The sequence below is a fragment of the Chitinophaga varians genome (genome assembly GCF_014529945.1).
In the GTDB taxonomy this organism is placed as follows: domain Bacteria; phylum Bacteroidota; class Bacteroidia; order Chitinophagales; family Chitinophagaceae; genus Chitinophaga; species Chitinophaga varians.
This window is the reverse complement of sequence record NZ_JACVFB010000003.1, coordinates 980,413-1,038,083: the sequence shown is the minus strand read 5'-3', so window position 1 is coordinate 1,038,083 and position 57,671 is coordinate 980,413. Positions and strand designations below refer to the sequence as shown.

Genomic DNA, 57,671 nt, shown 5'->3' with positions numbered 1-57,671 from the left:
GCCAGTACTTCATCTCCGGCCAGCAGCGCTTTGTCGAGCAACTCTTTCACCTTGTTCATGTCCCGGTCGGATAACCGCATGATTTGCGGAAACTGCGGCTGGTAATCGGAAGCAGACATATCACGAAAAATGGTTTCTTCAATGCTGCCTTTGCGTTTGGTGTTGATCACGATGGTACCGGCCACCAGGTCGCCCAGGCGCTGATTGTAAGCGGTGCGCGACATCGTCACGATCGGCAGGATCACCGGTATGAAAAACAGCCCTGCCATCAGCGGAGATTCTATCATCCGGAATATCCACCGGATAAGATGCTGGCTGGCGGTAGGCTGGTTGCCAGTAAGGCTTACCACTTTCATGTGCAACATTTTTTTACCGGGAGATTGTCCGCCCATGGCTATTTCCGTAATCAGGAAATACAACATGACAGGTATCATTATCACCAATATGATGAACACCATCCGGGCGTCACTACCTATGTTAAGCGCCGAAAGGGCTATAAAGGCCAGCAGCACATAGGCCGCCCTGATCCCGAAATCAATGAGCCAGGCGAGAAAACGCGTCATCGCGTCCGCCGTTTCAAATTCGAGGTCAATGTTAAAGGAAGTTGGTATTTTTATGTTGCTCATACTCAAATTTACATATTTGTTTATATATTGTTAAACGATTTAGTATGTTTGCCCGATACTCCCCTTATACTGTAGGTAGATATCCGGATTCAAAAAAAGGGAATTTGACTCATTATGAGAGAATCGTTGTTTATCAAGAAAAATTTGCCCCGCTGGAAACAAATCCAGGAGGAGCCGACGGAGGACCCCGATGAAATGGCGGAAAGATTTGTTTCCTTACTGGATGACCTCTCCTACGCCAAAACATTCTATAGCTTCAGTAAAGTAACCCGCTATATCAACGGACTGGCAGCCGGTATTTACCAGCGTATTTATCAAAACCGTAAAGAAGAGGTAGGCCGTTTTCAATTGTTTTTCCGGTATGAACTGCCGCTGTTATTCCGGCAGTACCATCGGTTGTTGTTGTTTACACTTTGTTTTTTTCTGCTGTTTTGTATTATCGGCGCATTTTCCTCTGCGCATGATGAAACTTTCGTCAGGGGATTTCTGGGAGATGAATATGTGAACATGACTGAGCGGAACATCGCCAACAACGACCCTTTCGGCGTGTATAAACAAGGCAATCCATTACTGATGTTTCTGCAGATAGCTGTCAACAATATCCGTGTATCACTGATGTGTTATGTGGGCGGCATCTTCCTGGGCGCCGGGTCTTTGTACCTGTTGCTGCACAACGGTATTATGCTCGGTGTGTTCCAGTATATTTTCTTTTCTCATGGTCTGGGCTTCAAATCCATACTGGTGATCTGGATACATGGAACACTGGAGATTTCCAGTATCGTTATCTCCGGGTGTGCCGGTATTATCCTCGGGAAGAGCCTCTTGTTTCCCGGCACGCGCAAGCGATTAGACTCCCTGCGTAAAGGCGCCAAAGATGGTATCAAGATCATGGTGACACTGATTCCTATTTTCGTGGTGGCCGCTTTTCTGGAAGGATTTGTGACCCGTTATACTGAAATGCCATTGTGGCTTAGTCTCTTTATACTCGCAGGTTCGCTGTTGTTTATGATCGGCTATTTCGTGGTATATCCCATCCGTCTGCATCGTAAAGGATACCGCCTCAGTGAAAGCGGTAAAGTGATTGTTCCATTGCCTCGTTCAAAGCAGTAAATATGATGAGAAGAATTTGCAGAAAATATAGTCTGTCACTGCTGTTGTTATGCTTGCTGAGTATACCGCTGACGGGCATTTCACAATCTGTCCCGCCGCCGCCGACAGACCCCCCGCCGGCTATTTTGTCTGAAGAAAATCCTCCGGCGCCAACCGCGCCCGCAGGGGTGCTGACAGACGAAGATTTGTCTACAGAAAATACGCAAACACAGGCTGCGCCTATCGTGGATGAATATGGCGAAGAAGTGCAACTGCCGCCGTTTGATAAACGGGCCGTGCAGGAAAATACCATGAGGACGTTGAAAGCGGATGATGACATGCAGTATCGCGACAAGCCCACGGAAGACCCTAAAAAAACATCCAAATTCGGAGAAGGAGTTGCCCGTTTTATAGCGAAGCTATTCTTTTTCCTTTGGCAGTTCAGCTGGGTCATCCTCGTTTTGCTGTTAGGGGGACTTGGATACCTGTTGTATCGTTTTATGGTAAAAAATGACCTGAGTATCTTCCGAAAGCCAAAACTGGTAGATGGTCTGGAAGAAATACAGGAAGAAAACCTGCAGAGCGCATCGGAGTACGAAGAAAAAATCCGCGCAGCTATTGCCGCAGGGGAAATACGACAGGCTATCCGCTGGTGGTATTTGTATACACTGTTTCAGCTGGCCAGCCGCCAACTGATCACACCCGGACGGGAAAAGACCAACAACGATTATCTGCGCAGCATGCGGAATACACCCTACTATAAAATGTTTTCCACCTTAACGCTGGACTATGAATATATCTGGTACGGCGGATTTGAGATCAGTGCAGACAACTTCAGGACCATGGACCAGCAGTTCAGGGATTTTAATAACCAATTAGGCAAAGCTTCGTGAAAAACAGGACCACCTATATCATCATCGGCGTTGTATTGCTCCTGGTAATATTGCTGGCTATTGTTGGCAAAAAGGGAACACTGAACAATGACCGGCTATCTACCAAAATGGAGAAATCATCTTTCTCCAGTAAGGATAAAAAGGCTGGTGGCGCTTATGTGGCATTCAAAACATTACCGGAACTTTTTACCCGTCACTCTATTCAGGTAGTGACGAAACCCTTTGCTACCACCTACGCAAAGGAATCGGAACTTCGTTTTGCAGGCAACAACTATATTCTGGTGGCCAACGAACTGTTCACCACAGAGAAGGATGTAGCGGCTATGATGGAATATGTGTCCATCGGCAACTATTTGTTTGTAAGCGTTAATAGAATTGACCCTTTGCTGGCGAAGAAGCTGAAATGCAAGGTGGTGGAGGGCACTAACTATCAGCCAGGTACTCCCACTAAGGTGCAGGGATATCAGGATAAATCAGTGCCACTGGATACCAGCTACAGTTACAGCGGGATGGTGGCCGGTAGTTATTTCTCTGCTATCGATACCGGCTATACGAAAGTGCTGGGTTCCAATTTTAAAGGCAAACCCAATTTTATCCGGGTAGTACACGGGCGCGGCTGCTTTTTTATATCGCTGAATCCTTACACGTTCGCCAACTACTTCCTGTTGGAACAGGATAATATTGCGGCGCTGGAAACACAGCTGTCTTATATGCCGGACGATGCGCCCAATGTTTACTGGGATGATTTTTACAGCCACCAGGAAAGCGCACAGGCCGGCGATTTCAGCGAATGGCAGGTGCTGATGCGGTATCCTTCGATGCGCTGGGCGTTGTGGCTGGCGGTATTATTACTGCTGCTGTATGTCCTCTTCGAAGGCAAAAGAAGACAACGCATTATCCCGGATAAACCTGTGCTGGCTAACAATTCCCTCGAGTTTGTAGATGCCATCGGTCAACTGTATTATCAGCAACACGATAACTTCAACCTGGCGCATAAAATGACGCTGCATCTGTTGGAGTATATCCGTCACCGTTATTATCTGAATACCAATCATCTCAATGCACAGTTTGTTGAGACACTGTCTAAAAAATCGGCTATGCCGGAAAATGAAGTACGGGACCTGATAAATATGGTACATCAGATACAGTTGGCCGGACAGATAAGCGACGAACAATTACAACATTTCTATCAACGCATTCAACATTTTTATTTAAATACGAAATAATGGATATCAATACCTTTCAACCCAGGACTGATTTTACCACCTTGCATGAAGGCGTGGAAGCTATCAGGGCACAGATTGGACAAGTAATTGTGGGACAGCACCAGATGGTGGACCTGCTGATAGCAGGCCTGCTCACACAAGGGCATGTACTGATTGAAGGGGTGCCGGGCGTGGCCAAAACACTCACCGCTAAGTTACTGGCACAGTGTATCGACGCTGATTTCTCCAGAATACAGTTCACCCCCGACCTGATGCCGGCAGATGTGCTGGGTACTTCTGTATTCAATCCCCAGACGCGGGAATTTGAATATAAGAAAGGCCCCATCTTCAGCAATCTCGTGCTGATAGATGAAATCAACCGTGCCCCGGCCAAAACACAGTCGGCGCTTTTTGAGGTGATGGAAGAAAGACAAATTACCAACGATGGCACGACTTATCATCTGGACCGTCCATTTATGGTCATCGCCACGCAGAACCCGATAGAACAGGAAGGGACCTATCGTTTGCCGGAAGCGCAGCTGGACCGCTTCCTATTCAAAGTAGAAGTGAAATATCCGGACCTGAAAGAGGAAGTGTCCGTGCTTCAAAGTGTGCAACGGCTGAATGGCGCCACAGACCTGTCAAAGGTAATCGCGAAAGCAGTAACGGCCACGCAGGTGATCGAGTTCCAGAACCTGGTACGTCAGGTAAGGATCGACGAAAAGCTGTTGCACTACATCGCTTCCATTATCCAGGAAACCCGTATGAATGCTTCATTGTACCTGGGTGCTTCACCGCGTGCGTCCATTGCCGTTATGAACTGTGCCAAAGCCATGGCAGCGATGCGTAACAGAGATTTTGTCATCCCTGACGATATCGTGGAGATGATCCCCCACGTGCTGCGTCACCGTATTATGCTGACACCGGAAAAAGAAATGGAAGGTATCCGTACCGATGATGTGATTGCACAGATCATCAAGATGGTAGAGGTTCCCCGATAAGCTGATTGTATATGTCTTCAACTGTAAAAAACAACTTGTATCAGCAGCTGTTTTTCAGCAATCGCCTGTACATGGGACTGGGTGCCAACATCCTGTTGTTCATCATCTCCTTTTTTGTGCCGGGGCTGTACAATGTTGCCATATTGACTTTCGTGGTGCTGCTGGTATTGCTGTTGCTCGATATAATATTGCTGGTGCTGAGACCGGCCAATATTCTCGAAGCCGTACGTGCTGCCAGTCCCCGCTTTAGTAACGGAGATGAAAATGAGGTAGTGGTTACCTGCACCAACCGCTATCCATTCCCGGTATTTGTAACGCTGGTGGAGGAACTGCCGTTTCAGTTCCAGGACCGCAATTTCGCGATGACAGCGAAACTAACCGCCGGTGAAGAATATGAGTTCCGGTATAAGTTGCGTCCGGTGGAAAGAGGCGTGTATCATTTCGGATATACTTACGTCTTTGTACAGAGCGCATTAGGTATCGTTAACCGTCGCTTTGTTTTCAACACCGAGCAGGATGTGCAGGTATATCCCAGCTTTCAGCAGCTGCGCCATTTCTCCCTGTATTCCTATATGAACCGGCTCAATGAAATGGGCGTACATAAACGTCGTGTGATTGGCCATAGTATGGAGTTCGATCATATCAAACCTTATACGAAGGGGGATGATGTGCGTATGCTCAACTGGAAAGCGACGGCCCGTTCCGGTAATCTGATGGTGAATAACTACGTGGAGGAAAAATCGCAGCAGGTATATTGTGTGATCGACAAAGGGCGTACCATGAAGATGCCTTTTGATGGATTGACCTTGCTGGACTATGCGATCAATGCCTCACTGGTATTCAGCAGTGTGGCATTGGGCAAAGGTGACCGCGCAGGCCTGGTCACGTTTAATGAAAGCGCCGTGGAGGTGTTGCCTGCGAGCAATAAAAAGGTGCAGCTCAACAAGATACTGGAGCAGCTGTATGCGCAGGAAACGCAGTGGAAAGAAAGTGATCTGGAGGCGTTGAGCGTGCAGTTACGCAGCCATTTATCACAACGTTCGTTGTTGATGTTATTTACCAATTTTGAATCGATGTCCAGCCTGCAACGGCAGTTGCCTTATCTGCGGCGACTGGCGAAGTATCACCTGGTGCTGGTAGTGTTTTTTGAAAATACAGAGCTGAAGCGGGTTACAGAGCAGGAAGCGGTGGATGTGGAAGCTATTTACAAACAGACGATTGCCCAGAAGTTTGCCTACGACAAGAAACTGATCGTGAAAGAACTGGCCAAGTATGGTATTATGTCTTTGCTGAGTACGCCGGAGCACCTGACGCTGAATGTGGTGAACAAATACCTGGAGCTGAAGGCGCGTACGCTGATTTAGATCTTATTGACGCCGGCCCCGTGGCCTTGACTGTCCCGGTGGGGGCGGCAGATCGGGGTCGGGCATTATTTTAATAGGTACTTCCGAACGGATATACAGGTTGGGGTTGGCTTTGTACCACGCTTCGATGATCACCGCTTTTGCCGTATCATTTTGTTCCACCAATACGTCCTGCCCGATCACCGTGCCGGCAGAAGTCCGGAACCGCAGCTGTGCGGTGTCCAGCGGTAGTACCCGGCCGCTGTTGAATTTCCCCTCTACGTTCATATAATAGCGGATGTTGCGTTTGATGCTGTCCGCATAATGATTGAAACGCATGCCCACCAGATAAGGGAGGGTGAGCGTGTTGGAGAGTGGCGTATCCCCTTCTCCGTTAACGGTAATGGTTACACGATAATGTTCTTTTGCCAGCTGGAGCCGGTTGAAATAGAGGATGCCCTCCCGGATATTGCCGTTGGAAGTGCTGACCTGTATTTTATTCCAGCGGAGGTTACCACGTAGCATGCCGGCGGTTTGGCGGGTGCTGCTGTCGGTGTACACGAATTCCAGCCCGATAGGTACGCGGTCATAGAGCTCGGCCACAGCCGTAGTGTCATACCACACGTTGATACGGGCAACCTTTGCCTGTTGAGCATGTGTCAACAGGCAAAGGAGCAATGATATGGACAGCAGCAGGTGTTTTTTCAAAGTCTTATTGTTTATCGCACCGCCATTTGCCGGGCTACGTACTTGCCCAGAATATCGAACTCCAGATTAACAAGATGTCCCGGGTGCATAAATTGTACGTTGGTAAAGGCGAACGTATATGGTATGATGGCCACTGAAAATTCTTTTTCTGTGATATCGAATACGGTGAGACTGATGCCGTTCATGCAGATGCTTCCCTTTTCCACGATAAGGCCGGCGTTGGCAGTGGGATAGGTGAAGCGGTACAGCCAACTGCCGTTCTGCTCCTGGCGGGATACGCAGGTACCGGTGCCATCCACGTGGCCTTGTACGAGGTGCCCGTCGATACGGCCGTTGAAGACCATGGCTCTTTCCAGGTTGACCTTGGCGCCTGGCACCAGCAGCGACAGATTGGTTTTCTGCAATGTTTCCGCAACAGCTACCACTTCGTAGGTATCGCCCTGTATATTAGTAACGGTAAGGCATACACCGTTATGGGAAACGCTCTGATCTATTTTGAGTTCACCGGCGATAGACGACTTGATATTGATAATGAGATTACCGCCGTCTTTGCGGGTGGACATAACTTCTCCTGTTGTTTCAATGATTCCTGTGAACATGTAGCGAATTTAAGAAAAAAACTATACCCGTGGTTTCCAGGGGATTTCTTCCACGCCCAGCTTGTGGCCGGTCCAGCGGGCGAGTACAAAGAGGTAGTCGCTCAGGCGATTGATATATTTGAGTACCAGCGGTTCGATGAACATCTCGTGCTCCTGCATGCCTACACAGAGCCTTTCGGTGCGGCGGCATACGCAGCGGGCGATGTGGCAGGTAGATACCGCTACATGACCGCCGGGAAGAATGAAGTGTTTCATGGGTGGCAGTTCTTCATTCATTTTATCGATGCTGGTTTCCAGCAGCTGGATGTCTGCTTCGTGGAGGTCGGGGATACGCATTTTGGTTTCCTTATCAGGGTCGCAGGCGAGTGCCGCGCCGACGGTGAACAGGCGGTCCTGTATTTCCTTCAGCAGTGTTTTGGTGTCCGGATCTGCCATGTAATCGTTGACCAGCCCGATATAGGAGTTCAGCTCGTCGACCGTGCCATAGGCATCTATGCGGAGATCGCTCTTGGGTACTTTGGTACCGCCGATCAGGGAGGTTTTGCCTTTATCCCCGGTTTTGGTGTATATTTTAAGAGACATGTCTTTTTTCTGCAAAATACGAATTACGCAGCGGTCATGATTTGAGCAGGGCTTCTTTTTTCTCGTTAACCCTGTCAGACTCAATGACACCGTCTCTCAGGCGGATGATCCTTCTGGCATGATCGGCAATATCTTCCTCGTGTGTTACCAGTACTACCGTGTTGCCGGAAGCGTGGATACTGCCGAATATGTCCATGATTTCGATGGAGGTTTTGGTATCGAGGTTACCGGTAGGTTCGTCCGCAAGAATGAGGGATGGGTCGTTAACAAGGGCGCGGGCGATGGCCACACGCTGGCACTGGCCACCGGAAAGTTCGTTGGGTTTGTGTTTGTAGCGGTCGCCCAGTTTTACCCTTTCGAGCATCTCACGTGCTTTTTCCTCTCTTTCCTTTTTGCCGATGCCGGCGTAGATAAGGGGGATGGCCACATTTTCGAGAGCGGTGAGGCGGGGCATGAGGTTGAACTGCTGGAAAACGAAGCCGATTTCCTTACCACGAACAGCGGCGAGGTCGTTGTCTTCCATCTTGCTCACATCATGGCCGCTGAGGATATATTTACCAGCGGTAGGGGAGTCCAGGCATCCGAGAATGTTCATGAGGGTAGATTTACCGGAGCCGGAAGGCCCCATCAGGGCAACATACTCGTTTTTAAAGATGTCCAGGGATACCCCCTTGAGTACCGGTAGCTCATTTTTACCTAAAAAATAGCTTTTTCTGATGTCTTCCAGGTGGATAACGGACTTTTGCATGTGGTTATTTCTTTATGACTTTCGGTACCTCGAAGTATTCAGAGGTGGCCGCAGGTGCGTTTTGAAGGCCTTCTTCCCGGGTGAGGGTGGTCATCGCCTTGTCTTCCCGGAAAACATTATAGTCAGCGGTAAGATGTAACAACGGTTTTACATCGGTAGTATCCAGTTCATTCAGTTTCTCCACAAAGGTGATCATCCGCTGGAGATCGCCACGGATGGCGGTTTTCTCCTGCTCGTTGAATTCCAGTCTGGCGAGATCGGCTAACTGTTGTACCAGGGCGTCGTTCACTTCCATAATCAAATTAAATCAAAAAATAATAAAATGTAATTGTCAAAATGATGGTATCTCAAAAATAGGGATAAACGGAGAGCTTTCAACTGCCTGCCATCGCCTTTTTAGACATTTTATGATATTTTTTTACAGATCGGTGGATAAGGGATTATTAAAAGCTAACAGCTATTCTTTAAATTGCGCCCTGTTATGGCTACAGAAAAAGAAATTGTGGTGAGCGGCATACGCCCCACCGGTTATTTGCATTTAGGCAATTATTTTGGCGCGATCCGTAATTATATCCGGATGCAGGAAGAGTTTGACTGCTACTTTTTTGTGGCAGACTGGCATTCGCTGACGACCCATCCGAACCCGAAAGACCTGCAAGCCAATGTGATGCGGGTGCTGGCGGAAAACATCGCTTCCGGCCTCGACCCGGAAAAAGTGACCCTGTACGCTCAAAGCCATGTACCGGAAATAGCTGAATTATATCTGCTCATGAATATGCTGGCTTACAAAGGTGAGCTGGAAAGAGTACCAACGTTTAAGGACAAGGTAAGATTACAGCCGGAAAACGTGAACGCCGGCCTGTTGACCTATCCGGTGTTGATGAGCGTGGACATCCTCATTCAGCGTGCGGTGAAAGTGCCGGTAGGCAAAGATCAGGGACAACACCTGGAAATGGCCCGCAACTTCGCGCAGCGTTTTAACGAGCGCTATGGTGAACTGTTCCCGGAGCCGGTGGCCTTTAACTATGGTGATAACCTCGTACGTATCCTGAGCCTCGACGGCAAAGGAGGTAAAATGAGCAAGAGCGAAAATGAAATGGCTACCCTCTATTTGTCTGACAGTGATGAGCAGATTCGCCAGAAATTGAGGAAAGCCAAGACCGACAGCGGTGGTGTGCCAGGTGAACCGATGCCGGAATCCGTGGCCAACCTGATTGTGCTGATGGAACTGGTGTCCAGCCCTGATACTGTTAAGTTTTATGTAGATGCTTTTAACGCTGGCACGATCCGCTATGGTGATATGAAAACCCAGCTGGGAGAAGATATGGTGAAATTCATCGCACCTATCCGCGAAAAAGCCAAAGACCTGCAGGAAAATCGCGCCTACCTGCATAAGATCATGAAAGAGGGTGCTGAAAAAGCCCGGGCAAATGCGGCACAAACTTTGCAACAGGCGAGAAATCTCATTGGTTTAAACTATTTTGAGTAATCACTTCTGTCAGCATTTTTCAGTATTCACGACCTTTCATTAGCATGGCAAAACAAAATAAAATCAAACATATCGCGATCGCCGGCAATATCGGCGCGGGTAAAACCACCCTCACCGAAATGCTCTGCCGCCACTACAAATGGCATCCGCAGTATGAAGATGTAGAGCACAACCCATATCTGAACGATTTTTATGAAGATATGCCCCGCTGGTCTTTCAACCTGCAGGTATATTTCTTAAACGGCAGGCTGAAACAACTGCTCGAAATCCAGAATGGAAAAGAGACCGTGATACAGGACCGCACTATCTATGAGGATGCACATATCTTCGCGCCTAACCTGTATGAGATGGGACTGATGACCAAAAGGGATTTTGATAACTATTTCAATTTCTTCGAGACGCTGAAAAGCATGGTGAAACCTCCGGACCTGCTGATTTATCTGCAGGCATCCGTTCCCACGCTGGTAGCGCAGATACAGAAAAGAGGAAGAGAATATGAAGAAAATATCCGGCTCGACTATCTTAAACGGCTAAACGAATATTACAACAACTGGATTGAAAAATATAATGAAGGTCCATTGCTGGTAATTGATATCGATAAAAATAAATTCCCCGAGAGCGATGAAGACCTCGGAGAAATTATTTCGAAAATAGATTCCCAACTGTACGGTCTTTTCTGATCCTGATGGTAACATCTTATTACGCCCCGTTTGGCTGCTGCCAGACGGGGTTTTGTTTTTTTTAGAAAAATTTTCCCGCGTTAAGAAGTAATTAACATTTGCCATTTTTCTGCGGTGTATGTTTGTTGTATAGGAATTGTTTGTTAAACCCCCGCTATGAAACCAATGTTACTGACCATTGTTTGTGTGCCATACTTTCTGATGACGTATGCACAATCTTTATCGATGCCGGCCGGAAAAGATGCTGCCACAGGCAGTTACAGCCGTCGTTTCCAACAGGTGGCATCCGCCGCTTATCAGCCCGCCGGGTTGTCTTGTCTGCGTGCCTTTACAGCAGGCATCTATGCAGAACAACGTTTTTTATTAAAAGAGATACCGCTTTATGAGGTAATGGCTGCCGTCCCCGCAGGTGCCGGTGCGTTTGGTTTACAGCTGACGCGGTTAGGCAGCAGTGCTTACTACCGGCAACAGACGGGGCTGGCCTATGGCATGCGGCTGGGAAAGAAAGCAGGGCTGGGGCTACAGGGTAGCTACCTTACAGAAGTGATACCCGGATATGGTAGTCGTAGCAGCGTAGCCGTGACCGGTGGCCTGTTGTGGCATGCCGGCGAACAGTGGCATACAGGCATACGCGTTAGCCACACCCAGCGAGGGACAACTGTATACAGTGCCGGTATTGGCTTTGAAGCTTCCTCTGCTTTTTTGCTGAGCGCCGAAATAGGGAAAGCCGACAATGAAACCGCCTGGCTGAAAGCAACGGCCAGCTATCGGATCGTTCCGCCGCTGGCACTGCAATGGGGATTTGCCACCTGTGCGCCCTTTCAGCATGCCGGTATTACTATTCATTGGCACATGCTGCAGATCATGTTTGCAGCCGGCTTCCATCCTCAACTGGGCCTCACCCCTTCAACCACTATCATATGGCAGCGGGATGGTACCGAATAACAGCGATGTTGCTGCTGCTGTGTGGTAGCTGGGGAAGGGTAACCGCCAGACAGGAAACGGAATTGCCCGCCGTCATGGAGAATGCGCTGGAGAATGAAACGGCTGCCACAGATGCCGCCTCAGATGATGATGAGAACTGGCAGCAGCTGGAAGACTTTATGCGGCACAAGATACAGCTGAATACCGCAGACGAGTCCACATTACAGTCGTTAGGCATGCTGACAGCTGTACAGGTGCAGGAGTTCCTTACCTACAGGCGTCTGCTGGGCAACCTCGTTAGTATCTATGAATTGCAGGCGATACCGGGCTTTGAGCCGGATGTAATACGGCAGTTGTTGCCTTATGTGAAAGTAGGAAACGACCTGATGCCGCATTATTCCCTGCATGACTACCTGCATAAAGGCGGACATACCCTACTGCTGCGTTATGGCCGGCAACTGGAAAAGTCCCGCGGATACCAGTCTACAGCCACTGCCGCACCAGTCTATCAGGGCAGCCCGGATAAAGTGCTGCTGCGGTACCGGTATAGTTTCCCGCGTTATATCAGCTGGGGCATCACCATGGAGAAAGACGCCGGTGAGCCATGGGGAGGGTTTCCAAAACAATACGGCTTCGACTATTACAGCGCACATCTGTTTGTCCGCAACGCAGGATGGCTGAAAACCTTCGCCCTGGGGGATTACACGGTGAACCTGGGACAGGGGTTGCTGCAGTGGCAGGCACACGCCTATGGTAAAGGAGCGGCAGCCATGCTGGTGAAACGGGAAGGGGATGTGATACGGCCACATACTGCTGCCGGAGAAAATAATTTCTTTCGGGGCGCCGCTGCTACGTGGGAGCAACGGGCATGGCAGGCGACAGCATTCGTATCACTGCGCCGGCTGGATGGCACACTGGCGCCATCAAATGATCAGGAAGAAGAGAATGCTACTGCTTTGCAGCGAAGCGGTTATCATCGCACCCTGGCGGAGCTGTCGCGTAAAGGGACTGTGCAGCAGTGGAGTGGCGGTGGCAGTATCCGTTATCAGCGACATCGCTGGCAGCTGGGCGCCAATATCGTTACCCATCGGCTCACGCCTGCGCTGCAAAGGGAATTGAAACCTTACAGCCAGTTCGATTTTACCGGAACACAGTTAACCGGCGCCAGCGTAGACTATGCGACTTACTGGAAGAATGTGCATTTGTTTGGCGAGCTGGCGGCCAGCGATAACGGCAAACCTGCCGTGGTACAGGGCGCAGTGGCCAGCGTAGCGCCTACGGTAGATGTGGCGATGGTATACCGCTATTACGATAAAGCGTATCAGTCTTTTTACACAAGCAGCTTCGGTGACGGTTACCGGACGGTGAACGAACAGGGGTGGTATACCGGCATCAGCATGTTGCTCAGCTCCCGTTGGAAGCTGGAGGGATATGCAGACTTCTTTCGTTTTCCCTGGCTGAAATACCGTGCCGATGCGCCCTCCGGCGGACATGACTTTTCTGTGCAGGCAGCCTATACGCCGAACAAACGCAAACGGCTATCGCTGCGGATAACTAATGCCACCCGTGCGGAAAACAGAAAGATGCCGGGGAATGCGCTGAATGTCTTAACAGATGTAACGTCAACGCACATACGGATACAAGGGGAGTTGACACACGGCCGCAGCTGGCAGTTTCGTGCGAGAGGAGAGTACAGTATTTATGCAGCGGACACGGGCAGAAAAACAGGGTGGATGGGATATGTGGAAGCCGCCTGGCATCCGCATGCCTGCCCGCTAACGCTTGATGTAAGACTCGCCCGCTTCGGAACGGCAGACTATAACGCACGGATATACGCTTACGAACGCAGCGTGCTGTATGATAATGCAGTGTCCATGTTGTATGGAGATGGTTGGCAGTACTACCTGAACGCGAAGTGGAAAATAAGCCGAAGGTTGTCTTGCTGGTGGCGTGTGCATCAGGTAAGGTATTCCGGACAGTCCACTATTGGTACAGGGCCGGAAATGATTATGGGAAACAGAAAAACCTTTTTTCAGTTGCAATTGCTGCAATCATGGTAACGACTTCAGAGAACGATATATTTTTTGTTGTTGTAAACGTGTGATTATTAGTCGATTAAATACTTTGGGGCCTTTGCTGTTAAAAAAATGTTAACTGCAAAGGAGCTAGAAAGCTTTTTTTTTATAACTTGGGGGTGTTCAACCAAAATCTAAATCCTAAAAAACTAATCTATCAATGAGCCGCTTTTGCCTTAAAAAAAGCTGTGCCCTTTAGCAATGGCTATTCCAACTTGCTAATCTTATTTGCTTGTTTGCTCGTTTGCTTGTGACTATATGCGATTATAAAAGTGGTTTTTGCTGTCATCATTAGTTTAATCAAAGCCGGATTAGAAATTATTTATGCCGATAGCGGTATATACAATTGTATTGTGTATATCAGGTTTATGACAACGATATAATGCTGGACCTGTGTCCACTTTCTTTTTCAACCAAAATTTGAATCTTTTTATGAAAAAGGTTTTACTCCTTTTTGCCATGCCTATGGCAATTGTTAGCCTGACCTATGCCCAGGAGCGGCAGGTATCAGGCACAGTAAAGGGCAGTGACGGAAGCCCGGTACTCATGGCTACCATACAAATTAAAGGCACGACCACCGGTACTACTACCGACAAACAGGGAAATTTCCACCTCACCGTAAAAGACTCAAAAGCAGTGCTGGTGGTGAGAAGCGTGGGCTTTCTCACCCGTGAGGTAACGGTAGGAGATGACCCTACACTGAATATCATCCTGCCGGTAGATACCAAAGCCCTGCAGGAAGTAGTGGTAACGGCGTTGGGTATACGTCAGGAGAAAAAAGCGCTTGGCTACGCTGCTCAGGACGTTAAAGGCGAAGAATTAGTCAGAACAGCTCCTTCCAACCCTCTTAGTGCCCTTTCCGGTAAAGTAGCCGGGGCCAGCATCGTGACCGCTTCCGGTACACCTGGCGCCCCGGTGAGAGTACAACTCCGTGGTGCGACTACCATCATGGGTAGCAACCAGCCATTGTTTGTCATTGATGGTCTGCCGGTAGACAATACTGAATCCAATACCTCCAGCGATGGCGGAGGCACCGCCGGCGTACTGCAATCCAACAGAATGGTGGATATCAACCCCGATGACGTGGAGAATATTACGATGCTGAAAGGGCCTGCTGCTGCCGCTTTGTATGGCAGTATGGCTTCCAACGGCGCGGTGATCATCACCACCAAAAAAGGAAAAAGAAATCCGGATGGCAGATCTTTTAATATCTCCTATGGTATTACTGTCAACTTCGATAAAGTAAGCCAGTTGCCGGATAGACAAAATAAATATGCGCAGGGCTATGGCGACCTCTCTCATCCCGGCGATGACGGCGGACCTAAAGCCTATTCATTCGGACCGGCCATCGATACGCTGGTATTCGACGGCAAACCATATCTGTGGGATAAAAATGGTATGCTGGTAGGCAAAAGCCAGAACCCCGGCGGTAAGCCAGCTATCGCCTACGACCCCTACCAGTTTTTCCGGACAGGTGTAGGTACGCAGAATAACCTGGCTATCAGCGGTGGTACGCCTAATCTGACTTACCGTGTATCTGCTTCTATCTACAATCAGAAGGGCATGATCCCACTCACGGATTTTAAAAAGAACACCATCGCTTTCTCCACAGATTATAAATTCTCTGACAAGTTCAATGTGTTCAGTACGCTGAACTACGTGAACTCCGGCGGACGTCGTGCACAGCAGGGTAGTAACCTGAGCGGCATCATGCTGGGCCTTTTGAGAACAACACCCACCTTCGACAACTCTAATGGCGCCAGTGATCCTACTGATCCTTCTGCTTACCTCCTGGGGGATAACAGCGGCGACCAGCGCAGCTACCGCGGCAGGGGTATTTATGACAACCCTTACTGGACCGTGAACATGAACCCCTTCAAGGATAATGTGCAACGTTTCTTCGGTACCGTAGGCGGTGTTTACAAACCATTTGAATGGTTAAGCATTACCGAAAGATTCGGTGGAGATTATTCTCTTGACAATCGCAAACAGATTTATTCTAAAGGCTCCGGTGGTTTCCCTGACGGACAATACTTCGAAGATCAGTTGAGCACTTTGGTGATCAACAATGACCTGTTTGCTACGTTCACAAAAAAATCAGGTCAGTTTGACTACTCCTTCCTGGTGGGTCAAAACGTGTATGACTATAAAACCAAATACCTGCATACCCAGGGTGATGGACTGAGTGGTAACGACTTCCAGGGCGTTACCAATACCGGTAGCAATACATTGTCTATCACTAATTCCCAACAACGCAGGGTTGCTTTCTATGGTAAAGCCAATGTGGCGTTCAACAATTATCTGTTCCTGGAGTTGACCGGCCGCTATGAAGGTAACAGCACCTTGCCGGTGAAAAATCAATTCTTCTTCTATCCTTCCGGTAGCCTCGGTTACGTATTTACCGAAGGGTTGAAAATAAAGAGCGATGTATTGTCCTACGGTAAAGTGCGTGTGGCCTTTTCCAGCGTAGGCCGCGGCCTCAACCCCTATAGCCTGCAAACGTATTATGCACGTACCGCTCCCGGCGATGGATGGACCAACGGTGTCGTTTTCCCTTACAACGGTTTAGTGGGATATTCCAAGAGCGGCACACTGGGTAACCCCAACCTGACTGCGGAAAAAACCAATCAGTTTGAAACCGGTGCAGAATTACGCTTTTTTGATAGTCGTGTAACCCTCGATTATACTTATTATACCGGTAAAAGTAAGGGCCTGTTAAATCAGGTGAGTATAGCGCCCAGTAGCGGTTATGGTGCTGCCTTCCTGAATGCTGCTTCCATGCAGAACCACGGTCATGAGGTAACGTTGGGCATCACACCTGTCCGTAGTAAAAATCTGGACTGGACCCTTACTTTCAACTATGCCCAGAACAGAAACAAAGTGCTGGCGCTGGCGGAGGGTATTGACCGCTTCGACTTCAACGGTTTCACCGGTATTTTCGTTTCCGCTATCGTAGGCAAACAATATGGTTCCCTCTATGGTACCGGCTACCTGAAAGATGCACAGGGACGGCTCGTGATCAACGATGAAGGTACGCCCGGCGACGGTTCTTATGGCTACCCGATCGTATATGATCCGTTACAATACCTGGGTGATGTAAACCCCAAATGGTCCGGCTCTGTAGGAAATATGTTCAATTTCAAAGGTATCATCCTCAGTTTCCTGATTGAAACCAAACAAGGCCAAAGCATGTGGAATGGTACATGGGGCGCCATGACCAACTTCGGTACCAGTGCCAACACACTGGCCAGAGGCTCACAGACTACCTTTGAAGGTGTAAAAGGCCATCTGGACGGTAGCAACAATCTGGTGACCAAAGGAGAAAGAAACGATATCAAAGCTGATCTCAATGCAGACTATTACAGCGGCGTAGGCAGCGGCTTTGTGGTAAATGAACCGTTCATCCAGGATGCCAGCTGGGTAAGACTGCGCGAAGTGTCTATCGGTTACAGGCTCGTAGGCGCTAAAGTTTTCAAAAAACAAAGACCATGGTTTAATGCGGTAACGCTGACGGCTATAGGAAGAAATCTTTGGCTGCATACCAAATACACTGGCGTAGATCCGGAAACAAGTCTTTTTGGTACACAGGAAGCACAAGGATTTGATTACTTCAACAACCCTGGCTCTAAAACCTACGGCTTCAGTGCAAAATTTGAGTTCTAATTGAAAAATCGAAAAACAGAAGTTATGACTATTCTCAATAAAACACTTGTCACTGCTGGTTTCGCGGCCCTGCTTGCGCTGGGTAGTGGATGTAAAAAGTATCTGGATGTTAACACCGATCAGGACAGGCCCGTAGATGCCCCGCCTGCAGCGATCCTTACGGGTGCAGAAGTAATGGCAGCCTACACGCTGGGTGGCGCAGACGTGGCGCTCACTGCCAGCCTCCTCACCAACCAGGTGGACGGTACCAGCCAACAGTTTAAGAACTATCAGTTGTACCAGATTGTGGCAGATAACCTGACCAACTGCTGGAGCAACCTCTATCAGGGTACTTTCAACAACCTGGTGGAACTGCGTAAAATGTCAGAACCCAAGAAATGGTATTTCTACAGTGGCGCCAGTAAAATACTGACCGCCTACGTATTGGGCTCCAGTACAGACCTCTGGGGGGATATACCTTACAGTGACGCTTTTCAGGGATTGGATTTCAAATTCAAACCTAAATATGATAAACAGGAAGACATCTATAAAACCATCGATGGTCTGCTTACAGCCGGTATCGCTGATATGAAACAGCCACAGCTGGGACCGGTGCCCGGTGGCAACGATGTGCTTTATGGCGGCGACCCTGCGCTCTGGATTAAATTTGCTAATTCCTACCGGATGCGGATGCTGATCCACCTGACCAAAAAAGATCCGGCCGGTTATGCACAGAAGGTAATCGACGCTGCCAATGCAGCCGGCGGTATTATTGCGGCGGGTGAAGAGGCGGCTGTGGCTTTCCTGAATGATCCTACCAGAGCCAATCCGGTGCAGCAGTTCAATTCACAACGTCCGGGTTACATCACCTATGATCAGTCGTTCATGATTAATCAGATGAAGGCGATAGGGGATAACAGGGTAGGGCCTTACCTCGGTGGTGCCTACGATTCCAAAACTTCCCCTGTGTTTCTGTTGACTGCCTACGAGTTGGACTTTATCCTGGCGGAAGCCCACGCTCGCCTCGGACATGATGCGGACGCGCAGTCTCACTACGAAGCAGCCGTACTTGGTTCTTTCCTCTCGGTAAAAGCTGACCCAACAGGCTATCTGGCCAAACCGGAAGTGAAATATGATCCGGCCGCCAGCGCTGCCGATAAGCTGAAGCTCATCATGACGCAGAAATATTATGCGATGTACCTGCAGGCTGAAAACTTCACCGACTGGCGCCGGACAGGCTTTCCGTTGCTGACATCCAAAAATGCAGGTAAAGAAATTCCCAGACGTTACCCGTATCCGCAGTCTGAACTTTCCTACAATGGTGGTAATGTGCCTTCTGGTATTTCTCTCACTACCAAAATGTGGTGGGACCAGTAAAAAAAGCCATTTAACCGCTTCTCATAAAAAAAGAGGGCTCATTGAGCCCTCTTTTTCTATTTTTGTAGGGCTAAATCATACAGATATGGAAAATCAGCACGAAGAGCAGAATCAGCTTAACATCGAGTTAAATGAAGAGATTGCAGAAGGGCAGTACGCCAACCTCGCTATAATCACCCATTCCAATGCCGAATTTGTAGTGGATTTTGTCAATGTGATGCCCGGCCTGCCGAAAGCAAAAGTCAAGTCACGCATTATTCTCACGCCCCAGCATGCTAAGCGCTTCATGAAAGCCTTACAGGATAATATCAAAAAATACGAATCTGTTCACGGCACTATTCAGGACCAGGAACCCGTTTCTGTACCCATGAATTTTGGTGGTCCCACTGCTCAAGCCTGATTATACCATGGAACATATTTATTCTTATCATCATCTGACGGAGTTCACCCGGGAAGTTTTTATTCGCATGGGTTGTTCGCATGATCACGCCATGCTGGCCAGTGAAGTATTGGTGTCGGCTGATCTGCGCGGAATAGATTCTCACGGCATTGCCCGTTTGTCTGGCTATGTGCGTCTGTGGGAAGCCAAAAGAATCAATGCCCGTCCGAATATCCGTATCGTACACGAAACACCCAGCACCGCTGTGGTAGACGGAGATGCAGGCCTGGGCCTGGTTGTAGCGCCTTTTGCCATGGAAGTGGCGATACAGAAAGCCGCTGCTGCCGGTACCGGTTGGGTGAGCGTTAAAAACTCCAACCACTTCGGTATCGCCGGTTACCATGCCATGAAAGCGCTGGACCATGATATGATCGGCATGGCGATGACCAATGCCAGTCCCCTGGTAGCACCCACTTTCGCGAGAGAAAGAATGCTGGGTACCAATCCTATCGCGGTGGCCATCCCGGCCAAGGAACAACCGCCCTTCGTGGCGGACTTCGCCACCACTACCGCGGCCAACGGTAAACTAGAAATCCTGCAACGCAAAAACCAGGAAGCCCCTTACGGATGGATTCAGGATAAAGATGGCCATCCCAGTACCAACCCGCACGAACTCAAAGATGGCGGGGCTTTGCTGCCATTAGGCGGCGACCGTGACCATGGAAGTCATAAAGGGTATTGTTTGGGAGCAATAGTTGATATATTTTCGGCCGTCCTTTCAGGGGCCAACTACGGACCATGGGCGCCTCCTTTTGTGAGCTTCCTGCCGCTGGCTCCCGATCCGGTGGGCGAAGGACTGGGACACTTCTTCGGCGCCATGCGCGTAGATGCGTTCCGTCCGGCAGATGAATTCAAAACCCATATGGACACCTGGATCAGCCGCTTCAGGGCCGCAGTGCCGGTGGAAGGCAAACAGGTGCTCATTCCCGGTGATCCGGAAAGAGAAATGCACCACCACCGCCTCGAAAACGGAATACCCGTGCTGGCGCCGGTAGTGAAAGATATGCAGGAGGTAGCTGCTAAATTTAATTTGAATTTTTAAATTTCTATCATTCATATAAACAGCCGGAAACGGGCCAGCAGACAGCTTTCCCGGTAATCAGGCAAAAACAATTATATTCAGATGAAAGTGTTAAAATTTGGTGGAACCTCCGTGGGAAAACCAGAGCGCATGCATTCAGTAGCGCAACTGATCACAGCAGATAATGATCAGAAAATTGTGGTACTGTCTGCCCTGTCAGGCACCACGAACGCACTCGTGGAAATCAGCCAGTCATTGTCAGAAGGCAAAAAAGCACAGGCGAAGCAGCAGATCGATAAGCTGGAAAGCCATTACAGGACCTTTTGCGATGAACTGGTGAAGCAGGAGGCTGGCCGCGCCAGCGCTAAAGCTATCATTGATGAACACTTTGAATTTCTGAACATCATCCTGAAGATATCTTTCAATGAAGCATTGAATAAAGATATCCTCGCACAGGGCGAACTGTTGTCAACCCGCCTGTTCTGCGTATCCCTGGAAGAAGCCGGCGTTCCCGCCGTCTTGCTGCCAGCCCTGGATTTCATGAGCATCGATGAATATGAAGAGCCGGAAATCCCTAAAATCAAAATTAAACTGGGTAACCTGATCAATCAGCATAAAGGACAGACCTTATTCATCACACAAGGATATATCTGCCGGAATGCAAAAGGAGAAGTAGACAACCTGAAACGTGGTGGTAGCGACTACTCCGCGTCCCTGATCGGTGCTGCCATCCAGGCGGAAGAAATTCAGATCTGGACAGATATCGATGGTATGCACAACAACGATCCGCGCGTGGTGAAAAAAACCTTCCCGATCGAGCAACTGTCATTCGATGAGGCTGCCGAGCTGGCTTATTTCGGCGCTAAAATTCTGCACCCGGCTTCTATCTGGCCTGCGCAGCATTTTAACATCCCGGTTAAATTGCTCAATACCATGCAACCGGAAGCCAAAGGCACTATCATCACTGAAATGCCTAATGGCAACGGTGCTAAAGCCATCGCGGCAAAAGATGGTATCATCGCCATCAAGATCAAGTCCAGCCGCATGTTGCTGGCTTATGGCTTCCTCCGGAAAATATTCGAAGTATTTGAGAAATACCGCACGCCGATCGATATGATCACCACTTCTGAAGTGGCCGTGTCACTGACCATCGACAGCGAAGCACACCTGGACCAGATCCTGAAAGAGCTGCAGCCGTTTGGTACAGTTGAACTGGACCACCATCAGACCATCGTTTCCATCGTTGGTAATGAGGTGGCCGCTACACCTTCTATCATCACCAAGCTGTTTAACTCTATGGAGGGCACGCCACTGCGCATGATCTCCTATGGTGGCAGCAGACATAACATTTCCATTCTGGTGAACGGCCAGTTCAAGGAGAAAACACTGCAGTTGCTGAATAAAGGGCTGTTTGGTTTAGAGTAAATCTCTAAATACCTAAATATCTAAATGACAAGGGCGTACCAACCGGTACGCCCTTTCTCTTTTATACTTTTCTGAGCCGCTGATCAAATACAAACGGCTGGGTATCTGTAATTGTTACCCGCGCGGCGTCCGGATGCTGCGGATTAATGAGATAGTTATTTTCTTCAGCAATGACAACAGAAGGGATTCTGAGCACCGCATAGCGGGCAGTGTCTACCCATTCATCGCCGATGGCCTGCAATGCAGGAAACGGCGCCAGCGACTGCCAGCCGGAGGGGAGGTCTTTTTTAGTGAGGACTTTAATCGCAATATCATCGGGGATATGGATCGTGGCAATACAAAAGTCCTGAATAATATTTTTTAGGGGAATGTGCACCAGTACTTCCAGCGCAGACAGCGCCCTGCTGCCGGCTGTATAAACCATTGAATGGCCCGGACTGTTCCACCGGCCTCCGTACAAGCGGGAGCCAGTGCCTGTCAGGTCGTTGATGTAGGCACATTTACTGATTCTGTAAACATCCATGAGTTATGCGAATATCCCGTGTTCAATGCGTCCCAGTTCGTCTTCAATCAGTTGGAAGCCGAAAGTAGTATCTAACAGGGAAATAGGAAGTTGATAGTTGAAGGTTGGAAGCGGCGTGCGCATCCACTCTTTGAAGTTTTCCAGGCTACCGAAAACTTCGGTACCCCGCTGATACAGTTGGGAAAGGAGAATGGCCCGTTCAGAGGTGTCAGCGCCAAGTTTGGCGTCATCTGCATAACGTTGCAGCGTCCTTTCTGAAATATGCAGCACCTGCGCCAGTTCTGTCAGTGAAAAAGATAGCTGACGACTCAGGTTCAATAATGCCCTTTTTAGCACACCACTGCGCGAAAGCTCTATAAAGTCATAGTATCCACTGCCCGGAATGTACGCGGCACCCGGGTTTTCCACAATCATCAGCGTGTTTTCCTGCACCTGGTATTTTCTTGCGTGTTTCATGTATCCCGACATTTGACACAAAAATACAACAAAATGTCGGATTTTCAGACATCCACCATATTAACTTATATCCACGCCCTTAAACCTGGGTCATGTCGGATGATTTATTATCAGAATTTTTTATCCTCGAAGTATCCGATTTTTTTCATTTGACTGATTTCCAGGGTGATAACATTATACTCAGAGATCGCTTTCCCTTTTAAGATATAAAAACCACCCTTCTGAAAAGGATATTGCCGCAGGCTGTCGGGAAAATGAACGGTATCAATAAACTGTCCTTCACGGTCCAGAAACGTACCAAAACACATCGGCTCGCCTTTAGCGGTACGCATCGGTTTGGTGGTGACCAGGTACCCCAGTGTGGTCACGGGCTGATTGAGGTGCCGGTGAAAATCACGGGCAGGTATATACGCAGACTGGTCATGATTAATTACTTCGAAAGGAGAGGCCAGCGGAAAGCCCAGCAGGTCTATTTCATCGAAAGCATCTTCATGTTGATGGTAGGCCAGCTCCGGTAGTTCGCAATTAACTGTGGCTGGCTGGAACAGCGACAGGTTGTGGATACCTGCCGCACTTTGCTGCCGGACCAGCAAGCTGCTTTTCCACAACAGCTGTTTTTTTGTCTGACCGGTAAACTGAAAGCAGCCGATACGGATTAATAATTCCAATTGCTCAGAGCCGGGGGAAATGCGGTTGCAAAAATCTTCCAGATGCAGATAGGGGCCGCATTGCCGGCGTTCTTCCAGGATTCTTTCGGCGAGGGCCTGTTCAAGTCCTTCCACATGGATAAGCCCCACATATACTTCCTGTCCCTTGATATTGGTTGGATAATCGCTGTTATTGATGCAGGGGGGATGGATGTTGACGCCGGTTTTTTTCAGTTCACGGAAATACAGTTCGCGGTTGTAGAAGCCACCAAAATTGTTGATCACGGCAACCATAAATTCTGCGGGGAAATAAGTCTTCAGGTAAAGGCTCTGATAACTTTCCACAGCAAAGCTGGCGGAGTGGGCTTTGGAAAAAGAGAAATTGGCAAAGCTGGCGATCTGTCGCCACACTTCCACCGACACCTCATAAGGTCGTCCCAGTTGTGCACAATTGGAGAAGAAACGTTCCTGTATTTTCTCAAAATCTTTCGTTCCCCGGTACTTCCCTGCCATGGCCCGCCGCAGGGAGTCTGCATCAGCCAGTTCCATATTGGCGTAGGTATGTGCCACTTTGATCACATCTTCCTGGTACACCATGATGCCAAACGTATCGCTGAGCAGTTCTTCGATAACAGGATGGAGATAAGTGACGCTGCCAGGATTACGATAACTGTGGATATACTGTTTCATCATCCCGGATTGTGCCACCCCCGGTCGGATAATGGAGCTGGCGGCCACCAGGGTGAGGTAGTTGTCGCATTGCAGTTTTTGCAACAGTTGCCGCATACCGGGTGATTCTATATAAAAACAACCGATGGTATTAACTTTTTTCAGGTTTTCCTTCACCTTCTCATCCACCATAAATGCTTTGACATTATGAATGTCGATGTCTACCTGTTTGTTTTTGCGGATAATATCGATGGTATCACGGATGTGCCCGAGGCCGCGCTGACTGAGGATATCAAACTTATAAAGGCCGATCCTTTCTGCCTGCAGCATGTCGAGTTGCGCGGTGTTAAAGCCTTTCGGGGGCAGGTAGGTAGTACAATACTGATGAATGGGCGCATCGCTGATGAGGATACCGCCGGCATGGATGCTGAGGTGATTAGGGAAAGATTTTTCCTGGTCCATCAGCCGGCTGAAGTGCTGGATTTTGCGCTGGATATGGTCTTCATTCAGTTGTATGTTGAAGCCGTTTTCCAGTATCTGATCGATTTCTTTTTTAGGAAGACCATATACCTTGCCCATTTCCCGGATGATCGCATTGGTCTGAAAGGTGGTGACAGTACCCAGCAGGGCTGTATGGGTGTCGCCGTATTTATCAAACACATATCGGATGATGGCATCACGGTCGCGCCAGGAGAAGTCGATATCAAAATCCGGTGGCGAAGTGCGGTAGGGGTTGAGGAAGCGTTCAAAAAAGAGATTCAGCTCTATGGGGTCCAGATCGGTGATTTTGAGGCAGTAAGCCACGATGGAGTTGGCGCCGCTACCGCGTCCTACATAGAAGAACTGACGTTCCTGTGCATAACGGATAATATCCCAGGTAATGAGGAAGTAGGCTTCAAATTCCTGTTGGGCGATGATGTCCAGTTCTTTTTCAATGCGCCGGGTGGCTTCAGCGTGATCTTTCCCGTAGCGGTATTCCATGCCCTGATAAGCCAGTTGCCGCAATAGCTGCCGGTCTTCTTCCACGCTGCCCAGAAATGATTTCCGGTTGCGGGGCGTCCGCAGTTCCATTTCCACTTCACATGTTTCCAGTACGCGGAGTGTATTGGCCACTATGTGGGGGTATTGTTCAAAATGTTCCACCATTTTGGCGGGATGTATGAACTGATCGTGGATGGTGCCGGTGGTGTGCGGTTGCAGCTGGGAGATCAGGATATTCTGGTCAATGGCGCGCAGTACACGATGCAGTTCATAATGATCATTGTCCTGAAAGGTGACAGGATGCATCACCACCAGCTGATGGCGGATGCTGTGTGTGTCTACCCGGAAAAGTTTATTAAGGTCGCGGGGTTTAACGCCCAGTAGTTCGTGTGGCAGCAGTTGGGCCGGCGGGATATCGCCCCAGTTGTAGATGGCCCAGGTGCCCGGAAGAGTAGGGGCCCTGTCCGGGAAAGGTATTTCCCGGCGCAGGTGATCGGAAAGAAAGCGGTTGATATGGTGCCAACCTTCCTGATCGCGGGCCAACAGGAGATATCTGAATGTTGACTCCTGGCGGCATTCCACGCCCAGCACCGGTTTAATCAGGTATTGACGGCAAAGCTCCACGAATTCCCAGGCATCGGAGGTGATGTTGATATTGGTGAGGGCCAGCGTGGTGATGCCCAGCTGTGCGGCTTTTTTGACCAGCATGTCAGCGGGCATGGTGCCGTAGCGGAGGCTGAAAAATGTTTTGCAGTTCAGGTACATGTTATCCTTTATAGTACGGCATGATATCTTTTTTCGGTGCCGGCATGTTCTTTTTATCCGGAGGCACTACGTTGGTGCCTTTCAGCAGCATATCCCAGCCGAAGCGGTTTTTGATGTTATCGATGGCCTGGTAGAGCGCGATCATTTCCTGGCTGTCATCGAAGAGATTGATTTGATGGTTGCCCTGTACCAGATGGCTGAAGCGCACGCCGATGAGACGTACCAGCAGTCGGCGGTCGTACAGTTTTTTAAACAGGTCTTTCACTTTTTCCAGCAGTACGTGATCGGAGCAACTATAGGGGATGGTCATTTGTTTGGTGACGGTTTCAAAATCGGAGTACCGTATTTTGACCGTCACGCAGCCGGTGAGCTTATTTTGTTGCCGTAGTTCAAAGGCAATTTTTTCTGTCATGCGTACCAGCTCGGCATGTAGAAACTCCATGTCGATGGTGTCTGCCGGGAAGGTACTTTCTGTGGAGATGGATTTTTGTTCATAATAGGGTACTACGGGGGAATCATCGATGCCATTGGCTTTTCTCCAGAGGGAGATGCCATTTTTCCCCATCCATGCTTCCAGCAGGGAAGGAGGTACTTCGCTGAGTATTTTCACTGTTTCCACGCCGCGGCGCCGCAGCTGTGCCGCCGTTTCCTTACCTACCATCGGTATTTTTTCGATAGGCATCGGGGCCAGGAAGTTTTTTTCGTCGCCGAAGGGTATTTCCAGCTGCCCGTTGGGTTTGGCCTCGTCGGTCGCTACTTTGGACACGAGCTTGTTGGAAGCGAGTCCGAAGGAGATGGGCAGCCCGGATTCTTTTATAATGGCTTTCCGCAGTTCTGTGGTCCATTTGAGGGAGCCGAAGAATTTATCCATGCCGGAGAGGTCGAGATAAAATTCGTCGATAGATGATTTTTCGTACAGCGGCGCTTTATCCGCGATGATGCTGGTCACTTCGCGGGATTTTTCACTGTAGCGGTCCATGTCGCCACTGCGGACGATGGCGTGTGGACACAGCCGCAGTGCCGTTTTCATCGGCATGGCGGAGTGGATGCCATAGCGGCGTGCTTCGTAGCTGCAGGCGGCTACCACAGCGCGGTCGCTGCTGCCGCCTATCAGCAGAGGCTTGCCTTTCAGCTGACTGTCATGCAGGCACTCTACTGATACAAAAAAACAATCCAGATCAAAATGCGCGATCGCTCGCTGTTGTAATGTAATCATGTTGCCTTGTTTAGGAATGATGGCTATTCCCAACCCGAATGGCGATCATTTTCTCCATCGGAATTTCCTCCTCCGTACTACGATGATATTTCAAATCGAATAGGACCATTCTCCGGATTTGCAAGCGATAAGCGGATGGCAGGCCGGGCGAAGGGTCGGCACGGATAGTGATCAGCAGGGCCTGCCAGCCGTAATCACTCGATCTGTTACAAAGGTACTAAATAATTTAGTTTTGCTAAAATTATTAGTATTCATTTATTCAAATTTTATCCCCACTTTCAATTTTCCTAACTTTGATACAACATATCCGAGGGGCCATCTGTAGTATATAAGCGAATGGAAATGAAGGAATAAGAAAAGAGTGAATGTTCATCTTTAAACCATCATCCCATGAAACAGACCAAAGCTTCGAAGGAAATATTTATCCTGGCTTTGTTACTCCTGCCCATGGCTTATCTGGCCATCATCTGGAACAGCCTTCCTGCAGTAATTCCAACCGACCAGAGCGTGTCTGAACAGGCTGAAGGCAGAACTGCTTTTCTGTTGCTGATGATTTTCCTGTTTGTGACCAATGCATTGATCTATGCGTTGTTCCGTTTTATTCCAAAAACGGAGGAAGACAGTCCCGCGCTGGCCAATGTGGAACAGCGTGAATTCTACCGGATTCGTTTCATCATACATACTTATCTGGCATTATTTACCTGCATCATTATTTTTATGGTGAGCCAGGCACGGCCTTTTGCGATGGAACGCTGGGCATTTGTGGGAGTGGGTTTGTTGATTGCTGCGATAGGACTATATTTGTGGAAGCTGCAGCTGGAACCGAACCACTACGTGGGCGTGCGAACGCCCTGGACATTGCAGAACAAGGATATCTGGAGGGAGACCCACCGCATGGCCGGGACCCTTTGGGTGAGTGCCGGAGTAGTGATGATGATTGCAGGTTTTTTTCTGTCGCTTGTTACCGGGGTGTTCCTGATCTTCTTCGCGGCGATTGTATTGGCAGCACTGCCGTACATTTATTCGTTCCGGTTATATAACAAGGACAAAGGATAAGGTTATTCATAGTGGTCAATCAATAACAAAAAGAAAATGGCGGTCAACTGACCGCCATTTTCATGTGTAATACGTTGTGCTTAGTACCAGTTTGCACCTAAAGCCTGACGGAAAGGCCAGGGAATGAGTGCCAGTATCAGAATAAATGCGATCCCGTAGAATATAAGGGCCAGCTTGTGTTTCTGGGCATCTGAGGTTGCTTTTTTAACTTTGGATTTACCGATATGCACCAGGGCAATGGCAATCACAGCCATCAGGGTATGTTCTACCGTGAAAAAGCGAGCAACAGGATCCTTCATGGCAGCGCCCATGTTAGCGAGTCCGGCTTTTGCTTTTTCGCTAAATACAAAATATAACAGCAGTCCCACCAGCAGCTGAATATCACAGAAGATCATGAAGAACAGTCCCGCTTTATTGTCGGCCACTGTAAAGGGTGTTTTTCCGGATACGCCTTTAAAGGCGCGGATTACTGCCCAAAGCCCAGCTAATACGATTGCCCATCTCAGAATGGAATGTAGATGTACCATAACAAGTTGATTTTACCGGGCAAAAATAAGCGAAGCGGCTTGAATATATTTGGTATTTTATAAAATTATTTGCTAATTTTGTTAGCAAGGTACTAAATTATTTAGGTTATGTCCGTAGTATGCCAGAATTTAAAATATCTGCGTAAGCAAAAAGGCTGGACGCAACAGGAGTTTGCAGACAAACTGGGCATCAAGCGTTCCCTGCTGGGTGCTTATGAAGAAGAACGTGCGGAACCTCGTACGGAAGTACTGGAACAGGTAAGTGACATGTTCCGGGTTTCCATTGATGATTTGCTTCGCCGTGACCTGGGCTCCCAGAAAGACAGTTTCCTGGAAAAGCGCCGCCAGCAAAAGCTGGGCAACGCCCGTCAGGCTATCCAGTTTGTGCCGGTAAAAGCTGCTGCCGGTTACCTGGCCGGTTATAATGACGACGAGTTTATCGAGGAACTGAATACGTTTACCCTCCCCATGCTGGGCGCAGGCGACTACCGGGCTTTTGAAATTGCCGGGGATTCCATGTTGCCCGTTCCTTCCGGCTCTGTGATCGTTTGTCACAAAGTAGACGGATGGGAGGAGATTAAAAACAACGAAACTTACGTGGTGGTGACCTCCCGCGAAGGCATTGTCTTCAAAAGGGTGCTGAAAAGCAACCGCGCCAAGTCCAGGATCACACTGGTATCAGATAACCCCCAGTTTGAACCTTATCCGGTAGAGATGGAAGAGGTACTGGAATTGTGGCAGTCGGATGCGGTCATCAGCAAATCCAACCAGCAGAGCCGCATGAGTGTTAACCATCTGGCCGATATGGTCAGCCACCTTCAGGACCAGGTCAGCCTGCTGAAAAAGAAAATCAAAGACTAAGACGGAAATCACGGACAACCGTATGGGGCCGGTGGTTATGGGCCATTTGCTTCATGCCTGCACGTCCCTGGAAGTAAGCCGGATGAGAAGGGTTTCCCGTTTGCGTTCGGATGCTGCTGCCGTTGGGCCGTTCAGCTCCCGCTGGAATGTCAGGGATGGAGGCAGTGGCCACCGGTGAGTTCCGGTTACCGCTTACCAAAAGGGCTGTTGCTGACAACAGGCAAATGGAAGGCTGGCCGGGCTAATGGAAGGTGGACTGCATTGGCTGAATGTCGGTTGCTGTACCAATAGCTAACTTCCCGTATACAGTCCCGGCTTAAGACAGCGGTCCTGTTTTTATTGGCTGGAAAAGCTTTTTCTCCGGGTTGTAAGCCCTTCATTTCCCGGTATTTAAAGCCGGTATTTAAAAGGGGAGAAGAAAAAAGAAAATCAAAACCTGTTTGGTTTTTGTTTTTATAAAATGTTGTGTTATCTTTGCATTCCTAAAAAATAAGAGGCAAAAATTATGTTGATCATTGATTCTAAAGATTGCGAAAACATAGACAAGGCGCTTAAAAAATATAAAAAGAAATTTGAGAAAGCACGTATCCTGCTGCAACTCAGATCACGCCAGTCTTTTACTAAACCATCTGTTAAACGCCGTACAGAGGTGTTGAAAGCTGTTTATAAACAACAGCTGGCCAGTGGTAAATTGGAAGCATAATATGTTGTAGCCGTCACTGGCTTACCAACTCAAAATATTTGATGATTGTAAGGTTATTTAATAACTTTACAATCATCAATCTTTTTGCGTTGAACGAAGTACTATATTCCTTAGCCGAGCGATTCATCTCCTACATTCAGCTCGAAAAGCGATACTCAGAGCACACCTGCACCGCTTATCGCAATGATCTCCTTCAATTTTTTGATTATACTACGGCTGCCTATGGTCAAGTGACCATTGGAGACATTACGCATGTCATGGTGCGCAGCTGGTTGGCCGGCCTCATGGAAGATGCCATGACAGCCAAGAGCGTGAACCGCAAAATCTCCACCCTGAAATCCTTCTTCAAATTCTGTATACGCCAGGAGCTGCTGCAACAGACTCCCATGGCGAAGGTCGTTGCGCCCAAAATCAGCCGCCGCCTGCCCGGATTTATCGATGAGAAAGGAATGAAGGCGCTGGAAGATAACCGCAGCCCCGCATCGGTGACCACTCCCTTTATATTTTCCGACGACTTTGAAGGGGAGACCCACCGACTGATATTTGAGATCTTTTATCAGACAGGCATTCGTTTGTCGGAGCTGATCTCCCTGCAGGAATCCCGGGTAGATAAAGGCAACCTCTCGATCAAAGTAATGGGAAAAGGAGGGAAGGAGCGTATCATCCCGATCAGCAGCAGGCTTAGCACGCAGATAACTGCTTATATGGAGCAGAAGCGTCGCGAACTGGAAGAGTTTGAGCCGGGCGTATTGCTGGTGCATCCCCATAGCGGTCAGCGGCTGTATCCGAAGTATGTATACCTGATGGTGCGCAAGTATCTGACGGAGCATGAAATCACCACGTACAAGAAAAAAAGCCCGCATTTGCTGCGGCATACTTTCGCTACACATCTTACTAATAACGGGGCCGACCTGAAGGCCGTCAAGGACCTGTTAGGCCACGCCAGTCTCACGTCTACGCAGATTTACACGCATACGACCATTGAGCAGTTGAAGAAGGTATATCAGCAGGCGCACCCGAAGGCTTAGTGCAATATTTTTTCATTTTAACAAAATATTACGCGTTAGAATAGCATTGAATTACAAAAGTGAGTATATTTAATACAGAAGTTCTTTCACAACCAAGAGAATGCCTATGACCATAGTTTACACACTATAACCTAGATTGTTAAATATTTAAAAAATTAGTGCTATGAACGTTCAAATTCAAACTGTGCATTTTGATGCTGATTCAAAACTGATTGATCACGTGAATAAGAAACTGCAGAAACTGAACACTTTTTATGACCGGATTGTCAGTGTGGATGTATTTTTAAAATTGGATAATTTAGCGCATCAGGTTAAAGATAAAATTGCCGAAATAAGAGTACGAATTCCCCGCCAGGACCTCTTTGTAAAGCATGAATCCAAATCCTTTGAAGAGTCCTTTGATCTTGCATTTGATTCCTTAGTCAACCAGGTAAAACGACAAAAGGAAAAGAAATTTCAATAATTTTTTAAAATAATTTTGGAAATATTAATCTCTTTGCTACCTTTGCCATCCCGATTCAAAAAGAGGGTCGGTAAAGGTAGCAAAGTTCTTTATGGTAGGGCGTTTTCAGGGAGACAGATAAATTTTTAAATATTTGTAACAAACTGAAAAAAAGATTTTGAGATTTGAAAAAATCGCTTAATTTTGCGCTCTCTTTCAACGAGTTACTTTTTTGAAAGAATGTTTTTTGAAAGATGCCAGCATAGCTCAGTTGGCCAGAGCTACTGATTTGTAATCAGTGGGTCGGGGGTTCGAATCCCTCTGCTGGCTCATCAAATTTTGATATTTAGCTATTTTAAAATTTTTAAATTTCAAAATAACCAAATTTCGAAATTTCAAAAAAGGGCAGGTTCCAGAGCGGCCAAATGGGGCGGACTGTAAATCCGCTGTCTTTCGACTTCATAGGTTCGAATCCTATCCTGCCCACCAAAACGGCTTGTTCCGCTTTTGCGCCTAGCAGAGGCGGAACAATGTTGTTGAGTGGAAGGTGAGAATAATTCTCGAGTTGATTGACAGATTTTCCCGGTGCCTGTGATACAACAGCCTTTTATGTTCTTTAATTTATTCAGGAGGATTCAGTCAGCGTGATTACCTTGCTGTCCTGAATTGTCCGGTATGCGGGAGTAGCTCAGTTGGTAGAGCGACAGCCTTCCAAGCTGTAGGTCGCGGGTTCGAACCTCGTCTCCCGCTCGCATATAATTTCAAGCTGTTGTAGCTCAGGGGTAGAGCACTTCCTTGGTAAGGAAGAGGTCGAGAGTTCAATTCTCTTCAACAGCTCTTTTGAATTTTAGAAGAGAAGCATCGCGGTCGCAGTGAGATCACTTCGCCACTACATACACTCCATAAAATTCGGATTTCGGATTCGAATTTGTTAATTCTGCACTCCGAAATAAACTTAGCGTTGTAGCTCAATGGCAGAGCATCCCACAATTTTTACTTTATCGGGAAGGACATGAGTTCAATTCTCATCAGCGGTACAAGTTTGTAAAAAGCCGTTTTTTTAAAACAACTATCAATACAATCTTTACAAACCATCTAAAAAGAAAATACAATGGCAAAAGAAACCTTTAAGCGGGATAAACCCCACGTAAACATTGGTACCATCGGCCACGTGGACCACGGTAAAACTACCTTGACTGCTGCCATTACCACAATTTTGGCAAACAAGGGTCTGGCAGAGAAAAGAGGCTATGATGAGATCGATGCTGCTCCTGAAGAAAAAGAAAGAGGTATCACTATCAATACAGCTCACGTAGAGTATCAGACAGCTAACCGTCACTATGCTCACGTTGACTGCCCTGGTCACGCTGACTATGTGAAAAACATGATCACCGGTGCTGCCCAGATGGACGGTGCTATCCTGGTGGTTGCCGCTACAGACGGTCCTATGCCACAAACAAGAGAGCACATCCTGCTGGCTCGCCAGGTAGGTGTACCTCGTATCGTTGTTTTCATGAACAAAGTTGACCTGGTTGATGATCCTGAGCTGCTGGAACTGGTAGAGATCGAGATCCGTGACCTGCTGACTTCCAATGGTTTCGACGGTGATAACGTTCCTGTTATCCAAGGTTCTGCTACCGGCGCTCTGGCTGGTGACGACAAATGGATCGGCGCTATCGACCAACTGATGGAAGCGGTTGACTCTTACATTCCGCTGCCTCCTCGTCCGGTTGATCAGGACTTCCTGATGTCCGTAGAAGACGTATTCTCTATCACAGGTCGTGGTACCGTTGCTACAGGTCGTATCGAACGCGGTCGTATCAAAGTTGGTGAGAACGTTGAAATCGTAGGTCTGCAGGAAGAACCACTGAAATCTACTTGTACAGGTGTTGAAATGTTCAAAAAACTCCTGGACGAAGGTGAAGCTGGTGACAACGCTGGTCTGCTGCTGCGTGGTATTGAGAAAAACCAGATCCGTCGTGGTATGGTTATCTGCAAACCAGGTTCCATCACTCCGCACACTGAATTCAAATGCGAAGTTTACGTACTGAGCAAAGAAGAAGGTGGCCGTCACACTCCATTCTTCAACAAATACCGTCCTCAGTTCTACTTCCGTACAACTGACGTAACTGGTGAAGTTGAACTGCCTGCAGGTGTTGAAATGGTAATGCCTGGTGATAACGTTACACTGACTGTAAAACTGATCCAGCCTATCGCTATGGATAAAGGTCTGAAATTCGCTATCCGCGAAGGTGGTCGTACAGTAGGTGCCGGTCAGGTTACTGAAATTATCAAATAAGTATTTCTAAAATACTAAAAGCCATTAGCTTCGGCTATTAAATGTCAGGATTTATTATTATATTTGCTGACTGCTGAAAGCTCAAAGCTAATGGCTTTATACACGGGTATGGTGCAACGGTAGCATACGGGTCTCCAAAACCTTTGATCTGGGTTCGAATCCTAGTACCCGTGCCAAGGTTAATTAAATGGTTGAATTGTTATTATTAAAAAATAAACAATTCAACCATTTTTAGGCTTTAATCAATTGACCATAAATCGTTAACTTTACAGAATGAATAAGATCAGAAACTACTTCCGCGAGTCTTATCATGAGTTGGTCTACAAAGTATCCTGGCCTACCTGGCAGGAACTGCAGTCCTCCACCATGGTCGTGTTGATAGCAACCCTCTTTGTTACAGCACTGGTTTGGGGAATGGACGCCGCTTCCAATTTTGTGTTGGCACACTATTACGAAATTTTCAAAAAATAAATAAATGGATGCAACCAATATTCCTGCACAGGAAACAAAGTGGTATGTACTCCGCGTTGTTAGTGGCAAGGAAAAAAAAGTGAAGGAGTACCTGGATATTGAAGTGCGCCGATCTGATTGGGGTAACGTAATCACTCAGGTATTTCTGCCGGTAGAAAAAGTATATAAAGTGCAGGCTGGTAAAAAAGTAATGCGCGAAAAAAACTTCTATCCCGGTTATGTGATGATTGAAGCCATAGATGGTAAAATGACAGACGAAGTGATTCAGGCCATCCGTAACGTGTCTGGCGTTATTCACTTCCTGGGCAAGGAAAAACCCATTGCACTCCGTAAAGCCGAAGTCAACAAAATGTTGGGTAAAGTAGATGAACTGAGCGATCAGGGCCTCACCATGAGCGAACCATTCATCGTCGGCGAAACCATCAAAATCATCGACGGTCCGTTCAACGACTTTAACGGCGTGATCGAAGAAGTAATCGAAGACAAAAAGAAACTGAAAGTAACGGTGAAAATCTTTGGCCGTGCCACCCCTGTGGAACTCAACTTCATGCAGGTGGAAAAATTAGCATAGTTACTGTATCAAATAATTTTTATAAAAAGCGTTCCGGTTCCGGAGCGCTTTTTCATTTTGATATTTCGATATTTTGTTATTTTGATAACCTCTTTATCTGAAGATCTTGTTCCAAATGTCGAAATTCCTACATCCCTAAATCAATATCCAAATAACAAAATAACAAAATGAAAAAATTGCTTTGCGGTGTGGCCGGCTGCCTGTTGTTGCTGTCCGCCTCAGCCCAGCAAAAAAAACCTGCTGTAGCCACTGTACCCGCTATCACCTATGCTTCCATCCCTGATTCCGTAACCGGTACACCCGCTACCATGGCGGCCTGGCTGGTATCCCATACGGAGAACAAAACAGCCCTCCTGCGCTCCCTGTATGCCTGGATGTCTTCTCATATTAATTATGATGTGGTCAACACGTTCCAGCCGGGTTATTATAAGGACACAACAGACGCCATTCATAAAACCCTGCAGACAAGGGTCGCCGTGTGTGAAGGATATGCCTCGCTATATATGGATGTGGCCCGCCGCGCCGGTATCCCCGCAGTACTGGTGTCCGGTTATCCGATGACCAATGGTAAACCGGATAATGCCAGTCACGCCTGGGTAGCCGTTCAGCTGGACAATGAATGGAAGATGATCGATCCTACCTGGGGTTCCGGTTCGGTCAACAATAATAAATACACAGCCAGGCTCACGTGGAGGCATTTCCTTGTTGAACCGCACGAATACCTGAAAACGCATGTGCCCTTTGATCCGTTGTTCCAGTTTTCCGAATACCCGCTGCGGCATGATGAGATCCGTGATGGTAAGTGGGGTGGGGGAACCGACCAGCCGGTATTTGTGTTCCGGGATACCCTGGCAGCCTTTAATAAGATGTCGCCCATGGCCAAAGCGGAGAATATGGCCGCGAGGATCGGGCGTTTTGGTGTCACCAACCAGCTGACTTCTGTTGAACTGACTTACTTGGTAAACCTGGTGACCGTGGAGCGGCAGAATGCCGGTATTATGGAGCAAAACCGGGTGGCCGACCAGATCAACGAGTGTAGCCGCTTGTATAACCGGTTGACCAACAGCTTCAATGAATATGTGAATTTCCGCAACAAGCAGTTCTCTCCGGCCAAACCTGATCAGGAGATCCGGGAATGGGTGGATGGTATGTCGCGGCAGTCGGACGAAGTAGAGCGGAAAGCGCGGAAGCTGAGTGTAACGGATCCGGGCAATCGACGGGTATTAATGGAAGTACTGGAAGCGAATACGCAATTGAAGCTCCGTATTGCGGATGAGCAGGCTTTCGTGGGTAAATATATTAAGACAGGGAAGATGTTCCGGAAGTCATTGTTTTATAAAGTGAGCTTTTAGGTGTACTTTTGCGTTTCTCCCGGATAATAAGGTTTTTTTGGTGGGAATGCAATGGATTTGTAAAAAAAAGGTTTCTGTTAGCAAAAAGGATGCCCAAATTCAAATACTTTTTGGCATTTTCATATTATTATTTACCTTTGCATCCCCTTTAAAAGGTTATTTTCAGTTCCTTTTAGTTTTGGGAGTTCTCTGTACTGCAGAGGGCGTTTTAACCAAATAAATAACATAAGTAATGGCAAAAGAGATCGCAACGTACGTGAAATTGCAGGTAAAAGGCGGCCAGGCCAACCCTGCACCTCCGATTGGTCCTGCACTGGGTTCCAAAGGTGTGAACATCATGGAGTTCTGCAAACAGTTCAATGCCCGCACCCAGGATAAAATGGGTAAAGTATTGCCTGTATTGCTGACCGTTTACACTGACAAATCATTTGACTTCGTAATTAAGACTCCTCCGGCACCGGTACAGCTGCTGGAAGCTGCTAAATTGCAAGGTGGTTCTAAAGAGCCTAACCGTAACAAGGTGGGTAAAGTGACCTGGGCACAGGTTGAAGCGATTGCGCAGGATAAAATGCCTGATCTGAACTGCTTCACTCTGAACAGCGCTATGAAAATGGTAGCTGGTACTGCTCGTAGCATGGGTATTACTGTAGAAGGTAAAGCTCCCTGGGAAAACTAATTGGTTCACCCTGTTAAGGCAGGAACTTTAAATCATTTTGACAATGGCAACTAAAAAGAGAAAAGTAGCGCAGGCTAAAGTTGATAAAAACAAGGCGTATACGCTGAAAGAAGCATCTGCTTTAGTAAAAGATATCAACTGTACTAAATTCGACAGCTCTGTCGATTTACATATCCGCTTAGGCGTTGATCCTAAGAAAGCAGACCAGGCTATCCGTGGTTCCGTAACGCTTCCCCACGGTACTGGTAAAACAAAGAGAGTTTTAGTGCTCTGCACACCTGACAAAGAAGCTGCCGCTAAAGAAGCTGGTGCTGATTTCGTAGGTTTGGACGAGTTTATCACTAAGATTGAAGGTGGTTGGACCGATATCGATGTTATCGTCGCTACTCCTGCCGTGATGCCTAAAATCGGTAAACTGGGTAAAATCCTGGGTCCCCGCAACCTGATGCCAAACCCGAAAACCGGTACTGTTACCAACGACGTAGCTGCTGCTGTGAACGAAGTGAAAGGTGGTAAAATTACCTTTAAGGTAGATAAAGCTGGTATCATCCACGCTTCTATCGGCCGTGTATCTTTTGCAACTGATAAAATTGAGCAGAACTCTCAGGAGCTGATCAACGCTATCATCAAGCTGAAACCAGCTACTGCAAAAGGCACTTACCTGAAAGGCCTGTCCATGGCTTCTACTATGAGCCCTGGTATTGCAATCGACACTAAATCTGTTCAAAACTAATTGATCACGCGTGTGTAGCCTTATCTGCAAGGAGGGGCTTGCTACAAACGGTAAAATATGAATAAAGATCAAAAAAATGAAGTGATCGAACTGCTGAAAAGCAAGTTCTCTCAATATAGCAACTTCTACATCACGAACACCGAATCATTAACGGTAGCGCAGGTGAACGACCTGAGGAAGACTTGCTTCAATAAGCAGGTGGAAATGAAGGTGGCTAAAAACACCCTGATCCGTAAAGCACTGGAATCTCTGGACAGCGAGAAATATGCTGGTATCTTTGATTCCCTGCACGGTGTAACTGCCCTGATGTTCTCTGACAGCCCGAAAGAGCCGGCTCTGATCATCTCCAGCTTCCGTAAAGCAAACAACAAACTGGAAAAACCAGTACTGAAAGCAGCATTCGTTGCAGACGAAATCTTCGTAGGTGACAACCAGCTGACTGCCCTGACCAACATCAAGACCAAAAACGAGCTCATCGGCGAAGTTATCGGTCTGTTGCAATCTCCTGCAAAACGCGTTATCGCTGCTTTGCTGGAAAAAGGCAAGAAAGAAGGCGCAGTGGAAGAAGCTCCTGCTGCAGAATAATATGGAATTTAGTTATTTGGTCATTTAAATATTTAAATAATCAAATATCAAAATTTCACAATAACAATGGCTTCCAAGTCACAATATAATTAACAAACATTACAAACATTACATTAAAACATTATAAAATGGCAGACGTAAAAGCATTAGCCGAACAATTAGTAGGTTTAACTGTTAAGGAAGTACAAGAACTCGCAGACGTACTGAAAAACGAGTACGGTATCGAACCAGCTGCTGCTGCGGTAGTAGTTGCTGCTGCTGGCGATGGTGCTGCTGCAGCTGAAGAAAAAACTGCGTTCAACGTAGTACTGAAATCTGCAGGTGCTTCCAAACTGAACGTTGTTAAGGTTGTAAAAGACCTGACCGGTCTGGGTCTGAAAGAAGCGAAAGAACTGGTTGACGGCGCTCCTAAATCTGTGAAAGAAGGCGTTAGCAAAGCAGAAGCAGAAGATCTGAAAGCTAAGCTGACTGAAGCAGGTGCTGAAGTTGAAATTCAGTAATTCTTTGCTTAGTATACATCTTTTAAAGGTCAAAAGTGCCCATGGTACTTTTGGCCTTCTTCCCTTTGGGAAAGTGTCTTTTTCAGAGAGTCAAAACGGGGAAATCACCCAAGGTGACTTTGACCATGTGCAGAAGGCATATCTTAAATTAGGATGGATATTGGTAAAGAAATCTTAATTTCCCTAATTCTTACAAGTCATATAACTGCTAACTTCGAATATGTCTCTAAAAAAAGCCCAAACAAGCGAAAGAGTAAATTTTGGAAAGATCAAACAAGTTACTGAGACACCGGATCTGTTGGCTATCCAAATCCAATCTTTCAAGGATTTCTTCCAATTAGAAACCACACCAGACAAACGAAATAACGAAGGCCTTTTTAAAGTATTTAAGGAGAACTTCCCGATTACGGATACCCGCAACATCTTCAATCTGGAGTTCCTTGATTATTTCGTAGACCCTCCGCGCTATACCATTGAGGAGTGTATTGAACGTGGGCTTACCTACTCTGTACCGTTGAAGGCGAAACTGCGTCTCAGCTGTAATGATGAGGAGCATGTGGATTTCCAGACAATTGTGCAGGACGTGTTCTTAGGTAACATTCCCTACATGACCCCAAGAGGTACTTTCGTTATTAATGGTGCTGAGCGCGTAGTTGTTTCCCAACTGCACCGCTCTCCTGGTGTATTCTTTGGTCAGTCTGTTCACCCGAACGGAACGAAGATCTACTCTGCAAGGGTGATCCCGTTCAAAGGGGCCTGGATGGAGTTTGCAACCGACATCAACAACGTGATGTATGCTTACATTGACCGTAAGAAGAAGTTCCCTGTTACCACCCTGCTGCGTGCCATCGGTTATGAAACCGATAAGGACATCCTGCAGCTGTTTGGTATGGCTGATGAAGTAAAAGCAGACAAGAAAAGTCTTGATAAATATGCCGGCAAAAAGCTGGCTGCCCGTGTTTTAAGAAGCTGGGTGGAAGACTTTGTGGATGAAGACACCGGTGAAGTGGTAAGTATCGAGCGTAATGAAATTATGCTCGAGCGTGACAGCATCCTGGACGAAGCGAATATCGAGACCATCGTGGACATGGGCCTGAAAAGCGTTTTCGTACAGAAAGAAGAGGTGAGCGGCGATTTCTCCATCATCTACAACACATTAAATAAGGATACATCCAACTCCGAGCTGGAAGCCGTTCAGCACATCTACCGCCAACTGCGTGGTGCCGATGCGCCGGATGATGAAACAGCAAGGGGTATCATCGATAAATTATTCTTCTCCGACAAACGTTATGACCTCGGAGACGTAGGCCGTTACAAAATCAACCGGAAACTGGGTCTGTCTACCCCGCTGGACATGAAAGTGCTGACGAAAGACGACATCATTTCCATCATTAAATACCTGGTACAGCTGACCAACGGTAAAGCAGAGATCGACGATATCGATCACCTGAGCAACCGTCGTGTACGTACCGTGGGTGAACAACTGTACGCTCAGTTTGGCGTTGGTCTGGCCCGTATGGCCCGTACCATCCGCGAACGTATGAACGTACGTGACAACGAGGTGTTTACGCCGGTAGACCTGATCAATGCGAGGACCCTGTCTTCCGTGATCAACTCCTTCTTCGGTACCTCCCAGCTGTCACAGTTCCTCGACCAAACCAACCCGCTGTCTGAGATCACGCACAAACGTCGTATCTCCGCTCTCGGTCCCGGTGGTCTGAGCCGTGAAAGAGCAGGCTTTGAGGTGCGTGACGTTCACTATAGCCACTATGGCCGTCTGTGTACGATCGAAACACCGGAAGGTCCGAACATCGGTCTGATTTCTACCCTTTGCGTACACGCGAAGGTGAATGAAATGGGCTTCATCGAAACGCCTTACCGCAAAGTAAACTCCGGTAAGGTAGATATGCAGAAAGTTGAGTTCCTGAGCGCTGAAGAAGAAGATACCGTGAAGATCGCACAGGCCAATGCTCCGCTCGATGACAAAGGCAACTTCCTCAATGATAAAGTAAAATCCCGCGAAACCGGTGACTTCCCGATCCTGGACAAACAGGAAGTGGAATTCATGGACGTAGCGCCTAACCAGATCGTAGGTCTGAGTGCTTCTTTGATTCCGTTCCTCGAACATGATGACGCCAACCGTGCGTTGATGGGATCAAACATGCAACGTCAGGCGGTGCCGCTGCTGAACCCGGAAGTGCCCATCGTGGGTACCGGCCTCGAAGCAAAGGCAGCACGCGACTCCCGCCTGCAAATCACCGCAGAAGGAAAGGGCGTGATCGAATTCGTGGACGCCAAAGAAATACATGTTCGTTACGAGCGTGACGAGCTGCAGAAACTGGTGAGCTTCGAAGATGATCTGGTGATCTATAACCTGACCAAATTCGTTAAAACCAACCAGAGCACCTGTATCAACCTCAGACCTTGTGTTAAGAAAGGTCAGCGCGTGGAAATCGGCGACTTCCTCACAGAAGGTTACGCTACCCGCGGTGGTGAGCTGGCACTGGGCCGTAACATGAAAGTGGCCTTCATGCCATGGAAAGGTTACAACTTTGAGGATGCGATCGTAATCTCTGAGCGTGTAGCACGTGAAGACCTCTTTACCTCCATCCACATTGACGAGTACGAACTGGAAGTACGTGACACCAAACTGGGTGAAGAAGAGCTGACCCCGGATATCCCGAACGTGAGCGAAGAGGCTACCAAAGACCTCGACCAGAACGGTATCATCCGTGTGGGCGCCCACATTAAGGAAGGTGACATCCTGATCGGTAAAATCACGCCGCGTGGTGAATCTGATCCTTCTCCTGAAGAGAAACTCCTCAGAGCGATCTTCGGTGATAAGGCTTCTGATGCGAAAGACGCTTCCCTGAAAGCACCGCCATCTACAGAAGGTGTGGTGATCGACAAGAAGCTGTTCAGCCGCGCTAAGAAAGATAAAAACTCCAAGACCCGTGAAAAAGCGGCCATCGAAAAACTGGAGAAAATACACCAGAAGAATACGGAAGACCTGCTGGAAGTGCTGATGAGCAAACTGCTGGTACTGCTGAAAGACAAAACGTCCCAGGGTATTACCAACACTTACGGTGAAGTACTGATCTCCAAAGGTTCCAAGTTCTCCCAGAAAAACCTGGTGAATATTGATTTCATGAACGTGAACCCGCTGGGTTGGACCACCGACGAGGTGACCAACGACCAGATCAATACCCTGCTGCACAACTACAACATCAAGTACAACGAAGAGCTGGGCCGTTACAAACGTGAGAAATTCAACATCTCCATTGGTGACGAACTGCCTGCCGGCGTACTGAAACTGGCGAAGGTATACCTGGCCAGCAAACGTAAGCTGAAAGTAGGGGATAAGATGGCGGGCCGCCACGGTAACAAGGGTATCGTAGCAAGGATCGTGCGTGACGAAGACATGCCGTTCCTGGCCGATGGTACACCACTGGACATCGTACTGAACCCGCTGGGCGTACCTTCCCGTATGAACCTCGGACAGATCTACGAAACCGTACTGGGCTGGGCCGGTCTGAAATTGGGTATGCGTTTCGCTACTCCGATCTTTGACGGTGCTACTACTGAAGAAATAGCCAATTATATCAACGAGGCAGGACTGCCGAGCTTCGGCCACACTTACCTGTATGATGGTGAGACCGGCGACCGCTTCCACCAGAAAGCTACCGTGGGCGTGATCTACATGCTCAAACTGAGCCACATGGTGGATGACAAAATGCACGCCCGTTCTATCGGACCGTACAGCCTCATCACGCAACAGCCGCTGGGTGGTAAAGCCCAATTCGGTGGTCAGCGTTTTGGTGAGATGGAGGTGTGGGCACTGGAAGCTTACGGTGCAGCCAACATTCTGCAGGAACTGCTTACCATCAAATCCGATGATATCGTTGGTCGCGCCAAAGCCTATGAATCCATCGTTAAAGGTGACAACATCCCGAAAGCCGGTGTGCCTGAATCCTTCAACGTATTGATCCATGAATTGCGTGGTCTGGGTCTTGATCTGAAATTTGACTAAGAGCTTTTAGCTACCAGCCATTAGCCCCGGGCTAATGGCTGATAGCTTGGATATTTCGCAGGAATAAAATTTTTGTCGCTGGCTTAACACCAACGGCTAACAGCTAAAAGCTAATAACAGATGGCTATCAAAAAAGAAAATCGTCCTAAATCAAATTTTAACAGCATTACCATCAGTCTGGCTTCTCCGGATGTTATTCTGGAGCGTTCATACGGTGAGGTGCTGAAACCAGAAACCATCAACTACCGTACTTACAAGCCGGAACGTGATGGTCTGTTCTGCGAAAGAATATTCGGGCCCGTAAAGGACTACGAATGCTATTGCGGAAAATATAAGCGTATCCGTTATAAAGGTATCGTATGCGACCGCTGTGGTGTGGAAGTAACGGAGAAAAAAGTACGTCGTGAAAGAATGGGTCACATCCGTCTGGTAGTGCCTGTTGTACATATATGGTATTTCAAATCCCTCCCTAACAAGATCGGTTACCTGCTGGGAATGTCTTCCAAAAAGCTGGAAACCATCGTTTACTACGAAAGATACGTAGTCATCCAGGCGGGTGCGAAACAGGAAAAAGGCATGAACTACGGTGACCTGCTCACGGAAGAAGAATACCTCGATATCCTGGATACCCTGCCTAAAGACAATCAGCTGTTGCCGGATGAAGATCCCAACAAGTTCATTGCCAAAATGGGTGCTGAAGCGGTGGAAATGATGCTGGCCCGTATCGATCTGGACAGCCTCTCTTACCAGCTGCGTAACCAGGCCGCTACTGAAACTTCCCAGCAACGTAAAGCGGAAGCGCTGAAACGTCTGAGCGTGGTGGAAGCTTTCCGTGACGCCAACAGCCGCGTAGAAAACCGTCCTGAATGGATGGTCATGCAATATATCCCTGTAGTACCACCAGAACTGCGTCCATTAGTGCCGTTGGATGGTGGCCGTTTTGCGTCTTCCGACCTGAACGATCTGTACCGCAGGGTGATCATTCGTAACAACCGTCTGAAACGTCTGATCGAAATTAAAGCACCGGAAGTGATCCTGCGTAACGAAAAACGTATGCTGCAGGAAGCGGTGGATTCCCTGTTCGACAACTCCCGTAAATCCAATGCGGTGAAAGCGGAAGGTGGTCGTGCCCTGAAATCCCTCTCCGACGTGCTGAAAGGTAAACAAGGTCGTTTCCGTCAGAACCTCCTCGGTAAACGTGTGGACTACTCCGGTCGTTCCGTTATCGTGGTAGGCCCTGAACTGAAACTGCATGAGTGCGGTCTGCCGAAAGATATGGCTGCCGAGCTGTTCAAACCATTTATCATCCGTAAACTGATAGAAAGAGGCATCGTGAAAACCGTGAAATCAGCGAAAAAGCTGGTTGACCGGAAAGAAGCGGTGGTTTGGGATATCCTGGAAAACGTACTGAAAGGTCACCCGGTATTGTTAAACCGTGCTCCGACCCTGCACCGTCTGTCTATTCAGGCGTTCCAGCCTAAACTGGTGGAAGGTAAAGCGATCCAGTTGCACCCGCTCGTGTGTTCTGCGTTCAACGCCGACTTCGATGGTGACCAGATGGCGGTACACGTGCCTTTGAGCAACGCTGCTATTCTGGAAGCCCAACTGCTGATGCTGTCTTCTCACAACATCCTCAACCCGCAGAACGGTACGCCGATCACCCTGCCTTCTCAGGACATGGTTCTCGGTCTGTATTACATCACCAAGGGTAAGAAAACCCAGGGCGATGTGGTGGTAAGAGGTGAAGGCAAAGCATTCTACTCTGCTGAAGAGGTGATCATCGCACTGAACGAAGACAGAATTGACCTGCACGCTCACATCCGTGTAAAAACTACCGTGAGAACTGCTGAAGGCAATCTGGAAAACAAACTCATAGAAACTACCGTAGGCCGCGTACTGTTCAACCAGTTTGTACCGAAGGAAGCTGGCTATGTAAATGCCCTGCTGACGAAGAAATCACTGCGTGAAATCATCGGTGATATCATCAAATACACAGATATTCCAAAAACTGCCAAATTCCTGGACGACATCAAACAATTAGGTTTCCGCATGGCGTTCCGCGGTGGTCTGTCATTTAACATCAATGACCTGATCATTCCGGAAGTTAAGCAGGAAATGATTGATGCTGCTGCCGGTGAGGTAGACGAGGTTTGGGACAACTATAACATGGGTCTGATCACCAACAACGAACGTTACAACCAGATCATCGACATCTGGTCCCGCGTGGATACGAAGGTGACAGAAACCCTGATCCGTGAGCTGGCAACAGACAAACAGGGCTTCAACTCTGTGTACATGATGCTTGATTCCGGTGCGCGTGGTTCCAAACAGCAGATCAAACAGCTGGCAGGTATCAGGGGTCTGATGGCCAAGCCGCGTAAGAGTGGTTCTACCGGTTCTGAGATCATCGAAAACCCGGTATTGTCCAACTTTAAAGATGGTCTGAACGTATTGGAATACTTCATCTCTACCCACGGTGCCCGTAAGGGTCTTGCGGATACGGCGTTGAAAACGGCGGATGCTGGTTACCTGACCCGTCGTCTGGTAGACGTTGCGCAGGACGTGGTGATCAACGAAGAGGATTGCGGCACCCTGCGTGGTATCGCTACCGCAGCGTTGAAAGACAACGAAGAGGTGATCGAAACACTGTACGACCGTATCCTGGGCCGTACTTCCCTGCACGACGTGTTTGATCCTCACACCGAGGAGCTGCTGGTTGGTGCCGGTGAAGAAATCACCGAGGATATCGCTCATAAAATTGAATCCAGCGCGATCGAAACTGTAGAGATCCGTTCCGTACTGACTTGCGAAAGCCGTCGTGGCGTGTGCGTAAGATGTTACGGTAAGAACCTCGCTACCGGTTACACTGCACAGCGTGGTGATGCCGTAGGTATCATCGCTGCACAGTCCATCGGTGAGCCTGGTACACAGTTGACACTGCGTACGTTCCACGTGGGTGGTGTTGCTGGTTCTACTTCCGTTGAATCCGGCCTGCAGGCTAAATTTGACGGTACTATCCAGTTCGATGGCTTACGTACTACCACCTACGAAAACAACGAAGGTGAGAAAGTACAGGTGGTTATCGGCCGTACCGGTGAGTTGCGTATCATGGACGTGAAAAATGACCGTCTGCTGGTAACCAACAACATCCCTTACGGTTCTACCCTGCTGGTGAAAGACGGACAGAAAGTGGCCAAAGGTGACCAGATTTGTACCTGGGATCCGTTCAACGCCGTTATCGTGTCTGAAATACCGGGTAACATTCGTTTCGACAGCATCATTGAAGGTATTACCTTCCGTGAAGAGGCGGACGAACAAACCGGTCACCGCGAGAAAGTGGTTATCGAAACCAAAGACAAAAACAAGATCCCGTCTATTTATGTAGATGGTAATAAAGAGGTGAAATCTTACAACTTGCCGGTAGGTTCCCACATCGTGATCTCTGAAGGTGATCATGTGAGAGCTGGTCAGGTAATCGTAAAAATCCCTCGTATCATCGGTAAACTGCGAGACATCACCGGTGGTCTGCCACGTGTAACAGAGCTGTTTGAAGCACGTAACCCGAGCAACCCTGCCATCGTTTCTGAAATCGACGGTGTGGTAGCCTTTGGTAACATCAAACGTGGTAACCGTGAGATCATCATCGAAAGCCGTGAAGGTCAGATCAAGAAATACCTGGTGCCTTTGACCCGTCACATCCTGGTACAGGACGGTGACTTCGTGAAGGCTGGTACTTCCCTGTCTGATGGTTCTACTACTCCTGCAGACATCCTGGCTATTAAAGGTCCGTTTGCCGTACAGGAATACCTGGTAAATGAAATCCAGGAAGTATACCGTTTACAGGGTGTAAAGATCAACGACAAACACATCGAGGTGATTGTTCGTCAGATGATGCGCAAAGTAAACATCGAAGATCCTGGAGATACCCGCTTCCTCGAAGGCGATACCGAAGACAGGTTCGACTTCTTCGAAGAGAACGATATGATCTTTGATAAGAAAGTAGTAACCGAAGCGGGTGAATCTGCTGTACTGAAAGCTGGTCAGATTGTGACCCTGCGTCAGGTACGTGAAGAAAACTCCCTGCTGCGCCGCGCCGATAAGAAACTGGTAGAATTCCGTGATGCACAACCGGCTACATCCAGCCCGCTGCTCCAGGGTATTACCAAAGCGTCTCTCGGTACACGTAGCTGGATTTCCGCTGCGTCCTTCCAGGAAACCACGAAAGTACTGTCTCAGGCAGCTATCAACGGTAAGATCGACGATATGACCGGTCTGAAGGAAAATATCGTTACCGGTCACCTGATCCCTGCTGGTACAGGTCTGCGTGAATTTGAAAATATGATCGTAGGTTCTAAAGAAGAATACGACATCCTGGCATCTTCCAAAGAAGTGTTCCAGTTTGACGAAGAAGAATAAATTGTTCCGGAGCTAAAGCCCCGGGCAACGAAATAAAAGAGGAAGCCCTCATTGATGAAAATCGATGAGGGCTTCTTCTTTTTTAGTACTTTACATCCGGTTTTAAAACGATCCGGAAATTCATGAAAAAACTGCTTATTGTAGTATTGGGATGGCTGATAGTTATGACGGCCTGTAAGAAGAATAGTGATTCTGCCATTCCTGTAACCTCTTCCAGCTTTATGTTTTTTAACGGTATCCCGGACAAAGTATATGACATCTGGCTGGATACCACACAAGTAGCAACACAAGTGGCTTTCGGAAAAAACTCGACTTACCGTTCCATGAGGGCGCAATTGTATACCATGTACCTGGTAGACGCGAGTGATCCGGGTAAAACTAAACAGCTTATCGGGCAAATCAATCTGCGTAATAAACGTTTTTTCTCCGCTTATATCGGCTATGACTCTGCCAACAAGCTAAATATATTCCGTACCCTGGAAGATGACCTGACACCTCCGGCACCACAGGATATGAAATTCCGGGTCGTAAGTCTCAGCTATGCTTTCAGACCTAACGGCCAGGCAGTAGCGATGGACTTGTTTTCACAGGATAACAGGATCTTCAGAGGGATTGGATTTACACAATTCACTCCCTATATCACGTTGCCGGGAGATAGTGTCTATCATTTTAATTTCCGTCGTACCGATGACAGTACCATTATTCCCAGCAGGTTTGACTTTCCGTCAAAGCCGGGGAAGATCTATACCATGGTGACTGTAGGGAATGCGCTGGATGCAGCTACATTTAAAACTTTCACGATCACCCACAATTAACACAAAGTGGGTTGTAACGCACTGGGCTGTAGCAAAAAGCTTCGTTAAAAATGAGAATCCGGATTTGAAAATCCGGTAAAAGCTTTATTTTAGCCCTTCAATTTTAAAACCTTAAAAGGAGTTAAATCTACCTATCAACATGCGCACTTGTAAACAATTCGTGTCAAAAGGATTATTAGCGGCATTAGCAGCCGGTTTATTTATGGCCTGCAACGGCAACAAGGCTGGCAACAATGCGCCTGCGAGCACTCCCGCAGCGGGTACGAACGCTCCGGCAGCGGGTTTCAAAATTGCTTACGTAGACCTGGACTCTCTGGAAGCGCATTTTGAATATTTTAAACAAAAGAAATCCGAACTGGAGCAAAAGCAACAGGGGATGGACAATCAGCTGAAAGCTAAAGCCAGGGCTTTACAGGCTGAATATCAGGACCTGCAGCGTAAAGCATCCACGCTCACACAGGAGCAGGGTGAATCCGCGCAACGTTCCCTGATGGCTAAACAACAACAACTGGAGCAGGAAGCACAGAATATGCGTGCAGAATATGCCCAGAACGAAACTAAATTCAACGAAGAGCTGCAGAAGAGACTGGACGATTTTCTGAAATCCTTTAATTCCGACAAACGCTATTCTTACATCTTCTCTTACCGTACCGGCCAGAGCAATATTCTGTATGCTGATCCGGCTTTCGACGTAACTGCTGATGTGATCAAAGGCATGAACGAAAAAGGCGCTGAAGCACCTGCTGCCAAATAAAGAAAATAACAGGCAAACATTGAAAAATTTGTCTACCTTATAGTCCCGGTTCCCAAAAGAGCCGGGATTTTTTAATTTCTACCGTTATATGGACATCAACCAAAACAATTCATTTAAGCCTACCCTTGGCTTATTAGACGCCACCATGATTGTAGCCGGTTCCATGATAGGTTCCGGTATTTTTATTGTCACTGCAGAAATAGCCCGCAGCGTGGGCGGTGCCGGATGGGTGACCGCCATGTGGGTATTGGCAGGTGTGGTGACACTCATTGCTGCGCTCAGCTATGGCGAATTATCCGGCATGTTTCCCAAAGCAGGCGGACAGTACGTGTATCTGCGTGAAGCCTACAATCCTTTTATCGCCTTTTTATTTGGCTGGACCCAGTTCGGCGTTATTCAGACGGGCACCATCGCCGCTGTGGCAGTGGCTTTCGCCAAATTTACCGCTTACCTGATCCCGGGATTTAGTGAGAAGAACATTCTCCTGTCGTTCAACATGGAGCTAAAGCCGGTGTTCCAGATATCCGCAGCGCAGCTGGTGGCGATCGTTTCCATCATCCTGCTCACGTATATCAATACACGCGGCGTAAAACACGGTAAAGTAATACAGACGGTGTTTACCATGGCCAAACTGTTATCCCTGTTCGGTTTGATCGTTTTCGGCCTGTTGCTCGGCGCTAAAGCAGAGATCTGGAATGCTAACTGGCAGGACCCGTGGAATCACTTCTCCATGGAAGCAGTAAACGGGGAGACCATCATTAAATCCTTGTCGGGGCTGGCTTTCTTTGGCGCTATCGCCGTATCCATGAAAGGTTCTCTGTTCTCCAGCGATGCGTGGAATAACGTGACCTTCATTGCAGCGGAAATTAAGAATCCGGCCAAGAATATTGGTCGTTCGTTGTTTCTGGGCACCCTGATCGTGACGATTATTTATGTGAGCTGCAACCTGATGTACCTGGCGGTACTGCCTTTGCATGATATCGCTTTCGCTGCCAATGACAGGGTGGGCGTAGCCGCTGCGGAGAAGATCTTTGGTGGCATCGGTTCCGGTATTATCGCAGTGATGATCATGATATCCACCTTTGGCTGTAATAATGGGCTGATCCTGTCCGGCGCCCGTATTTATTATACCATGGCGCAGGATGGATTGTTTTTCCGCAAAGCCGGTGAGCTGAACAAAAATGCTGTGCCTGCACGTGGACTGTGGATTCAATGCTTCTGGGCATCCCTGCTGTGCCTTACCGGTCGCTACAACGACCTGCTGGCATTGGTGATATTTGGAGTGTTGATCTTTTATGTGTTGACCATTCTGGGCATTTTTATCCTGAGAAAGAAGCGTCCTGATCTGGAAAGACCTTATAAAGCAATCGGGTATCCGGTGCTACCGATGATATATGTGGTAGTGGCGCTTTCATTGGCTGCACTGCTGCTGATTTTCGAAACCAACTATACTTTACCTGGTTTGGGGATCATTTTATTGGGTATTCCTTTGTATTTTCTGGCGATGCGGAGCAAGGGAAAAGCGATCTCTAGCTAAAAAGGACAACAAAAAGGCAAATTTAACACGAACGTTGTATAAGATTTCGGGGTCACTGCGGTTTTATTAGCAGTGGCCCCTCTTAATTTGCACTAAGACAAATGAACGGACTTGTGCGGTTGAAACCCTACTGGATTGAAGAAAACCCTATAGCAAGAAAAGCTAGAAAAAAAATGGCAATGCCACATCACAACGGAGTAAACGCTGCATGCAGCATCAGTTTTTATTGAACTATGGAATGTATGCCCTGGAGTATTTGTTAGATAGTTGTATGTTATTTTATGGACCCTCAAATGTTATAAGCCATCGGAGTATTATATATATTTCTACATCTAAAGAAATTACCAGAAAAATATTTATTGCCAACAATGGTGTTCTATGGACATCATTCTCATAGAGTATGAAAAATATCAGGCGATAGAAAGGTATCTCAACCCCAAGATAACCATTAAAAGCCTACACGATTTGCATTCTCGAACATTCACATGACAATCTTTTACAACAAGCGTATGGTCTCTACCATGCGCTTCTTTTTTATTTGGGTATTGGATTATTTTATTATTTAGATATTGAACCGGGCGAGGGCTGTTTAAAATATTCAAATGATTAAATAATCAAATAATCAAATGATGGTTATTTTTGCAGCATGTTTACAACCACCTCCAATAGTATATTTGACCGGAGCATACAGGATTATCACCGGTACAATGATGTGCATCAGGCCATCAGCAATCCCTATGAAAAGAGCAGTATCGAGCATCTGCTGTATATGAAAAACTGGATCGACACTGTACAATGGCATCTGGAAGATATTATCCGTGATCCGCAGATAAACCCGGTAGAGGCGCTGGATATCAAGCGGTGGATCGACCGTTCCAATCAGGAGCGTACTGACGTGGTGGAGTATATAGATAGTTATTTCCTGGAGCAGTACAAAGACATCAAACCTGCCGCAGATGCGGAAATCAATACAGAAAGTCCGGCATGGGCGATAGACCGCTTGTCTATCCTGGCGCTGAAGATATACCACATGCAGGAAGAGGCTACCCGTGCGGATGCTACGCCAGCGCACCGCGAGGCTTGTCAGCGTAAGCTTAACATCCTGCTGGAGCAGCGCACTGATCTGAGCACTGCGATAGAAACGTTGCTGGCAGACATTGCAGCGGGCAGAAAGTACATGAAAGTGTACAAGCAGATGAAGATGTATAACGATCCTTCACTGAACCCTGTATTATACAAGGGTGAAAAATAACCGGCTTCCTTGGCAATTACTACCACTATACTGGTCACCCGTTTGTCCGCCCTCGGAGACGTAGCGATGACCGTGCCGGTCATGAAACAGGTACTGGACGAAAATCCGGAGGTCCGGATCATTTTCGTGACCAATAAAAACTGGGGCGCCCTGTGTGCCGGCATACCACGGCTGGTATTTTTCCCGGCCGATGTAAAAGGCGAACATAAAGGCGTGCCCGGATTATATCGTCTGTTCCGCAGTATCAGCCGTCAATACCGGATTGATGCCGTAGCGGACCTGCACAATGTGCTGCGGTCTAAGATCGTGCGTACCTTTTTCCGGCTGGCAGGTAAACCGGTTGCTGCGATAGACAAAGGGCGTGCAGGCAAAAAGGCCCTTACCCGCAAGGAAGACAAGGTTTTGCAGCCGCAAACCAGCACCATCGAGCGTTACGCGATGGTTTTCCGGCAGCTGGGGTTGCGCTGTACCATGGGCACACAACCCGTTTTTGCGCCACGACCGCTTCCGGAGCGGGTATTGGCAGTTACGGGCGCTAAAAACACGCAGCCATGGGTGGGACTGGCTCCTTTTGCCACTTACCGGGAGAAAATGTATCCGCTGGCTAAATTGGAAATGGCGCTGGCAGCGCTCATAAAAGACGGCACGTACCGGGTGTTGCTATTTGGCGGCGGTAAAGCCGAGGTAGCGCAGCTAAATGAGCTGGCGGCACGTTATCCACAGGCTGTATCCGTAGCCGGCCGTTTTACGCTGGAAGAGGAACTGGCGCTTATCAGCCAGCTGGATGTGATGATCAGCATGGATTCTGCCAATATGCACCTGGCCTCCTTGTATGGGGTGCCAGTGGTGTCTGTATGGGGCGCCACCCATCCATATGCCGGTTTTATGGGCTATGGACAGTCGGAACAGTATGCCGTACAGATCACTGATCTGACCTGCCGGCCCTGTTCAGTTTTTGGCAACAAACCCTGCTTCAGAGGCGACCATGCCTGTATGGAATGGATCAAACCGGAACAAATAACGGAAAAAGTAATAAGTATTATCCGTTAAGACGCTTTGTCAAAGCGGGTTTTGAAGGATATTTGAAAAATATTGCAAGTTTTTTTTGCAGAAATAAAAAAAGTTATACTTTTGCCATCCCAAACAACAAGGTGATTGCCCAATAGTATAATGGTAGTACGACAGATTTTGGTTCTGTTTGTCTTGGTTCGAATCCAGGTTGGGCAACGAAAAACGACAAAGCCGCTCATTGAGCGGCTTTGTCGTTTTATATATTTTAGACCATAATTTCTTCTATTGAGGTTGCCTGTTCGCTTTTTCAATCTGCCTATCACCCCACTGTCTGAGATAATCAATGAAAGGAATTAATTCTTCGCCTGTTTCAGTCAGGGAATATTCTACTTTGGGCGGTACTTCGTGATAGACTTTTCTATTGATTAAATTATCAGTTTCCAGCTCCCGCAATGTCTGTGTCAGCATCTTGGTGGTAACATCAGAGAGGATGCGTTTGAGGGCGCCGTAGCGCAGTGTCTTATGCTCCTGCAAATACCAAAGTATCCTTCCCTTATATTTTCCCCCTATTCGCCTGAAAGCGTAATCGACCGAACAGGTAGGCTGACAAATTTCCAATTTATTTTCCATCTAACTAATTCATTATCAATAATACATTCTTTTCGGTAACTAAGATACAAAAAAGTACATACTTGCCTTCAGGGTGTTAATCATATAATATTGCCTTCAATATTTAAATCGATTTAATCATGGAATTGAAACTAAAGGAGAAGGTAATTATTGTTACAGGAGGTTCAAAGGGAATTGGCGCTGGTATCGCAAAAGAACTGGCGGCGGCAGGAGCTAAGGTGGTCGTTAATTATGTATCCGGTGAAACGGATGCTAATGCCGTGGTCAATTTTATCCGGTCGAATGGGGGCGTGGCTGTTGCCATTCAGGGCGATGTGTCCAAACAAAAGGATGTTCAGCAATTGTTCAGACAAACCATCAATGAATTCGGAAAAATAGATGGCGTAGTGAATAACGCGGGAGTGTATGTGTTTAACAGCATAGAGCATATCACGGAGGAGGAGTTTCATCAGCAATTCGATATCAACGTTCTTGGAACAATACTGACTGTTCAGGAATCGCTGAAATATTTTAAGGATGGTGGTCATATCATCAACATCGGTTCTATGGGAACAAGGAATGTTGATGCTGGTACTGCCGTTTATACAGCCACAAAAGGAGCTGTAGATATGCTGACCAGTGTGTTCGCAAAGGAATTAGGAAGCAGAAACATCAGGGTGAATTCCATCATTCCTGGCCTGACAGAAACGGAAGGAGCGCACAAAATCGGCATATTCAAGAGTGGCCTTAGTCAAAAGATCATAGATAATACTTCCCTGGGCCGATTGGGACAGCCGGCAGATATCGGGAAAGTAGCTGCTTTTTTGTTTTCTGATGATGCCTATTGGATTACGGGAGAAAGAATTTCCGTTTCAGGGGGATATCTCATGTAATGTTGAAGAGAGCCGGTCGTCAGGACGCAGTTGAGAAAATTGCCTAGTTTTACATCTTCAAAAACGAGGATGCATGAATTTCTACACACGCAAATGGGTAAAACCAGAAGATCTCAATGCGCATGGTACTTTGTTTGGCGGCAGTTTGCTGCGGTGGATCGATGAAGAGGCGGCCATTTATTCCATTATTCAGTTAGGTACGAACCGTTGTGTGACCAAGTACATGTCGGAAATCAATTTTATCAATTCTGCCCGACAGGGCGACATTGTGGAATTAGGTATTAAGGCAGTGCATTTTGGACGGACATCGCTGACGCTGACCTGTGAGGTGCGGAATAAGATCACCCAGAAGAGCATCCTGACCATTGACAAGATCGTGTTTGTGAGTGTGGATGAGAAAGGCCAACCGACGCCACATGGCAGAACGAAGATCACTTACACTGATGAACGCTTACGGGAAGACGAAGTATAAAGCGCAGGATATTACCATCAACTAAAAATGCAGCAGCGGGGGACCACTGCTGCATTATCTTTTTTATTCCGTTAAAAAAGAGTGGGTAAAACTACAACGGATCAGGCCGGTTAATTATTCGCTCGTGGAGTTCAGCGTCAGGCAGGCGGTTTTTCAATCCAATATCCTTTCATGATCACTGTAGATGAACTCTGTGAAGCAAAAGTACTTACCTGTAGCGGATCTTCAGCATTTGTAGCATCTACATGCTTACTACAATCTGTTTTTTTACCCATCTACAAAACCTCTACAAGTTGTATTTTTGCCGCATGAACCATATCCTAAAAATGCGGGTAGTAATAGTGTTTGTAACCCTGTTCACCCTACTGACGGCCAGTAGTTTTGCCCAGACCGTCCAGGATTCCCTGAAACGGGTATTACAACAACCGGGGCTAACACCAGAGGAACAAGTGATGACCCGCATCAGGATGGGACGGGCGTTGGTAGATGGCAGCAGGAAAGATGCCATTGCCAGCACGCAGACAGCCCTGCAGATGAGCCGTACGCTTAAAGACCGTAAATATGAAGCATTGGCGCATTCCGCGCTGGTATCATTGGAATATACCGCTGAAGACACTGCACTGGCGTCACATCACCTGGACAGCGCTTTTCTGTTTGCCCGGGAATCGGGCGATCAGCTGACACTGGCCAGCGTATGGTACCGCAAAGGATGGCTTGAAAATCGTACCGGCAAGCCGCATGAAGCCGTGAAAAGCTTTCAGGAATCGCTGAAGTTGGGCAAAGGCCTGCCCGGCAACATCTACGAAACCAATGTATATTATAATCTGGCCTCCATTTATGCTGACTGGAACGATACGGAGACGCAGTACCGTTATGCAAAAGCCTGTCTGGCTTCTGCCCTGTCCCGCTCGGACCCTGATGATATCTGTAATGGTTATCAGGCCATGGCCACCAGTTTTGAATACCAGTTTAACGGAGACAACTCCAAACGGGAACTGCTGGATTCTGCGCTTTACTACAACCGTAAAGCCATTGCCATTTATGAAGGCAATGCGCCCCGTATCAGTTTTCACAGCATGATCGCCCTGCTGGCACTGAATACCGCCAACCTGTACGATCAATATTTTCCCCGTACATACCGGGACAGTGCGCAGCACTACCTGGATATCGCCCTGAAGATTGGTAAGGAAACCGATCAACAGGAGGTGGTGGCCAGTTGTTATGGCATGATGAGCACTTTTGCCATGAATGATGGCAACTACAACCGGGCATCTGACCTGTTACTGGCAGGGCTGATCGCACTGAAAACCTATCCGGCTCCGGATAACCGGCTGATGGCCCATCTGATGGAAGCCTTGTCTGACGTGGCGGAGAAGAAAGGTGATCTCCCCAAAGCCCTGGAATATGCCCGGGAATACAGTAAATATTACGCCAAAGCCTATGATGTGGACCGTATGGCTATTGCCAAAAAGCTGGAAGCCCAGTACCAGGCACGCCAACGGGAACAGGAGCTGGTAACGCTTCAGGAAAAAGCCGCGTTTAACCGCAAGCTCAATATCGTATATATAGGATTGATCGTTGCCTGCCTGGTGGCATTGGTGTACCTGTTCCGGTCCTACCATTTCCGGTTACAGAACACTATTCAGCAACAGAAGTTGCTGGAGAAGGAAAAGCAGGACGGCGAATTACAGATACGCCTGAAAGAAGAAGAAGCCCTGCGTCTGCAGCTGGAAAAACAGGAAGCAGAATTGCAGGTCCGCTTACAAACGGAGGAAGCGGCACGTTTGCAGGCGGAACAACAGCTGATACAAACCCAGAAGGAGCAGTTACAGAAAGACCTGCTGGCGGGTACATTACAGGTGGAGCAGAAAAATGAGTTGCTGGAATCGTTGCAGGAAAAGCTTCGGGAGAAAGCCGTACAGCCCGACCTGGCCAAACAGATCACCCGGATGATTGAGACGCATAAACGAATGGACAAAAACTTTGAGACTACACGGACAGAGTTTGAAAACATTCATCCGGAATTTTTCCGGAAGCTGCAGGAAAAAGCCGGTAACAGTCTTACCAAACTGGACCTGAAGCACTGTTCCTATATTTCGATTGGACTGTCCACCAAAGAAATCGCTTCCCACCTTGGCGTGGCGCCGAAGAGCATTCTGATGTCGCGGTACCGCATCAAACAAAAGCTGGGACTGGGTAAAGAGGAAGGACTGGATGCCTATCTGATGGCCTGGAGAGAAAATAACCCGCTGAGCGAAGACGCAGCGGGTTAAAGAAATTGGGGCCGGATGAAGTGGGGTAGGATGAACCGGGGTTTGGATGAAAATGGGGAATGGATGAACCGGGGTTAGGATGAAAATGGGGAATGGATGAAACGGGGTTTGGATGAACCTGGGGTTTGGATGAAAGTTGGGGTTATGGATGAAATGTTCGGGCAAGTCTATTGTTGCAGGAAAACAAATCGGTTTTCAAAAAACTTTCCGATTACCGGTACCGGCTTTTGAACACCACTGTTGGCATTGATAATCCCAAATACCATAAATACCAGCGGCAGCAGGCCCAGTACGGAGAAAACCGCAGACAGCGCGGGGATAATACTTAACAGAACGCCTGCCACTACAGACCATAACAGGCCTGCTACAGCCAGGCCGAGTGCCTGTTCCAGATGGTAGTTAACAAAAGTGTCTTTGCTCTCCTTATTTTTTACATATGCGATAATCCATCCGATGATCGTAATGTAAGCGACGATAGCCCATTGTTTTGTCTTCATAGTTGCGCTGTTGATTTTTAAAAAATGATAAAAGGATAAAATGGAAACAGCACAAAGGTAGGCGGGTGTAAAATCGTTCCTGCATTTGTAGATACTACAGTGGGTCTACAGGCCGTACGAGAGGGTATCTACAAAAGATCTACAGCCTTTGTAATTTATTTATAATCAATTTGTTATATTGTTTG

General features: G+C 47.8%; 50 protein-coding genes and 7 tRNA genes (1 of these 57 running past the window's edge). 44 read left to right on the top strand and 13 right to left on the bottom strand.

All coding sequences use genetic code 11. The features are described 5' to 3' along the window. Window positions 1–626, bottom strand: the 5' portion of a protein-coding gene (locus ICL55_RS18615) for an RDD family protein (RefSeq protein ID WP_188099972.1). Its footprint begins 118 nt before the window's first position; the window shows 626 of its 744 coding nt (coding positions 1–626); it begins with the start codon at window positions 624–626; its stop codon lies off the left edge, out of view. Window positions 627–740: 114 nt separating this feature from the next. On the opposite strand from ICL55_RS18615, the gene ICL55_RS18610 reads away from it, so the two are divergent. The 5 genes from ICL55_RS18610 to ICL55_RS18590 are packed head-to-tail and all read left to right on the top strand — an operon-like array spanning window position 741 to window position 6,178. Next, window positions 741–1,736: a stage II sporulation protein M gene (locus ICL55_RS18610; RefSeq protein WP_188099970.1), complete on the top strand. Its 996-nt coding sequence runs from the start codon at window positions 741–743 to the stop codon at window positions 1,734–1,736. A gap of 2 nt (window positions 1,737–1,738) precedes the next feature. Beyond that, window positions 1,739–2,608, top strand: coding sequence for a hypothetical protein (locus ICL55_RS18605; protein ID WP_188099968.1), 870 nt, complete (start codon window positions 1,739–1,741; stop codon window positions 2,606–2,608). Continuing rightward, complete coding sequence (locus ICL55_RS18600; RefSeq protein ID WP_188099966.1) at window positions 2,605–3,834, top strand: DUF4350 domain-containing protein; 1,230 nt, start codon at window positions 2,605–2,607, stop codon at window positions 3,832–3,834. The genes ICL55_RS18605 and ICL55_RS18600 overlap by 4 nt, the downstream gene beginning before the upstream one ends. Continuing rightward, window positions 3,834–4,814 carry an AAA family ATPase gene (locus ICL55_RS18595; RefSeq protein WP_188099964.1) on the top strand — a complete coding sequence of 327 codons (981 nt, stop codon included), beginning with the start codon at window positions 3,834–3,836 and terminating at the stop codon, window positions 4,812–4,814. The genes ICL55_RS18600 and ICL55_RS18595 overlap by 1 nt, the downstream gene beginning before the upstream one ends. An 11-nt stretch (window positions 4,815–4,825) precedes the next feature. Further along, window positions 4,826–6,178, top strand: a complete 1,353-nt coding sequence (locus tag ICL55_RS18590) for a DUF58 domain-containing protein (RefSeq protein ID WP_188099962.1) — start codon at window positions 4,826–4,828, stop codon at window positions 6,176–6,178. Window positions 6,179–6,181: 3 nt separating this feature from the next. On the opposite strand, the gene ICL55_RS18585 is transcribed toward ICL55_RS18590, so the two are convergent. Genes ICL55_RS18585 through gatC form a run of 5 tightly spaced genes read right to left on the bottom strand, consistent with a single transcriptional unit; the run spans window position 6,182 to window position 9,089 of the window. Further along, entirely contained in the window at window positions 6,182–6,865 is a 684-nt protein-coding gene (locus tag ICL55_RS18585; RefSeq protein ID WP_188099961.1) for a hypothetical protein, read from the bottom strand. 11 nt (window positions 6,866–6,876) lie between these two features. Then, window positions 6,877–7,464 carry a riboflavin synthase gene (locus ICL55_RS18580; RefSeq protein ID WP_168871812.1) on the bottom strand — a complete coding sequence of 196 codons (588 nt, stop codon included), beginning with the start codon at window positions 7,462–7,464 and terminating at the stop codon, window positions 6,877–6,879. Window positions 7,465–7,485: 21 nt separating this feature from the next. Then, window positions 7,486–8,046 (bottom strand): cob(I)yrinic acid a,c-diamide adenosyltransferase, encoded by a 561-nt coding sequence (locus ICL55_RS18575; protein ID WP_188099959.1) that lies wholly within the window; start codon window positions 8,044–8,046, stop codon window positions 7,486–7,488. A 34-nt stretch (window positions 8,047–8,080) separates the two neighbouring features. After that, entirely contained in the window at window positions 8,081–8,794 is a 714-nt protein-coding gene (locus ICL55_RS18570) for an ABC transporter ATP-binding protein (protein WP_188099957.1), read from the bottom strand. Window positions 8,795–8,798: 4 nt separating this feature from the next. Beyond that, window positions 8,799–9,089 carry an Asp-tRNA(Asn)/Glu-tRNA(Gln) amidotransferase subunit GatC gene (gene gatC / locus ICL55_RS18565; protein WP_188099955.1) on the bottom strand — a complete coding sequence of 97 codons (291 nt, stop codon included), beginning with the start codon at window positions 9,087–9,089 and terminating at the stop codon, window positions 8,799–8,801. Window positions 9,090–9,275: 186 nt separating this feature from the next. Between gatC and trpS the strand changes: the two genes are divergently transcribed. The 9 genes from trpS to ICL55_RS18520 all read left to right on the top strand — a co-directional run bounded on the left by trpS (window position 9,276) and on the right by ICL55_RS18520 (window position 21,866). After that, complete coding sequence (trpS, locus tag ICL55_RS18560; protein ID WP_188099953.1) at window positions 9,276–10,283, top strand: tryptophan--tRNA ligase; 1,008 nt, start codon at window positions 9,276–9,278, stop codon at window positions 10,281–10,283. Between the two features lie 44 nt (window positions 10,284–10,327). After that, a complete protein-coding gene (locus ICL55_RS18555; RefSeq protein ID WP_188099951.1) occupies window positions 10,328–10,963 on the top strand; it encodes a deoxynucleoside kinase in 636 nt (211 codons plus the stop codon). 156 nt (window positions 10,964–11,119) lie between these two features. Further along, the gene (locus ICL55_RS18550) at window positions 11,120–11,908 is read left to right on the top strand and encodes a hypothetical protein (RefSeq protein ID WP_188099949.1); all 789 of its coding nucleotides are present in this window, start codon (window positions 11,120–11,122) and stop codon (window positions 11,906–11,908) included. Continuing rightward, window positions 11,884–13,947: a ComEA family DNA-binding protein gene (locus ICL55_RS18545; RefSeq protein WP_188099947.1), complete on the top strand. Its 2,064-nt coding sequence runs from the start codon at window positions 11,884–11,886 to the stop codon at window positions 13,945–13,947. The genes ICL55_RS18550 and ICL55_RS18545 overlap by 25 nt, the downstream gene beginning before the upstream one ends. A gap of 447 nt (window positions 13,948–14,394) precedes the next feature. Next, window positions 14,395–17,625 carry a SusC/RagA family TonB-linked outer membrane protein gene (locus ICL55_RS18540; protein WP_188099945.1) on the top strand — a complete coding sequence of 1,077 codons (3,231 nt, stop codon included), beginning with the start codon at window positions 14,395–14,397 and terminating at the stop codon, window positions 17,623–17,625. A 24-nt stretch (window positions 17,626–17,649) separates the two neighbouring features. Next, window positions 17,650–18,981 carry a SusD/RagB family nutrient-binding outer membrane lipoprotein gene (locus ICL55_RS18535; protein ID WP_188099943.1) on the top strand — a complete coding sequence of 444 codons (1,332 nt, stop codon included), beginning with the start codon at window positions 17,650–17,652 and terminating at the stop codon, window positions 18,979–18,981. 85 nt (window positions 18,982–19,066) lie between these two features. After that, complete coding sequence (locus ICL55_RS18530; RefSeq protein ID WP_078667062.1) at window positions 19,067–19,381, top strand: DUF3467 domain-containing protein; 315 nt, start codon at window positions 19,067–19,069, stop codon at window positions 19,379–19,381. Window positions 19,382–19,388: 7 nt separating this feature from the next. Beyond that, complete coding sequence (locus ICL55_RS18525; RefSeq protein WP_188099941.1) at window positions 19,389–20,462, top strand: Ldh family oxidoreductase; 1,074 nt, start codon at window positions 19,389–19,391, stop codon at window positions 20,460–20,462. An 81-nt stretch (window positions 20,463–20,543) separates the two neighbouring features. After that, on the top strand, window positions 20,544–21,866 hold the full coding sequence (locus tag ICL55_RS18520; protein ID WP_188099939.1) for an aspartate kinase: 1,323 nt from the start codon (window positions 20,544–20,546) through the stop codon (window positions 21,864–21,866). Window positions 21,867–21,927: 61 nt separating this feature from the next. Here ICL55_RS18520 and ICL55_RS18515 read toward each other — a convergent pair whose 3' ends face one another. The 4 genes from ICL55_RS18515 to dinB form a co-directional block, all read right to left on the bottom strand. Further along, window positions 21,928–22,389 carry an RES family NAD+ phosphorylase gene (locus ICL55_RS18515; protein WP_188099937.1) on the bottom strand — a complete coding sequence of 154 codons (462 nt, stop codon included), beginning with the start codon at window positions 22,387–22,389 and terminating at the stop codon, window positions 21,928–21,930. Between the two features lie 3 nt (window positions 22,390–22,392). Beyond that, on the bottom strand, window positions 22,393–22,845 hold the full coding sequence (parS, locus tag ICL55_RS18510; protein WP_188099935.1) for a type II RES/Xre toxin-antitoxin system antitoxin: 453 nt from the start codon (window positions 22,843–22,845) through the stop codon (window positions 22,393–22,395). Between the two features lie 110 nt (window positions 22,846–22,955). Then, window positions 22,956–25,907: a DNA polymerase III subunit alpha gene (locus tag ICL55_RS18505; protein WP_188099933.1), complete on the bottom strand. Its 2,952-nt coding sequence runs from the start codon at window positions 25,905–25,907 to the stop codon at window positions 22,956–22,958. A gap of 1 nt (window position 25,908) precedes the next feature. Beyond that, entirely contained in the window at window positions 25,909–27,123 is a 1,215-nt protein-coding gene (dinB, locus tag ICL55_RS18500) for a DNA polymerase IV (protein ID WP_188099931.1), read from the bottom strand. A gap of 390 nt (window positions 27,124–27,513) precedes the next feature. Between dinB and ICL55_RS18495 the strand changes: the two genes are divergently transcribed. Beyond that, window positions 27,514–28,179: an SdpI family protein gene (locus ICL55_RS18495; protein WP_188099923.1), complete on the top strand. Its 666-nt coding sequence runs from the start codon at window positions 27,514–27,516 to the stop codon at window positions 28,177–28,179. A gap of 80 nt (window positions 28,180–28,259) precedes the next feature. Here the strand turns inward: ICL55_RS18495 and ICL55_RS18490 are convergent, their stop codons facing one another. Then, window positions 28,260–28,706, bottom strand: a complete 447-nt coding sequence (locus ICL55_RS18490) for a hypothetical protein (RefSeq protein WP_188099921.1) — start codon at window positions 28,704–28,706, stop codon at window positions 28,260–28,262. Window positions 28,707–28,814: 108 nt separating this feature from the next. On the opposite strand from ICL55_RS18490, the gene ICL55_RS18485 reads away from it, so the two are divergent. The 26 genes from ICL55_RS18485 (at window position 28,815) to ICL55_RS18360 (ending at window position 52,958) form a co-directional block, all read left to right on the top strand. Then, on the top strand, window positions 28,815–29,567 hold the full coding sequence (locus tag ICL55_RS18485) for an XRE family transcriptional regulator (protein WP_188099919.1): 753 nt from the start codon (window positions 28,815–28,817) through the stop codon (window positions 29,565–29,567). 505 nt (window positions 29,568–30,072) lie between these two features. After that, window positions 30,073–30,270 carry a 30S ribosomal protein S21 gene (rpsU, locus tag ICL55_RS18480; RefSeq protein WP_168871833.1) on the top strand — a complete coding sequence of 66 codons (198 nt, stop codon included), beginning with the start codon at window positions 30,073–30,075 and terminating at the stop codon, window positions 30,268–30,270. 89 nt (window positions 30,271–30,359) lie between these two features. Beyond that, a complete protein-coding gene (locus tag ICL55_RS18475; RefSeq protein ID WP_246496430.1) occupies window positions 30,360–31,298 on the top strand; it encodes a tyrosine-type recombinase/integrase in 939 nt (312 codons plus the stop codon). A 163-nt stretch (window positions 31,299–31,461) separates the two neighbouring features. Beyond that, window positions 31,462–31,761, top strand: coding sequence for an HPF/RaiA family ribosome-associated protein (locus ICL55_RS18470; protein ID WP_078667073.1), 300 nt, complete (start codon window positions 31,462–31,464; stop codon window positions 31,759–31,761). Between the two features lie 235 nt (window positions 31,762–31,996). Then, window positions 31,997–32,070: transfer RNA gene (locus ICL55_RS18465), tRNA-Thr, on the top strand. A 73-nt stretch (window positions 32,071–32,143) separates the two neighbouring features. Further along, window positions 32,144–32,229 (top strand) — tRNA-Tyr (locus ICL55_RS18460). A 188-nt stretch (window positions 32,230–32,417) separates the two neighbouring features. Next, a tRNA-Gly gene (locus ICL55_RS18455) sits at window positions 32,418–32,490 on the top strand. Between the two features lie 15 nt (window positions 32,491–32,505). Further along, window positions 32,506–32,577: transfer RNA gene (locus ICL55_RS18450), tRNA-Thr, on the top strand. Window positions 32,578–32,697: 120 nt separating this feature from the next. Beyond that, a tRNA-OTHER gene (locus tag ICL55_RS18445) sits at window positions 32,698–32,777 on the top strand. Window positions 32,778–32,851: 74 nt separating this feature from the next. Then, window positions 32,852–34,039, top strand: coding sequence for an elongation factor Tu (tuf, locus tag ICL55_RS18440; RefSeq protein WP_168871835.1), 1,188 nt, complete (start codon window positions 32,852–32,854; stop codon window positions 34,037–34,039). A 102-nt stretch (window positions 34,040–34,141) separates the two neighbouring features. Further along, window positions 34,142–34,215, top strand: a tRNA-Trp gene (locus ICL55_RS18435). A gap of 97 nt (window positions 34,216–34,312) precedes the next feature. After that, window positions 34,313–34,510, top strand: a complete 198-nt coding sequence (gene secE, locus ICL55_RS18430; RefSeq protein ID WP_168871836.1) for a preprotein translocase subunit SecE — start codon at window positions 34,313–34,315, stop codon at window positions 34,508–34,510. Between the two features lie 4 nt (window positions 34,511–34,514). Next, a complete protein-coding gene (gene nusG, locus ICL55_RS18425) occupies window positions 34,515–35,081 on the top strand; it encodes a transcription termination/antitermination protein NusG (protein WP_078667076.1) in 567 nt (188 codons plus the stop codon). A 167-nt stretch (window positions 35,082–35,248) separates the two neighbouring features. After that, entirely contained in the window at window positions 35,249–36,433 is a 1,185-nt protein-coding gene (locus ICL55_RS18420; protein WP_188099915.1) for a transglutaminase domain-containing protein, read from the top strand. 232 nt (window positions 36,434–36,665) lie between these two features. After that, window positions 36,666–37,109, top strand: a complete 444-nt coding sequence (gene rplK, locus ICL55_RS18415) for a 50S ribosomal protein L11 (RefSeq protein ID WP_143307800.1) — start codon at window positions 36,666–36,668, stop codon at window positions 37,107–37,109. Between the two features lie 43 nt (window positions 37,110–37,152). Further along, on the top strand, window positions 37,153–37,842 hold the full coding sequence (gene rplA / locus ICL55_RS18410) for a 50S ribosomal protein L1 (RefSeq protein ID WP_188091675.1): 690 nt from the start codon (window positions 37,153–37,155) through the stop codon (window positions 37,840–37,842). Window positions 37,843–37,899: 57 nt separating this feature from the next. Continuing rightward, a complete protein-coding gene (gene rplJ / locus ICL55_RS18405) occupies window positions 37,900–38,427 on the top strand; it encodes a 50S ribosomal protein L10 (RefSeq protein ID WP_188091674.1) in 528 nt (175 codons plus the stop codon). A 128-nt stretch (window positions 38,428–38,555) separates the two neighbouring features. After that, window positions 38,556–38,927 carry a 50S ribosomal protein L7/L12 gene (gene rplL, locus ICL55_RS18400; RefSeq protein ID WP_188099912.1) on the top strand — a complete coding sequence of 124 codons (372 nt, stop codon included), beginning with the start codon at window positions 38,556–38,558 and terminating at the stop codon, window positions 38,925–38,927. Between the two features lie 220 nt (window positions 38,928–39,147). After that, window positions 39,148–42,957 carry a DNA-directed RNA polymerase subunit beta gene (gene rpoB, locus ICL55_RS18395; RefSeq protein WP_168871840.1) on the top strand — a complete coding sequence of 1,270 codons (3,810 nt, stop codon included), beginning with the start codon at window positions 39,148–39,150 and terminating at the stop codon, window positions 42,955–42,957. Between the two features lie 120 nt (window positions 42,958–43,077). Beyond that, window positions 43,078–47,373, top strand: a complete 4,296-nt coding sequence (gene rpoC / locus ICL55_RS18390; protein ID WP_188099910.1) for a DNA-directed RNA polymerase subunit beta' — start codon at window positions 43,078–43,080, stop codon at window positions 47,371–47,373. Between the two features lie 122 nt (window positions 47,374–47,495). After that, entirely contained in the window at window positions 47,496–48,188 is a 693-nt protein-coding gene (locus tag ICL55_RS18385; RefSeq protein WP_188099908.1) for a DUF4397 domain-containing protein, read from the top strand. A gap of 139 nt (window positions 48,189–48,327) precedes the next feature. Beyond that, window positions 48,328–48,942 (top strand): OmpH/Skp family outer membrane protein, encoded by a 615-nt coding sequence (locus ICL55_RS18380; RefSeq protein WP_188099906.1) that lies wholly within the window; start codon window positions 48,328–48,330, stop codon window positions 48,940–48,942. Window positions 48,943–49,030: 88 nt separating this feature from the next. Then, the gene (locus tag ICL55_RS18375; RefSeq protein WP_188099904.1) at window positions 49,031–50,479 is read left to right on the top strand and encodes an APC family permease; all 1,449 of its coding nucleotides are present in this window, start codon (window positions 49,031–49,033) and stop codon (window positions 50,477–50,479) included. Between the two features lie 646 nt (window positions 50,480–51,125). Further along, window positions 51,126–51,731: a DUF4254 domain-containing protein gene (locus ICL55_RS18370; protein WP_188099902.1), complete on the top strand. Its 606-nt coding sequence runs from the start codon at window positions 51,126–51,128 to the stop codon at window positions 51,729–51,731. 9 nt (window positions 51,732–51,740) lie between these two features. After that, a complete protein-coding gene (locus ICL55_RS18365) occupies window positions 51,741–52,781 on the top strand; it encodes a glycosyltransferase family 9 protein (protein WP_223151497.1) in 1,041 nt (346 codons plus the stop codon). 106 nt (window positions 52,782–52,887) lie between these two features. Next, window positions 52,888–52,958 (top strand) — tRNA-Gln (locus ICL55_RS18360). 66 nt (window positions 52,959–53,024) lie between these two features. Here the strand turns inward: ICL55_RS18360 and ICL55_RS18355 are convergent. After that, window positions 53,025–53,372, bottom strand: a complete 348-nt coding sequence (locus tag ICL55_RS18355) for a winged helix-turn-helix transcriptional regulator (RefSeq protein ID WP_188099900.1) — start codon at window positions 53,370–53,372, stop codon at window positions 53,025–53,027. 119 nt (window positions 53,373–53,491) lie between these two features. Here ICL55_RS18355 and ICL55_RS18350 point away from each other — a divergent pair, with 119 nt between their 5' ends. From ICL55_RS18350 to ICL55_RS18340, 3 genes are all read left to right on the top strand, one after another. Continuing rightward, complete coding sequence (locus tag ICL55_RS18350; protein ID WP_188099898.1) at window positions 53,492–54,244, top strand: SDR family NAD(P)-dependent oxidoreductase; 753 nt, start codon at window positions 53,492–53,494, stop codon at window positions 54,242–54,244. Window positions 54,245–54,317: 73 nt separating this feature from the next. Continuing rightward, a complete protein-coding gene (locus ICL55_RS18345) occupies window positions 54,318–54,716 on the top strand; it encodes an acyl-CoA thioesterase (RefSeq protein WP_188099896.1) in 399 nt (132 codons plus the stop codon). 308 nt (window positions 54,717–55,024) lie between these two features. Further along, window positions 55,025–56,989, top strand: a complete 1,965-nt coding sequence (locus tag ICL55_RS18340) for a helix-turn-helix transcriptional regulator (protein WP_188099894.1) — start codon at window positions 55,025–55,027, stop codon at window positions 56,987–56,989. A gap of 167 nt (window positions 56,990–57,156) precedes the next feature. Here ICL55_RS18340 and ICL55_RS18335 read toward each other — a convergent pair whose 3' ends face one another. Further along, window positions 57,157–57,486 carry a magnetosome magnetite crystal formation protein family gene (locus ICL55_RS18335; protein ID WP_246496426.1) on the bottom strand — a complete coding sequence of 110 codons (330 nt, stop codon included), beginning with the start codon at window positions 57,484–57,486 and terminating at the stop codon, window positions 57,157–57,159. Window positions 57,487–57,671 lie beyond the last annotated feature (185 nt).

Bases quoted from the DNA above. Each gene is read 5' to 3' on its own strand.
- secE (WP_168871836.1), top strand. From the start codon at position 34,313: ATGAATAAGATCAGAAACTACTTCCGCGAGTCTTATCATGAGTTGGTC.
- rplK (WP_143307800.1), top strand. From the start codon at position 36,666: ATGGCAAAAGAGATCGCAACGTACGTGAAATTGCAGGTAAAAGGCGGC.
- rplL (WP_188099912.1), top strand. From the start codon at position 38,556: ATGGCAGACGTAAAAGCATTAGCCGAACAATTAGTAGGTTTAACTGTT.
- nusG (WP_078667076.1), top strand. From the start codon at position 34,515: ATGGATGCAACCAATATTCCTGCACAGGAAACAAAGTGGTATGTACTC.
- tuf (WP_168871835.1), top strand. From the start codon at position 32,852: ATGGCAAAAGAAACCTTTAAGCGGGATAAACCCCACGTAAACATTGGT.
- ICL55_RS18525 (WP_188099941.1), top strand. From the start codon at position 19,389: ATGGAACATATTTATTCTTATCATCATCTGACGGAGTTCACCCGGGAA.
- ICL55_RS18570 (WP_188099957.1), bottom strand. From the start codon at position 8,794: ATGCAAAAGTCCGTTATCCACCTGGAAGACATCAGAAAAAGCTATTTT.
- ICL55_RS18490 (WP_188099921.1), bottom strand. From the start codon at position 28,706: ATGGTACATCTACATTCCATTCTGAGATGGGCAATCGTATTAGCTGGG.
- parS (WP_188099935.1), bottom strand. From the start codon at position 22,845: ATGAAACACGCAAGAAAATACCAGGTGCAGGAAAACACGCTGATGATT.
- ICL55_RS18350 (WP_188099898.1), top strand. From the start codon at position 53,492: ATGGAATTGAAACTAAAGGAGAAGGTAATTATTGTTACAGGAGGTTCA.
- ICL55_RS18370 (WP_188099902.1), top strand. From the start codon at position 51,126: ATGTTTACAACCACCTCCAATAGTATATTTGACCGGAGCATACAGGAT.
- rpoB (WP_168871840.1), top strand. From the start codon at position 39,148: ATGTCTCTAAAAAAAGCCCAAACAAGCGAAAGAGTAAATTTTGGAAAG.
- ICL55_RS18610 (WP_188099970.1), top strand. From the start codon at position 741: ATGAGAGAATCGTTGTTTATCAAGAAAAATTTGCCCCGCTGGAAACAA.
- ICL55_RS18545 (WP_188099947.1), top strand. From the start codon at position 11,884: ATGGCAGCGGGATGGTACCGAATAACAGCGATGTTGCTGCTGCTGTGT.
- ICL55_RS18590 (WP_188099962.1), top strand. From the start codon at position 4,826: ATGTCTTCAACTGTAAAAAACAACTTGTATCAGCAGCTGTTTTTCAGC.
- ICL55_RS18385 (WP_188099908.1), top strand. From the start codon at position 47,496: ATGAAAAAACTGCTTATTGTAGTATTGGGATGGCTGATAGTTATGACG.
- ICL55_RS18375 (WP_188099904.1), top strand. From the start codon at position 49,031: ATGGACATCAACCAAAACAATTCATTTAAGCCTACCCTTGGCTTATTA.
- dinB (WP_188099931.1), bottom strand. From the start codon at position 27,123: ATGATTACATTACAACAGCGAGCGATCGCGCATTTTGATCTGGATTGT.
- ICL55_RS18470 (WP_078667073.1), top strand. From the start codon at position 31,462: ATGAACGTTCAAATTCAAACTGTGCATTTTGATGCTGATTCAAAACTG.
- ICL55_RS18605 (WP_188099968.1), top strand. From the start codon at position 1,739: ATGATGAGAAGAATTTGCAGAAAATATAGTCTGTCACTGCTGTTGTTA.
- gatC (WP_188099955.1), bottom strand. From the start codon at position 9,089: ATGGAAGTGAACGACGCCCTGGTACAACAGTTAGCCGATCTCGCCAGA.
- trpS (WP_188099953.1), top strand. From the start codon at position 9,276: ATGGCTACAGAAAAAGAAATTGTGGTGAGCGGCATACGCCCCACCGGT.
- ICL55_RS18345 (WP_188099896.1), top strand. From the start codon at position 54,318: ATGAATTTCTACACACGCAAATGGGTAAAACCAGAAGATCTCAATGCG.
- ICL55_RS18495 (WP_188099923.1), top strand. From the start codon at position 27,514: ATGAAACAGACCAAAGCTTCGAAGGAAATATTTATCCTGGCTTTGTTA.
- ICL55_RS18555 (WP_188099951.1), top strand. From the start codon at position 10,328: ATGGCAAAACAAAATAAAATCAAACATATCGCGATCGCCGGCAATATC.
- ICL55_RS18550 (WP_188099949.1), top strand. From the start codon at position 11,120: ATGAAACCAATGTTACTGACCATTGTTTGTGTGCCATACTTTCTGATG.
- ICL55_RS18485 (WP_188099919.1), top strand. From the start codon at position 28,815: ATGTCCGTAGTATGCCAGAATTTAAAATATCTGCGTAAGCAAAAAGGC.
- ICL55_RS18505 (WP_188099933.1), bottom strand. From the start codon at position 25,907: ATGTACCTGAACTGCAAAACATTTTTCAGCCTCCGCTACGGCACCATG.
- ICL55_RS18520 (WP_188099939.1), top strand. From the start codon at position 20,544: ATGAAAGTGTTAAAATTTGGTGGAACCTCCGTGGGAAAACCAGAGCGC.
- rpsU (WP_168871833.1), top strand. From the start codon at position 30,073: ATGTTGATCATTGATTCTAAAGATTGCGAAAACATAGACAAGGCGCTT.
- ICL55_RS18540 (WP_188099945.1), top strand. From the start codon at position 14,395: ATGAAAAAGGTTTTACTCCTTTTTGCCATGCCTATGGCAATTGTTAGC.
- rplJ (WP_188091674.1), top strand. From the start codon at position 37,900: ATGAATAAAGATCAAAAAAATGAAGTGATCGAACTGCTGAAAAGCAAG.
- ICL55_RS18355 (WP_188099900.1), bottom strand. From the start codon at position 53,372: ATGGAAAATAAATTGGAAATTTGTCAGCCTACCTGTTCGGTCGATTAC.
- ICL55_RS18595 (WP_188099964.1), top strand. From the start codon at position 3,834: ATGGATATCAATACCTTTCAACCCAGGACTGATTTTACCACCTTGCAT.
- ICL55_RS18535 (WP_188099943.1), top strand. From the start codon at position 17,650: ATGACTATTCTCAATAAAACACTTGTCACTGCTGGTTTCGCGGCCCTG.
- rpoC (WP_188099910.1), top strand. From the start codon at position 43,078: ATGGCTATCAAAAAAGAAAATCGTCCTAAATCAAATTTTAACAGCATT.
- ICL55_RS18335 (WP_246496426.1), bottom strand. From the start codon at position 57,486: ATGAAGACAAAACAATGGGCTATCGTCGCTTACATTACGATCATCGGA.
- ICL55_RS18530 (WP_078667062.1), top strand. From the start codon at position 19,067: ATGGAAAATCAGCACGAAGAGCAGAATCAGCTTAACATCGAGTTAAAT.
- ICL55_RS18340 (WP_188099894.1), top strand. From the start codon at position 55,025: ATGAACCATATCCTAAAAATGCGGGTAGTAATAGTGTTTGTAACCCTG.
- ICL55_RS18380 (WP_188099906.1), top strand. From the start codon at position 48,328: ATGCGCACTTGTAAACAATTCGTGTCAAAAGGATTATTAGCGGCATTA.
- rplA (WP_188091675.1), top strand. From the start codon at position 37,153: ATGGCAACTAAAAAGAGAAAAGTAGCGCAGGCTAAAGTTGATAAAAAC.
- ICL55_RS18420 (WP_188099915.1), top strand. From the start codon at position 35,249: ATGAAAAAATTGCTTTGCGGTGTGGCCGGCTGCCTGTTGTTGCTGTCC.
- ICL55_RS18575 (WP_188099959.1), bottom strand. From the start codon at position 8,046: ATGTCTCTTAAAATATACACCAAAACCGGGGATAAAGGCAAAACCTCC.
- ICL55_RS18580 (WP_168871812.1), bottom strand. From the start codon at position 7,464: ATGTTCACAGGAATCATTGAAACAACAGGAGAAGTTATGTCCACCCGC.
- ICL55_RS18515 (WP_188099937.1), bottom strand. From the start codon at position 22,389: ATGGATGTTTACAGAATCAGTAAATGTGCCTACATCAACGACCTGACA.